The 56,200-nt window shown below is 71.3% G+C and carries 54 protein-coding genes, 1 tRNA gene and 1 pseudogene (2 of these 56 running past the window's edge); 35 read left to right on the top strand and 21 right to left on the bottom strand.

The genetic code is table 11. From position 1 onward, the window contains the following. From OG811_RS08660 to OG811_RS08650, 3 genes are all read left to right on the top strand, one after another. A protein-coding gene (locus tag OG811_RS08660; protein ID WP_406073234.1) for a Scr1 family TA system antitoxin-like transcriptional regulator crosses the window boundary here: on the top strand, window positions 1–725 show its 3' portion. The gene continues 88 nt to the left of window position 1, outside the view; only the last 725 of its 813 coding nucleotides appear in the window; its start codon lies off the left edge, out of view; its stop codon occupies window positions 723–725. Then, window positions 716–898 carry a DUF397 domain-containing protein gene (locus OG811_RS08655; RefSeq protein WP_406073232.1) on the top strand — a complete coding sequence of 61 codons (183 nt, stop codon included), beginning with the start codon at window positions 716–718 and terminating at the stop codon, window positions 896–898. The genes OG811_RS08660 and OG811_RS08655 overlap by 10 nt, the downstream gene beginning before the upstream one ends. A 132-nt stretch (window positions 899–1,030) precedes the next feature. Beyond that, on the top strand, window positions 1,031–1,630 hold the full coding sequence (locus OG811_RS08650) for a GNAT family N-acetyltransferase (RefSeq protein WP_406073230.1): 600 nt from the start codon (window positions 1,031–1,033) through the stop codon (window positions 1,628–1,630). Here the strand turns inward: OG811_RS08650 and OG811_RS08645 are convergent. Next, window positions 1,597–2,142, bottom strand: a complete 546-nt coding sequence (locus OG811_RS08645) for a CGNR zinc finger domain-containing protein (protein ID WP_406073228.1) — start codon at window positions 2,140–2,142, stop codon at window positions 1,597–1,599. The two genes, OG811_RS08650 and OG811_RS08645, sit on opposite strands and share 34 nt — an antisense overlap. 85 nt (window positions 2,143–2,227) lie before the next feature. Between OG811_RS08645 and OG811_RS08640 the strand changes: the two genes are divergently transcribed. The 3 genes and pseudogenes from OG811_RS08640 to OG811_RS08630 all read left to right on the top strand — a co-directional run bounded on the left by OG811_RS08640 (window position 2,228) and on the right by OG811_RS08630 (window position 5,241). Beyond that, complete coding sequence (locus OG811_RS08640) at window positions 2,228–3,193, top strand: EamA family transporter (protein ID WP_406073226.1); 966 nt, start codon at window positions 2,228–2,230, stop codon at window positions 3,191–3,193. Between the two features lie 22 nt (window positions 3,194–3,215). Then, window positions 3,216–3,458, top strand: a pseudogene (locus OG811_RS08635) (HAD family hydrolase); the annotation flags it as partial. A 97-nt stretch (window positions 3,459–3,555) separates the two neighbouring features. Further along, window positions 3,556–5,241 carry a S8 family serine peptidase gene (locus tag OG811_RS08630; RefSeq protein ID WP_406073225.1) on the top strand — a complete coding sequence of 562 codons (1,686 nt, stop codon included), beginning with the start codon at window positions 3,556–3,558 and terminating at the stop codon, window positions 5,239–5,241. A gap of 206 nt (window positions 5,242–5,447) precedes the next feature. On the opposite strand, the gene OG811_RS08625 is transcribed toward OG811_RS08630, so the two are convergent. Together OG811_RS08625 and OG811_RS08620 are read right to left on the bottom strand one after the other, a co-directional pair. Continuing rightward, on the bottom strand, window positions 5,448–6,515 hold the full coding sequence (locus tag OG811_RS08625) for a hypothetical protein (RefSeq protein ID WP_406073223.1): 1,068 nt from the start codon (window positions 6,513–6,515) through the stop codon (window positions 5,448–5,450). A gap of 175 nt (window positions 6,516–6,690) precedes the next feature. Further along, complete coding sequence (locus OG811_RS08620) at window positions 6,691–7,431, bottom strand: IclR family transcriptional regulator (RefSeq protein ID WP_406073221.1); 741 nt, start codon at window positions 7,429–7,431, stop codon at window positions 6,691–6,693. A gap of 63 nt (window positions 7,432–7,494) precedes the next feature. Here OG811_RS08620 and cysS point away from each other — a divergent pair, with 63 nt between their 5' ends. Together cysS and rlmB are read left to right on the top strand one after the other, a co-directional pair. Further along, window positions 7,495–8,910, top strand: coding sequence for a cysteine--tRNA ligase (gene cysS, locus OG811_RS08615; RefSeq protein WP_406073219.1), 1,416 nt, complete (start codon window positions 7,495–7,497; stop codon window positions 8,908–8,910). After that, window positions 8,910–10,040, top strand: coding sequence for a 23S rRNA (guanosine(2251)-2'-O)-methyltransferase RlmB (gene rlmB / locus OG811_RS08610; RefSeq protein ID WP_406073217.1), 1,131 nt, complete (start codon window positions 8,910–8,912; stop codon window positions 10,038–10,040). The genes cysS and rlmB overlap by 1 nt, the downstream gene beginning before the upstream one ends. Before the next feature lie 228 nt (window positions 10,041–10,268). On the opposite strand, the gene OG811_RS08605 is transcribed toward rlmB, so the two are convergent. Then, on the bottom strand, window positions 10,269–11,360 hold the full coding sequence (locus OG811_RS08605) for an ABC transporter ATP-binding protein (protein WP_406073215.1): 1,092 nt from the start codon (window positions 11,358–11,360) through the stop codon (window positions 10,269–10,271). Between the two features lie 350 nt (window positions 11,361–11,710). Between OG811_RS08605 and OG811_RS08600 the strand changes: the two genes are divergently transcribed. Then, a tRNA-Thr gene (locus tag OG811_RS08600) sits at window positions 11,711–11,787 on the top strand. A gap of 79 nt (window positions 11,788–11,866) precedes the next feature. On the opposite strand, the gene OG811_RS08595 is transcribed toward OG811_RS08600, so the two are convergent. Next, on the bottom strand, window positions 11,867–12,271 hold the full coding sequence (locus tag OG811_RS08595) for a RidA family protein (protein ID WP_406073213.1): 405 nt from the start codon (window positions 12,269–12,271) through the stop codon (window positions 11,867–11,869). A gap of 620 nt (window positions 12,272–12,891) precedes the next feature. Between OG811_RS08595 and OG811_RS08590 the strand changes: the two genes are divergently transcribed. The 4 genes from OG811_RS08590 to OG811_RS08575 all read left to right on the top strand — a co-directional run bounded on the left by OG811_RS08590 (window position 12,892) and on the right by OG811_RS08575 (window position 15,139). Further along, a complete protein-coding gene (locus OG811_RS08590; RefSeq protein WP_406073211.1) occupies window positions 12,892–13,293 on the top strand; it encodes a helix-turn-helix domain-containing protein in 402 nt (133 codons plus the stop codon). Window positions 13,294–13,328: 35 nt separating this feature from the next. Beyond that, a complete protein-coding gene (locus OG811_RS08585) occupies window positions 13,329–13,748 on the top strand; it encodes a VOC family protein (protein ID WP_406073209.1) in 420 nt (139 codons plus the stop codon). Between the two features lie 11 nt (window positions 13,749–13,759). Continuing rightward, window positions 13,760–14,425, top strand: a complete 666-nt coding sequence (locus OG811_RS08580; protein WP_406073207.1) for a DUF998 domain-containing protein — start codon at window positions 13,760–13,762, stop codon at window positions 14,423–14,425. 69 nt (window positions 14,426–14,494) lie between these two features. Next, the gene (locus OG811_RS08575; protein ID WP_406073205.1) at window positions 14,495–15,139 is read left to right on the top strand and encodes a histidine phosphatase family protein; all 645 of its coding nucleotides are present in this window, start codon (window positions 14,495–14,497) and stop codon (window positions 15,137–15,139) included. Window positions 15,140–15,149: 10 nt separating this feature from the next. Here OG811_RS08575 and OG811_RS08570 read toward each other — a convergent pair whose 3' ends face one another. Beyond that, a complete protein-coding gene (locus OG811_RS08570) occupies window positions 15,150–15,701 on the bottom strand; it encodes a hypothetical protein (protein ID WP_406073203.1) in 552 nt (183 codons plus the stop codon). Between the two features lie 152 nt (window positions 15,702–15,853). Here OG811_RS08570 and OG811_RS08565 point away from each other — a divergent pair, with 152 nt between their 5' ends. From OG811_RS08565 to OG811_RS08555, 3 genes are all read left to right on the top strand, one after another. Further along, a complete protein-coding gene (locus OG811_RS08565; RefSeq protein WP_406073201.1) occupies window positions 15,854–18,247 on the top strand; it encodes a M4 family metallopeptidase in 2,394 nt (797 codons plus the stop codon). A gap of 140 nt (window positions 18,248–18,387) precedes the next feature. Continuing rightward, a complete protein-coding gene (locus OG811_RS08560) occupies window positions 18,388–19,155 on the top strand; it encodes an enoyl-CoA hydratase/isomerase family protein (protein WP_406073199.1) in 768 nt (255 codons plus the stop codon). Window positions 19,156–19,251: 96 nt separating this feature from the next. After that, entirely contained in the window at window positions 19,252–20,736 is a 1,485-nt protein-coding gene (locus tag OG811_RS08555; protein ID WP_406073197.1) for a protein kinase domain-containing protein, read from the top strand. A 70-nt stretch (window positions 20,737–20,806) separates the two neighbouring features. On the opposite strand, the gene OG811_RS08550 is transcribed toward OG811_RS08555, so the two are convergent. The 3 genes from OG811_RS08550 to OG811_RS08540 all read right to left on the bottom strand — a co-directional run bounded on the left by OG811_RS08550 (window position 20,807) and on the right by OG811_RS08540 (window position 23,647). Then, complete coding sequence (locus OG811_RS08550; protein WP_406073195.1) at window positions 20,807–21,250, bottom strand: HNH endonuclease; 444 nt, start codon at window positions 21,248–21,250, stop codon at window positions 20,807–20,809. 329 nt (window positions 21,251–21,579) lie between these two features. Further along, window positions 21,580–23,133 carry an FAD-dependent oxidoreductase gene (locus OG811_RS08545; protein ID WP_406073193.1) on the bottom strand — a complete coding sequence of 518 codons (1,554 nt, stop codon included), beginning with the start codon at window positions 23,131–23,133 and terminating at the stop codon, window positions 21,580–21,582. Window positions 23,134–23,158: 25 nt separating this feature from the next. Continuing rightward, window positions 23,159–23,647 (bottom strand): MSMEG_6728 family protein, encoded by a 489-nt coding sequence (locus OG811_RS08540; RefSeq protein ID WP_406073191.1) that lies wholly within the window; start codon window positions 23,645–23,647, stop codon window positions 23,159–23,161. Window positions 23,648–23,740: 93 nt separating this feature from the next. Here OG811_RS08540 and OG811_RS08535 point away from each other — a divergent pair, with 93 nt between their 5' ends. The 7 genes from OG811_RS08535 to OG811_RS08505 all read left to right on the top strand — a co-directional run bounded on the left by OG811_RS08535 (window position 23,741) and on the right by OG811_RS08505 (window position 33,523). Then, on the top strand, window positions 23,741–25,726 hold the full coding sequence (locus OG811_RS08535) for an NAD-binding protein (RefSeq protein ID WP_406073189.1): 1,986 nt from the start codon (window positions 23,741–23,743) through the stop codon (window positions 25,724–25,726). A gap of 59 nt (window positions 25,727–25,785) precedes the next feature. Beyond that, window positions 25,786–27,651 carry an RHS repeat-associated core domain-containing protein gene (locus OG811_RS08530; RefSeq protein ID WP_406073187.1) on the top strand — a complete coding sequence of 622 codons (1,866 nt, stop codon included), beginning with the start codon at window positions 25,786–25,788 and terminating at the stop codon, window positions 27,649–27,651. After that, on the top strand, window positions 27,651–27,869 hold the full coding sequence (locus OG811_RS08525) for a GH-E family nuclease (RefSeq protein ID WP_406073185.1): 219 nt from the start codon (window positions 27,651–27,653) through the stop codon (window positions 27,867–27,869). The genes OG811_RS08530 and OG811_RS08525 overlap by 1 nt, the downstream gene beginning before the upstream one ends. Before the next feature lie 9 nt (window positions 27,870–27,878). Further along, window positions 27,879–28,451 (top strand): suppressor of fused domain protein, encoded by a 573-nt coding sequence (locus tag OG811_RS08520; protein ID WP_406073183.1) that lies wholly within the window; start codon window positions 27,879–27,881, stop codon window positions 28,449–28,451. Between the two features lie 399 nt (window positions 28,452–28,850). Next, on the top strand, window positions 28,851–31,721 hold the full coding sequence (locus tag OG811_RS08515) for a BTAD domain-containing putative transcriptional regulator (RefSeq protein WP_406073181.1): 2,871 nt from the start codon (window positions 28,851–28,853) through the stop codon (window positions 31,719–31,721). Window positions 31,722–31,751: 30 nt separating this feature from the next. Beyond that, window positions 31,752–32,741, top strand: coding sequence for an ATP-binding cassette domain-containing protein (locus tag OG811_RS08510; protein ID WP_406073179.1), 990 nt, complete (start codon window positions 31,752–31,754; stop codon window positions 32,739–32,741). A 26-nt stretch (window positions 32,742–32,767) separates the two neighbouring features. Continuing rightward, window positions 32,768–33,523, top strand: a complete 756-nt coding sequence (locus OG811_RS08505) for an ABC transporter permease (protein ID WP_406073177.1) — start codon at window positions 32,768–32,770, stop codon at window positions 33,521–33,523. Window positions 33,524–33,551: 28 nt separating this feature from the next. Here OG811_RS08505 and OG811_RS08500 read toward each other — a convergent pair whose 3' ends face one another. Together OG811_RS08500 and OG811_RS08495 are read right to left on the bottom strand one after the other, a co-directional pair. Next, on the bottom strand, window positions 33,552–34,790 hold the full coding sequence (locus OG811_RS08500; protein ID WP_406073175.1) for an APC family permease: 1,239 nt from the start codon (window positions 34,788–34,790) through the stop codon (window positions 33,552–33,554). A gap of 11 nt (window positions 34,791–34,801) precedes the next feature. Beyond that, a complete protein-coding gene (locus OG811_RS08495; protein ID WP_406075599.1) occupies window positions 34,802–35,539 on the bottom strand; it encodes a phosphatase PAP2 family protein in 738 nt (245 codons plus the stop codon). A gap of 77 nt (window positions 35,540–35,616) precedes the next feature. On the opposite strand from OG811_RS08495, the gene OG811_RS08490 reads away from it, so the two are divergent. Then, entirely contained in the window at window positions 35,617–36,882 is a 1,266-nt protein-coding gene (locus tag OG811_RS08490; protein ID WP_406073174.1) for a DUF4032 domain-containing protein, read from the top strand. 422 nt (window positions 36,883–37,304) lie between these two features. Here OG811_RS08490 and nagA read toward each other — a convergent pair whose 3' ends face one another. Genes nagA through OG811_RS08475 form a run of 3 tightly spaced genes read right to left on the bottom strand, consistent with a single transcriptional unit; the run spans window position 37,305 to window position 39,813 of the window. After that, window positions 37,305–38,414, bottom strand: coding sequence for an N-acetylglucosamine-6-phosphate deacetylase (gene nagA, locus OG811_RS08485; RefSeq protein WP_406073172.1), 1,110 nt, complete (start codon window positions 38,412–38,414; stop codon window positions 37,305–37,307). Beyond that, a complete protein-coding gene (locus OG811_RS08480) occupies window positions 38,411–39,382 on the bottom strand; it encodes an ROK family protein (RefSeq protein ID WP_406073170.1) in 972 nt (323 codons plus the stop codon). Before OG811_RS08480 ends, nagA begins: the two co-directional genes overlap by 4 nt. Further along, window positions 39,379–39,813, bottom strand: a complete 435-nt coding sequence (locus tag OG811_RS08475; protein ID WP_406073168.1) for a hypothetical protein — start codon at window positions 39,811–39,813, stop codon at window positions 39,379–39,381. The genes OG811_RS08480 and OG811_RS08475 overlap by 4 nt, the downstream gene beginning before the upstream one ends. 202 nt (window positions 39,814–40,015) lie before the next feature. Between OG811_RS08475 and OG811_RS08470 the strand changes: the two genes are divergently transcribed. The 9 genes from OG811_RS08470 to OG811_RS08430 all read left to right on the top strand — a co-directional run bounded on the left by OG811_RS08470 (window position 40,016) and on the right by OG811_RS08430 (window position 46,779). Then, a complete protein-coding gene (locus OG811_RS08470) occupies window positions 40,016–40,801 on the top strand; it encodes a DeoR/GlpR family DNA-binding transcription regulator (protein WP_406073166.1) in 786 nt (261 codons plus the stop codon). Between the two features lie 121 nt (window positions 40,802–40,922). After that, the gene (locus OG811_RS08465) at window positions 40,923–41,933 is read left to right on the top strand and encodes an ATP-binding cassette domain-containing protein (RefSeq protein WP_406073164.1); all 1,011 of its coding nucleotides are present in this window, start codon (window positions 40,923–40,925) and stop codon (window positions 41,931–41,933) included. Continuing rightward, window positions 41,930–42,946, top strand: coding sequence for an ABC transporter permease subunit (locus tag OG811_RS08460; protein WP_406073162.1), 1,017 nt, complete (start codon window positions 41,930–41,932; stop codon window positions 42,944–42,946). The genes OG811_RS08465 and OG811_RS08460 overlap by 4 nt, the downstream gene beginning before the upstream one ends. Before the next feature lie 106 nt (window positions 42,947–43,052). Next, window positions 43,053–43,454, top strand: a complete 402-nt coding sequence (locus OG811_RS08455) for a DUF3263 domain-containing protein (RefSeq protein ID WP_406073159.1) — start codon at window positions 43,053–43,055, stop codon at window positions 43,452–43,454. Between the two features lie 169 nt (window positions 43,455–43,623). After that, entirely contained in the window at window positions 43,624–44,262 is a 639-nt protein-coding gene (locus OG811_RS08450) for a hypothetical protein (RefSeq protein WP_406073158.1), read from the top strand. Further along, window positions 44,259–44,654 (top strand): phage holin family protein, encoded by a 396-nt coding sequence (locus OG811_RS08445; RefSeq protein WP_406073156.1) that lies wholly within the window; start codon window positions 44,259–44,261, stop codon window positions 44,652–44,654. Before OG811_RS08450 ends, OG811_RS08445 begins: the two co-directional genes overlap by 4 nt. A 22-nt stretch (window positions 44,655–44,676) precedes the next feature. Next, on the top strand, window positions 44,677–45,276 hold the full coding sequence (locus OG811_RS08440) for a DUF3618 domain-containing protein (protein ID WP_406073154.1): 600 nt from the start codon (window positions 44,677–44,679) through the stop codon (window positions 45,274–45,276). Then, window positions 45,257–46,165 carry a hypothetical protein gene (locus OG811_RS08435; protein ID WP_406073152.1) on the top strand — a complete coding sequence of 303 codons (909 nt, stop codon included), beginning with the start codon at window positions 45,257–45,259 and terminating at the stop codon, window positions 46,163–46,165. Before OG811_RS08440 ends, OG811_RS08435 begins: the two co-directional genes overlap by 20 nt. Window positions 46,166–46,269: 104 nt before the next feature. Continuing rightward, on the top strand, window positions 46,270–46,779 hold the full coding sequence (locus tag OG811_RS08430) for a GNAT family N-acetyltransferase (RefSeq protein WP_406073150.1): 510 nt from the start codon (window positions 46,270–46,272) through the stop codon (window positions 46,777–46,779). On the opposite strand, the gene OG811_RS08425 is transcribed toward OG811_RS08430, so the two are convergent. The 7 genes from OG811_RS08425 to OG811_RS08395 are packed head-to-tail and all read right to left on the bottom strand — an operon-like array spanning window position 46,780 to window position 55,008. Further along, complete coding sequence (locus OG811_RS08425; RefSeq protein ID WP_406073148.1) at window positions 46,780–49,005, bottom strand: AAA family ATPase; 2,226 nt, start codon at window positions 49,003–49,005, stop codon at window positions 46,780–46,782. It abuts the gene before it with no gap. Window positions 49,006–49,041: 36 nt separating this feature from the next. After that, window positions 49,042–49,557: a hypothetical protein gene (locus OG811_RS08420; RefSeq protein WP_406073146.1), complete on the bottom strand. Its 516-nt coding sequence runs from the start codon at window positions 49,555–49,557 to the stop codon at window positions 49,042–49,044. A 39-nt stretch (window positions 49,558–49,596) separates the two neighbouring features. Next, a complete protein-coding gene (locus OG811_RS08415) occupies window positions 49,597–50,358 on the bottom strand; it encodes a GTP-binding protein (protein WP_406073144.1) in 762 nt (253 codons plus the stop codon). Then, window positions 50,336–50,824 carry a DUF742 domain-containing protein gene (locus OG811_RS08410; RefSeq protein WP_406073142.1) on the bottom strand — a complete coding sequence of 163 codons (489 nt, stop codon included), beginning with the start codon at window positions 50,822–50,824 and terminating at the stop codon, window positions 50,336–50,338. Before OG811_RS08410 ends, OG811_RS08415 begins: the two co-directional genes overlap by 23 nt. Further along, window positions 50,821–51,294, bottom strand: coding sequence for a roadblock/LC7 domain-containing protein (locus OG811_RS08405; protein ID WP_406073140.1), 474 nt, complete (start codon window positions 51,292–51,294; stop codon window positions 50,821–50,823). The genes OG811_RS08410 and OG811_RS08405 overlap by 4 nt, the downstream gene beginning before the upstream one ends. Next, window positions 51,291–53,843, bottom strand: coding sequence for a nitrate- and nitrite sensing domain-containing protein (locus OG811_RS08400; protein ID WP_406073138.1), 2,553 nt, complete (start codon window positions 53,841–53,843; stop codon window positions 51,291–51,293). The genes OG811_RS08405 and OG811_RS08400 overlap by 4 nt, the downstream gene beginning before the upstream one ends. Beyond that, on the bottom strand, window positions 53,830–55,008 hold the full coding sequence (locus tag OG811_RS08395) for a hypothetical protein (protein ID WP_406073136.1): 1,179 nt from the start codon (window positions 55,006–55,008) through the stop codon (window positions 53,830–53,832). Before OG811_RS08395 ends, OG811_RS08400 begins: the two co-directional genes overlap by 14 nt. Window positions 55,009–55,149: 141 nt before the next feature. Here OG811_RS08395 and OG811_RS08390 point away from each other — a divergent pair, with 141 nt between their 5' ends. Together OG811_RS08390 and OG811_RS08385 are read left to right on the top strand one after the other, a co-directional pair. Then, window positions 55,150–55,320 (top strand): peptidase inhibitor family I36 protein, encoded by a 171-nt coding sequence (locus tag OG811_RS08390; protein WP_406073134.1) that lies wholly within the window; start codon window positions 55,150–55,152, stop codon window positions 55,318–55,320. A 61-nt stretch (window positions 55,321–55,381) separates the two neighbouring features. Then, on the top strand, window positions 55,382–56,200 hold the 5' end (the start) of the coding sequence (locus OG811_RS08385) for an alpha/beta fold hydrolase (protein WP_406073132.1). It continues 2,046 nt past the right edge of the window; the window shows 819 of its 2,865 coding nt (coding positions 1–819); the start codon lies at window positions 55,382–55,384; its stop codon lies beyond the right edge, outside the window.

Genomic DNA, 56,200 nt, shown 5'->3' with positions numbered 1-56,200 from the left:
TGGCCAAGGCGGTCAACTACTCGGCGTCGATGGTCAGCGCCGTCGAGCTGGGCCAACAACCGCCCACCGGGAAATACCTGGAACTCGTCGACCGCGCCCTGGACACCGGCGGCCTCTTCGGCCGCATGTCCACCGAGCTGGTCAGCCTGGACAAAGCCCAGGTTTGGCTGCGCGGCTGGCGCAAGATCCTCGCGGAGGCCCGCGCGCTGCGGTGGTTCGACCCGCTGCACGTTCCTGGGCTGCTGCAGACCGACGGATATGCGCGCGCCATCTTCGAGTCCGACCGCCTGCTGGACGCTGATGAGGTTGAGCGCCGGCTGACGGACAGGCTGGACAGCCAGCGAGTTCTCTACGAGAACCCGCCGCCACACCTCGTCGCGGTGGTCGATGAGGCGGTTCTCCGGCGGCGCGTCGGTGGTCGGAAGGTGATGTGCGAGCAGCTTCTGCACCTGGCACAGGTGGCGACCGAGCACCCGAGGGTTCAGCTACATGTCGTGCCGCGCACCGCCGAGGAATATCCCGGCCTGAACGGGCCGTTCATCCTTGCCACGCTTGCCGACCACAGCGACCTTGCCTACCTTGGTGGTCAAATAGGTGGTCAGGAACTCGACCGACCAGCCGATCTGCTCCGCCTACAGTGGACCTGGGAAGCGACCCTCGGGCAGGCGTTGCCACCGCAGGAGTCGATCGAGTTGCTGAGGGAAGTGGCGGAGTCGTGGAGTTGATCCGAGCCCGATGGCGGAAGAGTAGCCGGAGCGGTTCCAACGACCAGTGCGTCGAGGTGGCTCTGAATCTGGGGGACGTGGTCGGGGTGCGAGACAGCAAGGACCCGGACGGACCAGTGCTCGCCGTCGACGCGTACTCCTGGCGGCTCTTTGTGGTCGCGCCCCCGCGCTGACGCGACCGCCTCGCGGGCGACGGCGGTCCGGGTTTTCCGCAGTTTCACCAATGTTGCGCGGATCTTGTGCGCGGGCGGCGGCGCCGGGTAAACAGCTCGACGGTGTCGCGGGGTGGGCGGGATGATCCGGCCATGGGTGGGAATGACGCGGCGCTGCCTGCGGGGACTGAGCGGTTGAGATTGCGGCGGTTCACCATGGCTGACGTGGACGCTTTGACCGAACTGGACAGCGATCCCGAGGTGATGCGGTTCCTCACCGGTGGCGTCGCCACCCCGTTGGCCACGGTCCGCGACGAGCAACTGCCGAGGCTGCTGGCCCAGTACGAGCGGCACCCCGGGCTGGGGCGCTGGGCGGCGCTCGACCGGGAGACCGGCGACTTCCTGGGCTGGTTCGCACTCGACCCGTCGGCAGACGGCACCGAGGCCGAGCTGGGCTACCGGCTGCGCCGCTCGACGTGGGGGCGAGGGCTGGCCACCGAGGGTTCCCGGGCGCTGGTCCGGTACGCCTTCGACATGGTCGGGGTGCGGCGGGTCTGGGCCGAGACGATGACGGTCAACGATCGGTCCCGGCGGGTGATGGTCAAGGCCGGGCTGCACCACGTGCGTACGTTCCACCTTCAGTGGGACGACCCGATTCCCGGCACCGAGCACGGCGAGGTGGAGTACGAGTTGCGGGCCGAGGAGTGGGCAGCCGTCGGTCAGGAGCGGCCGGCCGCCCGGCGGGCGCGGTAGGCGGTCACCGCGGCGCGGTTGCCGCAGCCGGCTTCGCAGAACCGTCGCGACCGGTTGCGGGACAGGTCGACGACCACGTTGTCGCAGTCCGGGTATTCGCAGATCCGCAGCCGGCTCAGCTCGCGTGCGCGGACCAGGTCGGCCACTGCCATCGCCGCCTCCACCGCGATCCGGGTGGCCAGCGGTGCGTCGCGGGGAACCGCGTGCAGGTGGTACGGCTCGTCGTCGTGCTCGATGAGCTGGGGCAGCGCCCGGTGCTCCAGCAGCAGGCCGTTGACCACCGCGACGATCTCGGGCGGCTCCGCGTACCAGATGCGGCGCAGCCGGGGCCGCAACTCCCGGACGGCGCGCAACTCCGCGTCGGTGTGCTCGTGCCGCCCGCTGTAGGCGTGCCGGAGGAAGAACGCATCCAGCGCGGCGATGTCGGGCAGCAACTCGCCGTCCCGACCCGCGGTATTGACCAGCGCGGCGGCGGCGATCAGCGAACATTCGGTGTCATGAGCGAACAGCAACTTGACTCCTGTCACAGAGGCCGCCTAGCGTCATCAGCACAAGGATAGTTTGCTCATGACACGGTGCCATCCCGAGGAGCGCGACATGCACTCACGACCTGCCGCCGGCGCCGCGTTGGCGCTGCTCTCCGCGGTCACCTTCGCCACCTCGGGCACCTTCGCGCGATCGCTCATCGAGGGCGGCTGGTCGCCCGGGTCCGCAGTTATCGCCCGGGTCGGCGTGGCCGCCCTGGTGCTGGCGATCCCCGCCCTGCTGTCGCTGCGGGGCAGGTGGCAGGTGCTGCGGAGCAACGCCACCGCCATCGGGTTGTTCGGGCTCCTCGGGGTGGCGCTGGCCCAGGTCTGCTTCTTCAACGCCGTGCGTTACCTGCCGGTCGGTGTCGCGCTGCTGCTGGAGTATCTGGGCATCATCCTCGTCGTGGGCTGGATGTGGCTGCGGCACGGGCATCGTCCGCGCCGGCTCACCGTGGCCGGGTCGGTGGCCGCCCTCGCCGGGTTGGCGTTCGTGCTCGATCTCGCTGGCACCGCCGACTTCCACCCGGTGGGCGTGCTCTGGGGTCTGGGCGCGGCATTCGGCCTGGCCGGCTACTTCGTGCTCGCTGGGCGGGTCGATCCCCGACTGCCCTCGGTCGCCATGGCCAGCGGCGGAATGGCCGTCGGCGCCGCCCTGCTGCTTCTCGTCGGGGTTACCGGTCTGCTGCCGCTGCACGCCACCTTCGGCGAGGTCACCTTCGCCGGGCAGCGCACCAGTTGGCTGTTGCCCATCGCCGGGCTCTCGTTGGTGGCCGCCGTCATCGCGTACCTGGCCGGCATCGCCGGCACCCGGATCCTCGGCCCCCGGCTGTCGTCGTTCGTCGGGCTGACCGAGGTGCTCTTCGCGGTGCTGATCGCCTGGCTGATCCTGGACGAGTTGCCCACCGGCTGGCAGCTGTTCGGCGGCACGTTGATCATCGCTGGGGTCGCGCTGGTGCGCCTCGACGAGCTGCGCGGGTCGCCGTCGGCGTCCACGCCGGTCGGGCCCGAGCCCGCGCTGGCGCTCGACGGTCGATGAGCGTGCTGATGCTCGACGGTAGGTGCCCGCCGGGCAGATCGTGTACGTCGGTGACTCGTGGGAGCACGACGTGGTGGCACCCCAACGGGCCGGCCTGCGATCGGTGTGGCTGAACCGGCACGATCAACCTCGCCCAGTCGGGTGCACGCCCGATGCCGAAGTGTCCAGCATGGCCGATCTGCCTGCCGCGCTCGCCCAGCTGCGCATCGATGCGGGTGATGTTCCCGTCGATGTGGGTGGTGTTCCCGTCGAACTGGGTGGATGAACGAGAGATTCGCCGCCATAACGGGCGTTCATCTGGCGTAAACCCGCATGGTGTTGTGTGATGGCTGCCACGTCCCTCAACGAGAGGATCTGATGTGGTGAGCAAGCGCTTCACCGCCCGTGCCGTCGCGACCGCGGCAGTGCTGGCACTTACGGCTTCGGGGCTGGGCATACCGGCCAGCGCCGCGCCAAGCAACTCCCGCACCTTCACGGTCGTTGCCGAGGACGGCGTCGCCGCCGACACGGCGGTCGCCGCGATCCGGGCAGCCGGTGGCACGGTGGTGTCCCGGTCCGACGAGGTCGGCATGTTCCAGGTCACCAGTGACCGGGCCGACTTCGCCGCCAGGGCTACCGCTGCGCCGACGCTGATCGGCGCCGCCGAGCAGAAGGCCATCGGCCGCAAGCCGAAGCTGGACCGGGTCGAGCAGGAGCACCGGACGGTCGCGAAGGCCGCTGCCGGTGCCGCCGCCAAGAAGAGCGCCAAAATGGACCCGCTCGACGACAAGCTGTGGGGCCTGGGGATGGTCCGGGCCGACAAGGCCCGCAAGATCGAGTCGGGTGACCGTCGCGTGACCGTCGGCGTACTGGACACCGGCATCGACGCCAGCAACCCGGACATCGCGCCGAACTTCAACTGGTCGCTGTCGCGCAACTTTGCGCCGGACCTGATCGACGTGGACGGCCCCTGCGAGGTGCCGAGCTGCCTCGACCCGGTCGGCACCGACGACGGCGGTCACGGCACCCACGTGGCCGGCACCATCGGCGCCGCGGCCAACGGCTTCGGCCTCTCCGGCGTTGCCCCGAACGTTTCGCTGGTCGAGCTCAAGGGTGGCCAGGACTCCGGCTACTTCTTCCTCGACCCGGTGGTCAACGCCCTGGTCTACGCCGGCCAAACGGGGATCGACGTGGTCAACATGTCGTTCTACGTCGACCCGTGGCTCTACAACTGCACCGCCAACCCCGCGGACTCGCCCGAGGACCAGGCCGAGCAGCGGGCCATCATCAAGGCGATGAAGCGGGCGCTGATCTTCGCCCACAACAACGGCGTCACCCTGGTCGGCGCGCTCGGTAACAACAATGAGGACCTGGGCGCACCCCGTACCGACGTGTCGAGCCCGGACTACGGCGCCGACCCGTACCCCCGGCCGATCGACAACGAGAGCTGCTGGGACCTGCCCACCGAGGGCCCGCACGTGATCGGCGTGTCGTCGGTCGGTCCGTCCGGCAAGAAGTCGGACTTCTCCAACTACGGCACCGAGCAGATCTCGGTCGCCGCCCCGGGCGGTTGGTTCCGGGACGGCTTCGGCACCGACACGTTCCGGACCGAGGCCAACATGATCCTCTCCTCGTACCCGAAGCATGTGCTTCAGGAGGAGGGATCGGTCGACGCCGCCGGCAACATCGTCGCCGGCTTCGAGGAATCGGTGTTCAAGCAGTGCAAGGCCAACGGTGAGTGTGGCTACTACACCTACCTGCAGGGCACCTCGATGGCGTCCCCGCACGCCGCTGGCGTCGCCGCGCTGATCGTCAGCCGGTATGGCAAGCCGGAGCGTCGGGGTGGCTTCGGGATGTCGCCGGACCTGGTCGAGCAGCACCTCTACCGGACGGCGACCGAGCACGCCTGCCCGGAGCCGCGGCTGCAGCAGTATCGCAACGAGGGCCGGAACGAGACCTACGACGCTTACTGCGCCGGTGGGGTCAACTTCAACGGCTTCTACGGCTACGGGATCGTCGACGCCTACTCGGCGGTGAAGACCCCGCTCAAGCCGAACGCCCGCCCGTAAGGCACCGCCTCGGGGCCCGGTCGACGATCGTCGACCGGGCCCTGCTGGCGTCCCGGGCCCTGCTGGCTTGCGCCGAGTCGTGCGCGGCGTCGTGCGCGGCGTCGTTCCCGGCGATGATCGACTCGGGTTCCTTGATGGCGGGGTGTCATCGGCCGGTGGAAAGCGCGCTTTCCAGGAACGCGAGATGATCCTGGTCGGGTGCGGGGTCACCGCCGCCATCCCCGGCTGACCAGCGCTGCGCGCACCTCGCGGAGCACTGCTGGGAAATCGGCGTGCAGCCGTCGACTGGTCACATGCAGGACCAGCCAACCCGCGCCGACCAGCAGGTTCAGCCGGCGGCGATCGCGGTGCAGTTGTTCTGCGTCGGAGTGCCACTGCCCGTCGTACTTGACCGCTACCCGATATTCCGGCCACGCCAGGTCGGGGTGCAGGACAACGCTGTTGGCCAGGCGTACCGGATGTTGAACGGCGGGGCGTGGCAGCCCGCCGAGCACCAGCCGTACGCGTAGGTGCGACTCCGGCGGAGACTGGGCTCCGCCGTCGGTCAGGTCGAAGAGCCACCGCGCCCGCCGCCCACCGGGCCGGTCGGCATTGCGGGCGGCCATGGCGGCCAGCGTGTCGCGATCGGTCAGCCCCTGCCCGAGCAGCGAGTCGACGATGGCGACTGCGCGCACCGGTTCGAGCCAGACTGCCGTTTCCCAGGCGGCCTGCCCAGGGTCGGAGCGGGGGATCGGGCTGCCCGGGGCCCAGCTGGGGCCGGGCGTGAAGGCCGCAACCCGCGCGTCGCCCGGTCTGGCCGCCGCCATGCCGCCCACTCTGGCCGACGCTGCGCCCACCCGGGGAAGTTGCCGTGTCGGGCTTGGTGGCATTCCGACGGCCGGCGGGCACCCTGGTCCCGGTGGGCGCCTTACGTCCGGTGGGCGCGAGGTGATGGCGTTGGCGTGCACGCGGAGGCCGCGCTGTGGGCCGATCCGCAACGGTCGGGGCACGAGGACGTGAACGTCATCGGTGAAGGACGCGGCGTGCTCGACACCGTGCAGGTATGCGGCCGATGGGCCCCCGACCACCACCCCGGGCGGTAGCCGGAGGAGGGCGGCGCGACAGGCCAGGGTGTAGTCCCGGTCCAGCCGTGCGTCGGCGTAGATGTCGTGGCGCAGTCGCACCCAGGCGGCGCTGCGCAGCTGATGCTCGGTGAGCAGGCCATCCCGGACGGCGTCGGAGCCGCGGAAGACCTGCCACGCCAGGGCATCGGGGCGGTGCGGACGTGGTGGCATGCCCAGCAGCCTGCCGACCACCCATCGACCGCCGATACCCCTGTGGACAACCTGACCCGCGCGCGCCGTCCGACCCTGTGGACAACCGCGAATCCGTTCGCCGATCGTGGTATGGCACGGGAGGGCCGGCCGGCTGATCAGGTGGCGATGGGGTCGGTGGCGGCTGCTCCAGGGATCAGGTGAGGGCGGCGGTGATGGCGGTGGCGGCGGCCAGCACCTGGGGGCCGATCGTGTCGACGTCCAGCGGGGCGAGCGTGACCACGCCGACGCTGGCCTCCAGGCCCGGCACGCCGAGCACCGGCGCGGCCACCCCGTACGCCCCGGCCTGCAACTCCCCGCTGCTGCTTACCGGCTCCGCCACCCCGGCCCGACCGGCCAGGATGGCCCGGCCCGCCGCCCCCCGGTCCAGCGGATGTCGTGCCCCGGCCCGGTACGCGACGTGGAACGACGTCCAGCTTGGCTCGACCACGGCCAGGGCGACGCCCTCGCCACCCTCGACGACGGTCAGATGCGCTGTCGCGCCGGCCTGCTCAGCGAGGCGGCGAAGCGCGGGCAGTGCGCCCTCGGCGAGCAACGGCTGGGCGCGTCGGGCCAGGTGCAACAACCCGGCGCCGAGGCGCAGCCGGCCGTCGCCGTCGCGGCGCAGCATGCCGTGCCCGGTCAGCGGGCCGACAAGTCGGTAGACGGCGGCCCGGCCGATGCCGAGCCGGTTCGCGGCCTCGGTGACGGTCAGACCACCCGAGGCGTCGGCGACCAGGTGCAGCAGCCGTAACCCCCGGTCGAGGGTCTGCGACGTCTCCCCGACCCGCCCTACGACCGCGTCGGCCCGCCCAGAGACTGCGTCGGCCTGTCCAACGACCGTGTCGGCGGCGCTGGGGCTGGCCGGCGTCGCACCGGAGCGTGCGGTCACATCCACGCCTGGCAGCGTACGACCCGACACCGGCGGGCTCGGACAGGCACGGACAGCTACCCTTGTACGGTGACGCTACGCCTGTATGACACCGCCACCCGATCGGTGCGGGACTTCGTCCCGCGGGAAGCCGGCAAGGTGGGGGTCTACCTGTGTGGTCTCACCCTTCAGGCCCCGCCGCACATTGGTCACCTTCGCTCCGGCGTCAACTATGACGTCCTGCGCCGCTGGTTGCTGGCCGCCGGCTACGAGGTCACCTTCATTCGCAACCTCACCGACATCGACGACAAGATCCTCATCAAGGCGGGCGAACAGGGTCAGCCGTTCTGGTCGATCGCTTACGCCAACGAGCTGCTCCTCGCCGAGTCGTACCGGGCGTTGAACGTGCTGTCGCCCACCTATGAGCCGCGCGCCACGGGGCACATCCCGGAGATGCACGAGCTGATCACGAAGTTGATCGCCGACGGGCACGCATACCCGGCCGCCGACGGCTCCGGCGACGTCTACTTCGACGTGGCGTCCTGGTCGGCGTACGGGTCGCTGTCGGGTCAATCGCCGGACGCGATGCAGTCGGCCGGCGACGCCCCCGACCGGGGCAAGCGGGACCCGCGCGACTTCGCGCTCTGGAAGGGCGCCAAACCGGACGAGCCGGCCGACGCCTACTGGCCGTCGCCGTGGGGGTTGGGCCGTCCGGGCTGGCACATCGAGTGCTCGGCGATGTGCTGGCGGTATCTCGGCCCGGAGTTCGACATCCACGGCGGCGGACTGGACCTGACGTTCCCGCACCACGAGAACGAAATCGCCCAGTCCCAGGCGGCCGGGCTTCCGTTCGCCCGTTACTGGGTGCACCACGGGCTGCTCAGCATCGGCGGGGCCAAGATGGGCAAGTCCGCCGGCAACGCGCTTGACCTGGCGTACGTGGACTCGCTCGGAGTGCGGCCGGTGGAGCTTCGTTACTACTACGCAGCGGCGCACTACCGCTCGGTGATCGACTACTCGGAGGATTCGCTCCGCGACGCAGCGACCGCGTACCGCCGGATCGAGGGTTTCGTGCAGCGGGCGGCCGAGCGGGTCGGTGCCGGGCAGCTCGCTGAGCTGCCGAGCGGGTTCGTCGCGGCGATGAACGACGACCTCAACACGTCCGCCGCGCTGGCCGTGCTGCAACAGCACCTCCGGGACGGCAACACCGCACTGAGCGCTGGCGACGATGTGACCGTCCGCACCACCCTGGCCGTGGTGCGGGCAATGCTGGATATCCTCGGGATCGACCCCCTCAACCCGGCCTGGACCAGCGGCGGTCGCTCGGATGATCTACGTGCCGTGGTGGATTCCCTGATCGCGCTGGCCCTGGAGCAGCGCGCGCAGGCCCGGGGCCGCAAGGACTGGGCCGCCGCCGATGCGGTACGTGACCAGCTCAAGCTGGCCGGCGTGGTGGTCGAGGACACCCCCCAGGGCCCCCGTTGGACTATTGGAGAGCAGGACTGATGGCCGGCAACTCGCAGCGCCGTGGCCGGCGACTGACGTCGAAGGCAGGCGCCCCCAAGGGCACCGGCGGCAAGAACAAGGACTCGCTGGCTGGGCGGGGACGCACCCTGCCCGCCGATGAGCGGCCGTGGCACAAGGGCTACTCGGGCACTGAGAAGCTGCCCCAGCGCACCGCCTGGAAGCAGGACAAGGAGCGCCGCGCGGCGCTCGAGGAGGGGCGCGCTCCGAAGATCGGTCAGCCGGGCAGCAAGGACACCACCTGGGGCAGGGGCGGCGGTCGGGGCGTACCGGTCGGCCGGGGTGCCACCAGCGGCCGGGGCGGCAAGCCCACCGCGCGGTCCGGCCCCCGGGTCGCGCCGGGACGCAAGTCCAACCCGAGCAAGGACACCCCGGAGCTGCTGGTCGGGCGTAACCCGGTGCTGGAGGCGCTGCGCGCCCTGGTGCCGGCGACAGCGCTCTACACCGCCCAGGGCATCGACATGGACGACCGGGTCAACGAGATAATCCGGACCGCCGCCGACCGTGGCATCGCCAACCTGGAGATCAGCCGGGCTGAGTTGGACCGGATGACCGGCGGGGTGCTGCACCAGGGCGTCGGGCTGCAGGTGCCGCCATTCGCGTACCAGCCGTTCGAGGACCTGGTCGCCGCTGCCCTGGAGCAGCAGGCCCCGCTGCTGGTCGCGCTGGACGGTGTCACCGACCCACGCAACCTGGGTGCCGTGATCCGGTCGGCCGCAGCGTTCGGCGCGCAGGGTGTCTTCGTACCCGAGCGGCGTGCCGCTGGAATCACCGCGACCGCCTGGCGGACCAGCGCTGGCGCGGCCGCGCGGGTGCCCGTGGCGCAGGTGACCAACCTGACCCGCTCGCTGAAGGCGTGCCGAACGGCCGGCTTCATGGTGGTCGGCCTGGACGCCGACGGCGACACCGACCTCTACACGCTGGAGGCCGCGGTCGGTCCGCTGGTGGTGGTGGTCGGTTCCGAGGGGCGCGGGCTTTCCCGCCTGGTCGGGGAGACCTGCGACCTGACCGTCAGCATTCCGATGATCTCTGAGGTCGAGTCGCTCAACGCCAGCGTGGCCGCCGCGGTCACCCTGGCCGAGGTCGCCCGCCGGCGTGCCGCCGAACTGTAGGAACGACCCGTCACCGAGGCCCCATCCCGCCAACCGCGGGATGGGGCCTCGTCGTTAGGACGGCGTCTCCTCGGGTTCGGGTCGCCGTGCCGGTACGAGTCCGGCCCGCCGTGCCGAGTCAGCGCACAGAGCCACATCCGCGCTGGCTCCGCAGGTTGAGAAGCCACCGCCGGTACGACGAAAGGGCGGCCCGCCGAAGCGGACCGCCCTTGTCGGTACGGCGTTACGTCAGATCCGGCTGCCGGTGACGGCGTGGAAGACGTGGCTGCGACCAGCACTCGGCCGGACGAATACGGTGTCACCCATGTTCGGCATGTTGCGCCGGTCGGTGCGGACGACGAAGCGCTCCGAGGTGCCACCCAGTGCGGCGTGGCCGTAGACGTTGGCGTCCGAGCCGAGGTCCTCGACGAGCTCGACCACGACAGGCATGCCGCCCTCGGTCGGGCTGACCAGATCGCAGTCCTCCGGGCGGAAGCCCACGGTGACCTTGCCGTTGCCACCCTCGGCGCGAGCCGCCTCGACCTGCTCCCGGGTCAGCGGGATGTGCAGCTCGGCGAACTCGGCGCCCCTGTCGTTCAGCGGAACGGTCTTGATGTTCATGGCGGGAGAGCCCATGAAGCCGGCGACGAACACGTTGGCCGGGGTGTCGTAGAGCGCCCGCGGGGTGTCCACCTGCTGCAGGACACCGTCGAGCAGCACCGCGACCCGGTGACCCATGGTCATGGCCTCGACCTGGTCGTGCGTGACGTAGACCGTGGTGACGCCCAGCTTGGCCTGCAGGGACGCGATCTGGGTACGGGTCTGCACACGCAGCTTGGCGTCGAGGTTCGACAGCGGCTCGTCCATGAGGAAGACCTGCGGCTCGCGGACGATCGCCCGGCCCATCGCGACACGCTGACGCTGACCACCGGAGAGCGCCTTCGGCTTACGGCTGAGGTACTCCTCCAACTGGAGCAGCCCGGCCGCCTCCTTGACCCGCCGGTCGATCTCCGACTTGGAGGTCTTGCGCAGCTTGAGGGCGAACGCCATGTTCTCGTACACCGTCATGTGCGGGTAGAGGGCGTAGTTCTGGAAGACCATCGCGATGTCGCGGGCCTTCGGAGGAAGGTGGGTGACGTCACGCTGGTCGATGTAGATCGAGCCGGCGTCGACGTCCTCCAGGCCGGCGAGCATCCGCAGGCTGGTGGACTTGCCGCAACCGGAGGGGCCGACCAGGACGAGGAACTCGCCGTCGCCGATCTCGAGGTCGAGCTCGTTGACGGCGGGACGCTCTTGGCCCGGGTAGACCCGGGACGCCTTGGAATAAGTGACCGTAGCCATGGTGAAGCGCTTCCTTTCACCGGCAGGAACGTGCCGGACGATCCGAGTGAAGGAGCGACCGGCGCGTGCCCGCGCCGGTCAGCGGACGGCGGCTCGGTCGCGAGGGCGCCGGGCTGTCGTCCGTGTCACTGAACCGTAAACGGGTTTCCCCGCGCTGCCAAGGCGGGGGAGCGCCGAACGTGGCCCACGGCCTACGCATTCCGGTCACTCCGACACGGTCGACCATCAATCGACACACGGCCAAGCGACGTGAAGGCGTACGGGCGTCGGGTTCTTGACCTTTCCCGTGCTTGGGAGCCCGCGCGACGGGATATCCGGACGTCAGTCGCTATGCTGACCTCGACGCACGCGCCCCTGTAGCTCAGCTGGCCAGAGCACTCGCCTTGTAAGCGAGATGTCGCCGGTTCGATCCCGGCCGGGGGCTCCAATTCCACCAGGCTTTTCCCGACCGGCACCGCCGCGAGTCGACCGGTTGACAGCAACGCTGACAGCAACGGGACTCGTTTTTAGCGGTCGGCGATCGCTGCGACCGCCTCGACCTCAATCAGCAGATCCGGTCGGAACAGACCTGCTACTTGGACAAGTGAGCTAGTCGGCGGCCGTTCGATGTTGATGAACTCGTCCCGTACTGCTCGTACGGTCGCCAGCGCAGAAGTATCGACGATGTAAAAGGTGAGCTTGAAGACGTCGTCCCACGTTGCGCCCGCGGCGGACAGGGCGGCGCCGACGTTGTGCATGGCCTGGCGTGTCTGGGCCTCCCAGTCGCCAACGGGCGCTGGGGTGCCGTCGGCGGCGATGGGCACCTGACCCGACGTCCAGACCAGCCGATGTCCTGGACCAATGGTCGCTACATGGCTATACCCGTTGGACTGCGGGAGCGTCGGCGGCGTAGTGAGCTCGATGTCGGCCATGGCGACCACCCTAGGACCGGGCACAGGCACGGATCCGGGCGGGCAACCGGGTACGTGGCGCTGTCCACGTGTTGCTGTACATGTTGACTTGTATGCCGACCGGGAGCGGCGGCGGGAACGCCGTCGACAGCAACGCTGACAGCAACCGCACCAGACGGCGGCGGGCCAGCGGGCGCGGAGACGGACGGTGCTCCGAGCTGGCGACCGTTCCCGGACGGGGAGGACGAGCTACACAGAGCTTGTAAGCGAGATGTCGCCGGTTCGATCCCGGCCGGGGGCTCCAATTCCACCAGCGATGTCGCATCTGACGTCACCACCCACCAACCGTTGGCCAGGTGGGTGGTGACGGTAGTTCGGGCCGGCGCCGTCGACCGTGTCGACCACGGCCAGGACGACGGCGGCGGCGATGACGGCCCCCAGCGGCGGCACCAGAATTATCCCGGGTGTGACGGCGGCGAGCACGAGGATCCCGATCCGGTACGTTGCCCGGCCCGGTAGATGTAGATGCGCCACCGGTTTCGGCTACCCAACTGCGCTGTCGTACCACGTCAGCGGCGCTGCTGCGGCTGCCTTGAGTTGTAGCCTGGGCGTGGCAAACGAGCGGAGCGGGACGGGGGCCGATGAGTCGCGCGGTGGAGGAGTCGAACCGGGCGATGCTGCGTGCCCGGGACGCGATGGACCGGGCGTACGCCGAATCATTGGACATCCCCGCGCTGGCCCGGATCGCGCACGTCTCCGAGGCGCACTTCATTCGTACTTTCCGGGCCACGTTCGGTGAGACCCCGCACCGCTATTTGCAACGTCGTCGGGTCGAGCGGGCGATGGCGTTGCTGGTCGAGACCGGCCGGGATGTGACGGACATCTGCTACGCCGTCGGCTTTGGCAGCCTGGGTACGTTCAGCCGGACGTTCCGGCAGATCGTCGGCGAGTCGCCCTCGGATTTCCGGCGTCATCGTGTCGCGCCGGCCGATGTGCCGTCGTGCTTCACCAAGGCGTGGACCCGACCCAGCAGTTTTGGATAAGCAGCAGGTCACGGTCGACCTCTAGCGTCATGGGCATGACGATGAACGCGATCACCCGCTCTCAGATCTACGTGCTCGACCAGGACGAGGCGCTTGACTTCTACGTCAACAAGCTCGGCATGGAGGTCAACACCGACCAGGATCTCGGCTTCATGCGTTGGCTGACGGTCAACCTGCCCGGCGACCCGGAGCGGGAGATTTTGCTGGAGAAGCCGGGCCCGCCGGCGCTGGACCCGGCTACCGCCGGGCAGGTCCGGGAGTTGCTCACCAAGGGTGCCCTCAGCGGCTGGTTGAGCATCACCACGGACGACGCCCGCAAGACGTACGAGGACCTCGTGGCGAAGGGCGTCGACATCACCGATGAGCCGACCGAGCGTCCGTATGGGATCGACTTCGGCGTCCGGGACCCGTTCGGCAACCGGATCCGCATCGGCCAGATGTTCCCGCGGGCGTAGGGGAGCGGACGATGAGCCAGGCCGCGCCTTTCCCCGTGGTAGGACCGGCCGCCGTTGGTCGGGACCGTGTGTTGCTGATCGGCGGTGTGCTCGCCGGCCCGATCTTCGCCGGTTCGGCGATCGTGCAGGCGTCGACCCGGGAGGGCTTCGACTTCCGTCGGCATCCGGTCAGTGTGTTGAGCACCGGCGAGCTGGGCTGGGTCCAGATCGTCACGTTCCTGGTCACCGGAGTGCTCTGTGCGCTGGCCGCCGACGTGCTGCGTCGCCGTACCGGCGGCGGGTCGGTCTGGCTGCCCCGGCTGCTCGGGCTGTACGGCCTGGGCCTGGTCGGGGCGGCGATCTTCAGCGCCGACCCGGCCGATGGGTTCCCGGCCGGCACGCCTCGGGGTGCCGGTCAGATCAGCTGGCACGGCGGCCTGCACTTCCTGGTGGCGGCGGTCGCCTTCGTGTCGCTGATCGTGGCGACGGTGGTGGCGGCCCGCCGGGCCGCAGGGCAGGGTGAGCGTGGCCGAGCCGCGTACAGCCTGGCGACCGGGGTCTTCTTCGCGGTGGCGTGGGTCGCGCTGATCGTCCGACCCTCCCCGGCCGTGATGGTGGCGTTCGGCCTGGCGGTGACGTTCGGCTGGCTGTGGGTCTCGGTCACCTTCGCGCGGACGGCATCGGGTCAGGCCGACTGAGCTGACGGCCCGCGGGACCGGGGGGTGCGGGGTCGAACCCGCACCTCCCGTTGTGTTGAGGTGTCCGGCATGGTGACCCGGCTGCTGTACCTGACCCGACACGCTGAGCAGGATCTGACCGAGCCAGCTGAGCCCGATCTGGCCGAACCGGATTCCGGCCTGTCGGAGCGCGGCCGGCGGCAGGCCGCGCTGCTCGGTGAGCGCCTGCGAGGCCGCCGGTTCGCCGCCGTCCACCATGGGCCGCTGCGCCGGGCCGCGCAGACCGCTGAGCTGGTCGCCAGGTCACTGCCCGAGGTTCCGGTGTACGCGACGGAGTTGGCCGGCGACCACCTCCCGCACGACACGGATCCGGCTGGACTTCCGCCCGCGTACGCCAAATTCCTGGCGCAGTTCTCGGCGGCCGAGCGGGTCGACGGACCGCGAGTGACGGCGGAGGCGGTGCGGCGGTTCGCCGGCCCGGTCAGCGAGGGAGCCGCCGGCGACGAGCCGGTTCGTGAGCTGATCGTGACGCACAGCTTCCTGATCGGCTGGCTGGTGCGGCATGCCCTCGACGCGCCGGAGTGGCGTTGGCTGGGCTTGAACTCGCACAACGCGGGCTTGACCGTGATCCGGTACGGCCCGGCCGGACCGCCGAATCTGGTCGCCGTCAACGATGTGGCACACCTGCCGCCGGAACTGCGTGGCACTGGCCTGCCCGCGGACTATCTGGTCTGACTGCCGGCGGTCAGGCAGTGGCCCGCAGCAGCAGCTCGACCAGCGCGCGGGTGGCCGGCGGCGGGGGCGCGTCGGTCGGGCAGTCGACGTACCCGGTCTCGATGGTGCCGACGGTGAGGCGGTAGCTGAACACGTCCGCACAGCCGGTCGAAGCGGCCGTCTGACGCGCCTCGGTGGCCAGCCGGGGGTCGGCGGCCAGTCCCGTCAGACGGCCGAGGTCGGCAGGGTTGAGGCGGCCGGTACGCCGGTTGCCCGCCCGGTCCACCGCCGCCCACTGACCGTCCGGCTCGACGGTCACGGCGTCACCGCGGCCGGCGAAGCCACCGGAGCGCTTCAGCATCACCCGGATGGCCGCGGCGCTGGTCGTGGGGACGACCGTGGGCGCGACAGTTGGCGCCGGAGCGCCGTTGGCCGGGGCGGTTGGTGTCGTGCTGGGGGTGCTCGGCGGCTGGTCCGGGGTGGTGCCGGCCTGGTCGGACGTGGTGCAGCCGGCCAGGAGGGCGACCAGTAGCGCGATCGTGACGCCGGTTGTCGAGGCGGGTCTCATATCCGTCGGACGCATGGCTTGGAGGGTTGGTTCCCTCGTCATGCACCTCATCCGAACGGCCATCATCAATGTCCGGGAACAGTCTAAGTCTTTTCTTCGACTTCACACATTGCTATATGTACATGCGTGACTCTCAAGTCACACCCTTTCTCCTTCCAGGAGGGCACGTGAAACGACCCCTTGCCGCCGTCAGCGCAGTACTGCTCACCAGCGGTCTGCTGACCTGCGTCGCCACCGCGGCGCATGCGGCCCCGCCCACCGCTCCCGCGCCGGACACCTCCGCCGTGGCCCGAGCGGCAACCGTTCTACAGGCGAACCCCGGCGCAGTCCAGGGTTCGGGCGCCGAGTCCTACCGGGTGCACAGCACCAAGGTGGACGCCACCGGCGCCGCCCACACCCGCTACACCCGGAGCTACCAGGGCCTACGGGTGTACGGCGGCGACTTCGTCATCCACACCGCGCCGAACGGCACGTACGCCGGCAGTTCGGTCGGGCTGGCCGCGCCGCTGACCCTCGCCACCTCGGCCAGGATCACCGCGGCGACCGCGAAGAAGGCCGCCAGTGCCAGGTTCACTGGTAAAGCCGAAGCGGTGGGCACTCCGGAGCTGTTCGTCGACGCCAGTTCCGGCGTGGGTCGACTGGCCTGGGAGACCGTGATCAGCGGGTGGCAGCCCGACGGGCAGACCCCGTCCCGGCTGCACGTGATCACCGACGCCACCACCAATGCGGTGGTCGGGTCGTTCGACGAGATCGAATCGGTGACCGGCACCGGCAGCAGCCTCTACTCGGGCACGGTCAGCGTCGACACGACGCTTTCCGGCAGCACGTACCAGATGATCGACCCCTCGCACGGCAACGGCTCGACCTGCGACATGAACAACGGCACGTCGACCTGCACCACCTTCACCGACGCGGACAACACGTGGGGCACCGGGGCCACCTCGAACCGGCAGTCCGCCGCCGTCGACGCCCACTTCGGCGCTGCCAAGACGTTCGACTACTACAAGAACGTGCACGCCCGCAACGGCATCTTCGGCAACGGCACCGGCGTGCCGAGCCGGGTCCACTACGGCAGCAGCTACGTCAACGCCTTCTGGGACGGTTCCCGGATGACGTACGGCGACGGCTCGGGCAACTCCCGTCCGCTGGTCGCGCTCGACGTGGCCGCGCACGAGATGAGCCACGGTGTCACCGAGAACGTGGTGCCCGGCGGCCTCACCTACTCCGGTGAGGCCGGTGGTCTCAACGAGGCCACCAGCGACATCTTCGGCAACATGGTCGAGTTCTACGCCAACACCGCGGCTGACCCGGGCGATTACCAGGTCGGCGAGAAGATCAACATCAATGGCAACGGTACGCCGCTGCGCTACATGTACAACCCGTCGCTGGACGGCTCCTCGGACAGCTGCTGGTCCACCAGCACCAAGAACAAGGACGTGCACTACTCGTCCGGCGTCGCCAACCACTTCTACTTCAACCTCGCCGAGGGCACCGGCGCCACCGCGTACGGCACCTCGCCGGTCTGCGGTTCCGCCCCCGCGGTGACCGGCATCGGCCGGGCCAAGGCCGAGAAGATCTGGTTCCGGGCGCTGGACGTCTACTTCACCTCCAACACGGCGTACGTCAACACCAGCAACCCGGCCAACACCGCCCGCGCCTACAGCCTGCGGGCGGCCACCGACCTGTACGGCAGCTGCTCCACCGAGTACAAGGCCGTGCAGGCCGCCTGGACCGCGGTGAACGTGGCCGGCAGCGACTCGGCCTGCTCGACCGGCAACGACTTCTCCGTGTCGCTGTCGCCGACCGCCGGCTCGGTGAACCCGGGCAGCTCGGCCTCCACCACCGTGTCGACCGCCACCACCAGTGGCTCGGCACAGACGGTGACGTTCTCCGCGTCCGGCCTGCCGACCGGGGCGACCGCCTCGTTCAGTCCCGCCTCGGTGACCTCGGGCGGCTCGTCCACCCTCACCATCAGCACCTCGGCGAGCACCCCGCCCGGGACCTACTCAGTCACCGTGAACGGCGCGGGTGCGGTCAACCGGACCGCGACCTACACGCTGACCGTGAACGGCACCGGCGGTGGCTGCACCGCGCCGGGGCAGAAGCTGGCCAACCCGGGCTTCGAGTCCGGCTCGACCGGCTGGACGGCCAGCTCCGGCGTGATCACCAGCTCCAGCGGCCAGGCGGCCCGCACCGGGACGTACAAGGCGTGGATGGACGGGTATGGCAGCAGCCACACCGACACGCTCGCCCAGTCGGTGAGCCTGCCGTCCGGCTGCACGTCGTACAACGTCACCTTCTGGTTGCACATCGACTCCGCCGAGACCACCACCAGCGTCGCTTACGACAAGCTCAACGTGCAGGTGCTCAACTCGGGCGGGACGGTGCTGGCCACCCTGGCGACCTATTCGAACCTGAACAAGGCCACCGGCTACAGCCAGAAGTCCTTCTCCCTGGCGGCGTACGCCGGGCAGACCGTCAGCCTGAAGTTCACCGGCACCGAGGACGTCTCGTTGCAGACGTCCTTCGTGGTTGACGACACCGCGGTCACCGTCTCCTGACCTGACCGATTCCCGAGCGGGCCCGGCGGCCACCCCTCACGGTGGTCGCCGGGCTCGCGCCGTTATGGTCGCCCCACTGGCGCAGGATGTCGGCGGGCCAGATCGGCGGCGTTGGACGGGTGGCGCGGGAAGGAGCGGACGTGTCGGACGCGGAGTTGACCGTCGAGGTGACCGGACCGGTCGCGACCGTGGTGATCCACAACCCGGCGCGGCGCAACGCGATGACCGCCGCCATGTGGCGTCAGCTCCCCGAACTGCTCGACCGGCTGGAACCCGACCCCAACGTACGGGCATTGGTGCTCACCGGTGCGGGCGACGCCTTCTGTGCGGGTGCGGACCTCGGCGACCTGGCGGAGCTGCTGGACGCCGGTGACGCCAGCATCGCGGTGGCCGCCGAGGAACGGCTGGCCCGCTTCGCCAAACCGACTGTCGCGGCGATCCGCGGCGCGTGCGTCGGGGGTGGCGCCCAGCTCGCGGTCGCCTGCGACCTACGCATCGCCGCAGCCGACGCCCGCTTCGGCGTACCGCCGGCCCGGCTCGGGTTGGTCTATCCGGCGCCGACGACGCGCCGGCTGGCCCGGCTGGTCGGCCCGTCCGCCGCCAAGCATCTGCTGTTCACCGCCGAGCTGATCGACGCCGAGCGGGCCCTGCGGATCGGCCTGGTCGACGAGGTGCTGCCGGCCGACCGGCTCGCCGAGCGGGTGGACGACCTCACGGCGACGATCGCCCAGCGGTCGCCGCTGAGCGTCGCCGCCGCGAAGGAAATCGTTGACGATCGGGCCGAGCCCGCGCGGATCGCCTGGTGGCACCGGAAGGTGGTGACCACCGGCGAGGCCCGGGAGGGGGTCGCGGCGATCAGCGAGTGCCGGACGCCTCGCTTCGCCTGGCGGGCAACGGCCGACGACTGAGTGCGCCGGTTTTTCTGCGGCCAGTTCGGTCCCACTCATCGCAATACCTCGATCCCGGGTGGTCTCGGGGCGGGTCGGTACGGCAGGCTGTCCATCGTGCAGCGTGATCAGTTGCTTGCGGGCCGCTACCGGGTCCTGGAGCGTCTCGGCAGTGGCGGCATGTCGGCGGTGCACCGGGCGTACGACGAAGTGCTCGAACGGGACGTGGCGGTGAAAGTGCTCGTCACCTCGGACGCTAACGCTCGGCAGCGGATCGGGGGCGAGGCCAAGGCCGCGGCCCGGCTGTCGCACCCGCACGTCACCAGCGTCTACGACTTCGGCGAGTCGTTGGTCGACGGTGCCCAGGTCCCGTTCGTGGTGATGGAGTTGCTCGGCGGTCACAGCCTCGAACAACGGCTGGTGGCCGGGCCGCTGTCGCCCCGCGCGGGTTTGCGGGTCTGCGCCGAGGTGGCCGCCGCGCTCACTGCCGCGCACGCCCAGGGGTTGGTGCACCGCGACATCAAGCCGGGCAACGTGATGCTCACGCCCACCGGCGCCAAGGTGCTCGACTTCGGCATCGCGGCGGCAATCGGTGCGCCGGAGATCGACTTCGAGGGGCGGCTGTTGGGCACGCCGGCCTACCTGGCCCCGGAGCGACTGGAGGCCGGCGAGGTGCTGCCGGCCTGCGACGTCTACGCCCTTGGCCTGCTCCTGCACCGGGTGCTCACCGGGCGGCTGCCGAAGCGTGCCGAGGCGCCGACCGGGACGCTCGGTGCCCACTCGCAGGTGCTGCCAGATCCGCTGCCACAGATCGACGGCGTGCCACCCGAGGTGCGCCGGCTCTACCGCTGGTGCCTGGCCCGGGACCCCGCTGATCGGCCGCCGGCTGCCGAGGCGGCCCGCATCCTGCTCGCTGCCGCCAGCACGACGGCCGTCGCCAGTGGGACCCTCGTCCGACCAGCGGCAGGCACCGCCGAGCAGACCGATGCCGTGACCGCCGATCCCATGGGGTCGATGAGTGGTGTCGTTACCCCCGGGCGAGGGTCGTGGCGTCGGCGACGGGCCATGCTGGCGGTCAGCGGTGCGGTGATCGCCGCGATGGCGATGGCCGGGCCGCTCGGCGACTCGAGCAATCGTCGACCGGCGCACGGTGCATCATCGACCGGCATCGGGCCGGGCACCACCACGGTGGGGATGCCACACACCGAGGAGCCGCTCACCGCAGCCGACGCTCGACCGTCCGCCGTCCCGTCGGCCAGGAACACTGCGCCCGACTCCCGGACCGGTTCGGGCGGGACCGCCACCCCGGGCCCGAGCGCCACCATGCCCGGACCGACCCCGACCAGGGCCGCGCAGACGCCCACCCCTACCTCCGGCGTGCCGGTGGACGCGCGCGGCGGGACGGTCACCGTTCGCTGCGTCGACAAGTTGGCCGAGGTGCTCGCGGTGACGCTCGCGCCCGGCTACCGGGCGGAGGCGTACGACCCCGGCCCGGCGAAGCAGGTCCAGGTCGACTTGACGTCCACCGAGTACCGGAGCGAAATTCGGGTGCACTGCCCCAACGGGAGTCCGAAACCGAAGGTGAAGGAACGCGCCGTCTGACCGGGGGCCGGCGGGTGCCGCGCCCGGGACGTACCCGGGACGCGGCCCCCCGTTCCCGCCGGCCGGTCCGTCACCGCCCGGCCAGCGCCCCCCAGCCGGGGTTCACCGGCTCCCGGCGCAGCGGCATACCCGCCTCTGCCGGGGTCCGGTCGCCCTTGCGCTGATTGCAGGCGTAGCAGGCGGCGGTGGTGTTCCGCCAGGTGTTCCGGCCGCCCCGTGAGCGGGGCAGGATGTGGTCGATGGTGAAGGCCGGGCCGCCGCAGTACGCGCAGCACTGGCCGTCGCGGCGCAGCACGCCGGCGCGGGACCAGGCGGGCCCGGAGCTGAACCTCCACCGGGTGACCACGTAGCGGACCAGCCGCACCACCCGGGGCATCGGGAAGACCCCGATCACCCGGTCCGGCTCGGCCTCGTGGATCTCGGCCACCTGGCGGCAGAGCATCCGCACGGCGTGTTGAACGGTGACCCGGTGCAGCGGGCCGAGGTCGGCGTTGACGACGAGAACGGCGTCCACCGGGACTCCTTCCACAATGGTGACGGACAGCGAAGAGCCGCCCGGTCCGGCTGTCGGACGGGGCGGCTCGGCGCGTACGGGTACGCGTCAGTCGGGCCGGCCCGCCCGGGGACCTTCCGCTCGGCAACCGTCGCCGGGCAGCATCGACGGCACGGTGGTGACGTGCGACATCGTCATGAGGTGCTCCCGCATCGGTGGTTGACCTTGCGCGATCACGGTAGGTCGATGCGGGAGGGGCGGGCAACGTATTTCGATCGGCCAGCCTCCCGGGCGCGACGCTGACGGCGGGTGCGGTCGATCGACGGTTGATCAATCAAGCGTACCGGTGCTTATTTGGTGTTTTGTCGCTTTGGCCCGCCGCGACCGGCCAGCAGCCCACGCGGCCGGATCGAGCGCACCGGCTCGGCCGCACCACCCTCGGCGCGCAGGATGTGGTTCGCGGCGATGATGCCGGTCGCCGCGGAGCGTTCCATCAACGCGCTGGGGAAGTCCGTGGCGATGCCGTCGCCGGCCAGGTAGAGGCCGGGCGCGTCGGTGCGTACCCCTGGTCGCCAGGCGTGGCTGCCCGGCGTGAACGCCGGCGCCTGCGCCTCCACCCGGGCCCGCAGCTCGCGGACCCGCAGCTCGCCGGCCTCCGGCCAGAGCTCGACCAGCTCGCGGCGCATCCGCTCGGCCAGCTCCTCGGCCGGCACGCCGGGCTCGCAGGCATACGCGTGCAGCTCGATGACCGACCCACCGGTCTGCCGCGCCCAGCGCCGCGGCTCGTTCTCCAGCCGGTGGTAGAGCGTCACCGAGTCCAGAGTGGGCTGGCGGGACACACCGCTGAACACCGCCCGCTCGGCGGCCACGTCCCCGTCACACCAATACCGCGCGACCGCGTACGGCGGGCCGGGCGTGCCGAAGGCGGGCATCCGCGCCGCCAGCTCCGGTGCCTGCTCAGCCAGGTCGGGGGAGGCCGCGACCAGCGCAGCGAGCGCTGGCGGGTCGACGGCGAGCACGACGTGGCCCGCCGGGTGGCTGCCGCCGTCGGTGGTCGTCACCCGCCAGCCCTCGGCGTCGCGGCGCACCCCGGTCGCGCCACAGCTGGTGAGGACCCGGCCGCCGTGCTTCCCCACGTGCCGGGTCAGCGGCTCCCAGATCGCCGTGCCGTAATCCTCGTCCGGGCAGTCGAACGCCAGCCCTTCCGGGTTGCCGAGCAGATAGAAATGGAACTGGGCGACCATCTCGGCAGCCGACATCTCCGCCTCGTGGTTGAAGAACGAGTGCGAGAAGACCTCGAACAGCATGGCCCGCGCCCGGTCCGGCAGCCGCAGCGACGCCAGCAACTCGTCGGCGGTGGCGTCGTCCAGCTCGGCGTAGGTGCGTACCGGGTCGTAGCTGAGCAGCGGCAGCGCGGCGTCCCGGTCCATCAGGCGCAGGTCACCCAGGCGCAGGCTGGGGCTGCGCAACAGCAGCGCGAGCAGGTTCGCCGGCGGTGCGGGCGGCAGCTTGCCGAACTCCTCGGTCGGCCACTGCGCACTGAGGATCGGGTAGCCCGGAATGGGCTTGAGGAAGCCCAGGTCAGGGTCGATCCGGCGGAGAATGGACCGCCAGTTGTAGTACTGCCGGAAGAACGCGTGGAAGCCGTGCTCGTTCTGCTGGCTGCCGTCGGCGAGCGCCTCCGGCCAGGCGCCAAGTCGACCGCCGAGCGTCGGTGCCGCCTCCAGCACCGTGACCGCCACACCCCGCTCGGCCAGCACCACCGCCGCCGACATGCCGGCGATGCCGCCGCCAACCACCACCGCCGTGGCCGGTTGCGGCACGCGAGCCGCGCCACCGCCGCCCGGGTCCACCTGATGTTGGCGTACGCCGATGAGCCGACCCATCACCTGCGACAACGCCATGGACGCCAGTCTGCCGCACCTTCGGCTAGTCGGGCGGTAAGCAGCGGCGGGTGCGGTCCGAGCCGGGCCAGACGTACTCCAGGTCCCCCGGCACGTCGTCCCCGAAAATGGGGCGGTAGTGCGTCGGGTCCTTGCGCAGCAGCGACGAGCGGTGGCTCAGGTGCAGGTCGTCGCGGCCCAGCCACGGTGGCAGCTCACCGGCCCGGGCCAGCTCGTCCTGCGTCCGTACGACACCGGCCCCGCAGGCGGCGGCGAGGTCGACGGTCATCGTGGTGGCGCAGGTGTCGGCCCGCCCCGGCTCGGTCCAGACCGCGCACACGTCCAGCCCGTAGCGGGTGAGCGCCTCCTCGTACCCGGCCCACATCTGCACCGCCGGGTGGTTGCGCCAGCCGTACCCCGGTCGGGTGAGCCCGCGCAGCACCTGGATGGCCTCCACCCGCTGCTTGCCCAGCCGCTTCTGGTCCAGCGTGCGGGCGCTGGCCAGGAAGTCCGGGTACGGGAGGAAGGTCTGCATGCCGCTGCTCTACCCGTCACCCGGGCGGGCATGCCTGGTGGGGATGATCCGGACAGGGTCGCCCGACGTGGTCGTGCTCGCTACGATCCGGGCATGGCGGAGCCGTGGCGGGACCGGGCGCGACGGGCGGTCGATTGGAACTGGCGCCTGCGGTCCGCCGGTGATCCGCGTCCGCACTACGTGATCTGCGGGCGGGACGCGCTCGCCTACTACGTGGCTCGGGCGATGCTCGAATCCGACCTGCCGGACGGCGGTGCTCGGGTGACCGTGGTGGTTCCGGAGCGCTACCGCAGCAACGGGCCGGACGTGGCCGGGCTTCGCGGGCTCCGGGTGGTCCGCTCGGATCGGCTGGACGTGGCCACCTTCGAGGCCGCCGGCCTGGCCGGGGCGGCCGGGTTGGCCCTGCTGCACCAGGACGACGTGGGCAACCTGTACGCCGCCCTCTGCGCGCAGGCCGTCGACCAGCGGGTCCGTCAGGTGCTGCGGATGTTCAACGGCACCCTCGCCGACGGGGTCCGCAAGCTGCTCAAGGCGCCGGTCGAGGTGCTCTCCGACGCCGAGATGGCCGCTCCGGCGTTCGTCGCCGCGGCGCTCGGCGAGGTCGACTCAAGTTCCTTCCAGCACCGGGACAAGACGCTGCGGGTGGCCCGCCGGGCCGACGTCCGGGAGCAGGACGTCGTCTGCGCGTTGGCGCACATCACCGAGCAGCAGGGAGTGGAGTTGCTGCCGGACGGGCCGGTCCCCGCCGACCTGGTGCTGGCCGAGGCGACCGGCCAGCCGCCGGGCACCGAGGTCGCCGCTCGCAGGCTGGTCCGGGCCCGCCGTCGGCGCCGCCCGATGGAGGTGCTGCTGCGCGCGGTACGCGGCTTCGCCACCCGCAAGATCGGCGTCGCGGTGATGCTGGTGCTCGCGGTGATCGCGGTCCTCGGCGCGTTGATCTCCCGGGCCGAGGGTGTCTCTCCGGCCGAGGCGCTCTACCTGACGCTGGTCACCACGCTCAGCGGCGCGGACCCGGACACGCACAAGGCGGCCAGCGCGCAGATCATGCAGGTGGTGCTCAATCTCGCCGGTCTGGCACTGATCCCGCTGATCACCGCCGTGGTGGTGGACGGCATCGTCAACGCGCGGCTGGCCCTGCACACCGGCCGCTCGCAGCCCGCCCGGATGGGGCACGTCGTGGTGATCGGGCTCGGCAACGTGGGGACCCGGGTGATGGCCCAGCTGCGCGAGTACGACGTCGAGGTGGTGGCGATCGACAAGAACCCGGAGCCGCGCGGCGCCGCTCTGGCCCGCCAACTGGAGGTGCCGCTGATCGTCGGTGACGCCGCGCTGCCGGAGACGCTGGTCGCCGCGTCGGTGGCCGACTGTCAGGCGCTGGTGGTGGCGTCCACCGACGACGTGGCCAACCTGGAGGCAGCGCTCGCTGCCCGCGATCTCCGTCGCGACCTGCGGGTGGTGCTGCGGCTCTTCGACGGTGATTTCGCCGAACGGGTGGAGGAGGCATTCGCCCTAGGAGTCTCCCGGTCGGTCTCCTACCTGGCTGCTCCGGCCTTCATCGGCGCCCTCACCGAACGCGCGGTGATCACCACGATCCCGGTCGACCGGCACGCGCTGCCGGTGGCCGAGGTGCCGGTCGCCGCCGGCTCCGGGCTCGACGGCCGGCCGTTGGAGGCCGTCTCGCGGAACGGGCAGGTCCGGCTGATCGCCCGGACCCCGGCCGGCGGTGGCAAGACCATCTGGTGGAAGGACCTCGACCCCCGACAGGTGATCTTCGCGGGCGACCGGCTGACCGTGGTCGCCCGCCGCCGCGGCCTGGACTGGCTGACGCGGCAGTGCGCCCCGCCTGCCCGCACGGGCCCGGTCCCTCGGCCAGCCGGGCCCGTCCACCGCGGGGAGCCCACCCCAACGGTGGCGCCCACTGTGGTGCCGGGGCCGGCGGACTGGGAGGTCGCCGCCTCCGCGCCCGGCGCGGCGCATCCCGTTCCTCCCGCCGTCGGCGCTCGCCCAGCAACCCATGGCGGGCCACCGGACGAATTCGAGCTGACCCGCCAGCGTGACGGGATCGGCGAGGTGAGCTGACGGGGTCCACCCGGCGTGGCCGGTGGGCACCGTCTCCTGGATCGGTGGCGGCGGGGTGAATGGCTCAGCGGTGGCCGGAGCATGGACCCACCTGGCCATCGACGTGGATCCGGCTGCCGGCCGCGAACACCTACACCTACGACCTGGCCGACCGGCTGACGTCCTGGAACGACGGCACCAACACCACGGCCTACGCCTACGACAAGTCCGGCAACCGGGTGCAGAACGGTTCCAAGCTGTTCACCTACGACCAGCGGAACCGGCTGCTCACCGCAGACGGCGCCACCTACACGTACACCGCCCGGGGGACCCTGGCCAACGCTGGCGGCAACAGCACCGGCACCGACGCCTTCGGGCAGGTCGTGTCGCAGCAGTCGGCGGCCGGTACGCAGACCTACACGTACGACGGGTTGGGGCGGGCGATCCGGCCCGGCCACTCGTACACCGGTCTGGGGAACGACCTGGCGGCCGACGCGGGCGCGACCTACGTGCGGGGGGCGTCCGGCGAGGTGGTCGGGACCACCGCGGGCGGTAACCAGCGGATGGTCTGGACGGACCTGCACTCCGACGTGGTCGGGCAGTTCACCTCGACCGGGACGGCGCTGACCGGCTCGGTGACCTACGACCCGCTGGGCAAGGCGCTCAACACCAGCGGCCTGCTCGGCCAGCTCGGCTACCAGTCGGAGTGGACGGACGCGCTGACCAACCGGGTCAACATGCACGCCCGCTGGTACAACACGGACACCGGGCAGTTCGACACCCGGGACACGGCGAGCAACAGCCCGCTGCCGGACTCCATCAACGCCAACCGCTACCAGTACGGCGACGCGAACCCGCTGACCGTCACCGACCCGAGCGGGCACTTCGGCCTGGGCAGCCTGAAGAAGTCCTTCTCCCGTGCGGTCAGCTCGGTCACCTCGAGCGTCCGCTCGTACGCGTCGTCCGCTTACTCGTACGCCTCGTCGTACGCGTCGTCGGCCTACTCGTACGCGTCGTCGACCTACAGTGCCGCGAAGTCCACGGTGAAGAAGACGGCCTCGCGGGCCAAGGCCGCGGTGAAGAAGAAGTATCACCAGGCCAAGAAGAAGTACAACCAGGTCAAGAAGCAGGTCAAGAAGAAGTACAACCAGGCCAAACGGACGGTCAAGAAGAAGCTCGACCAGGCCCGGAAATACGTCGCCAAGAAGGCGGCGGCGGTCAAGAAACGCGCCAAGCAGGCGGCGGCGAAACTGAAGCAGGCCGGTAAGAAGGTCGCTGCCAAGGCGCAGCGGGTGGTCAAGAAGGCCACTACCGCCGTGCGGGACGCGGCCAACGCGACGACGAAGTGGGTCAAGGAACACAAGGACGTCCTGTTGGAGGTCGCCGCGATCGGCGGCGCGATCCTCGCTGGTATCGCCTGCACGGCGGTGACGGCCGGTGTTGGTGCGATCGCCTGCATGGCCGGCGCTGGGGCGTTGATCAGCCTCGCGAAGGACGCCGCGCAGGGTGACATCCACAGCATCGGCGATGCGCTGGGCTCGCTGGGTACGGGTGCGGTCACCGGGCTGATCGGCGGTGCGGGTGGTGCGATCGCGGCGCGGGTTGGTGCGGCGGTGGCGAAGAAGGTCGGCACCGGTCTGGTGGGCCGCCTGGCGACCGAGGCGGCCGAGAATGGTGTCGAGGACGCGGTCGGGCAGTTGGCCTCGTCGGGCACCTACAACCCGCGGGCGGCCGCGGAGAACATGGTGCCGGGGCTGGGTGGGTTGAGCCGCAAGGGTGGCGGTGGAGCCCGTTCCGCCGCTGGTATCTCGGTCGGTGGCGGGGGCGGAGGGTGCCGGACGTCGGCCGGGCGTCGGCACAGCTTCGACCCGAAGACCGCAGTTGGCGGGCAGACACGACGAATGCAGCCTGGGCGAACGGAACACCCGGATCTGCGGGTGGAGTGATGTGTCCGCGCCAGGGGCCGAACTGTGCGGGCGAGGTGTTCCGCAATCCGACGGCAGGCCAGCCGGCCGGGGACATGGGCCATTACCCGGCCGCGCATACGAATCGTTCCTATCCCGCCAACATCAGCCGCGAGGATTTCCTGGACGAATATCAAAAGGACGTACGAATAGAATGCATACCTTGCAACCGAGGTGCCGGTAATCGGCAGGACGGGTAGGGTACCGGAGTGCCTTTACTGATCGATCATCTCGAGCGGCGCCTGGGACAGCTGACCAATGGCTGGAAGGGGACCCCGCGAGAAGGACTGCCGACCGTCAACGTGGCGTGCTTTGCCGGTGGTGTCTTCACGGAGACCACCGGCTACGCCACCGTGGGGCTCAGTCGTGTGCCGCTGCACCACCCTGGCCACGACGGGCACCTCTTCTTGGAGTTCATCGCCGCTGAGCACGGTCCTGACGACGTTTCAAGCAGCCTGTTCCCCCGCGCGCTGGAATACGTGGCGTCGAGGTGTCTCGATACCCGCGAGGCGGTGCTTCGGGGTGACGTCACACCTTTGCCGGAAGACGTCGTCCGAGGTTCCCGTTTCACCTGCCTGTACGCGGCGCTGCCCGTTTACTACGACGCGGACTTCAAGTCTGTTATTGTTGAGAACGGTGATCCGGTGGCTATCGCATGGTTGATCCCTGTGACGTCCGGCGAAGCGCAAATCGTGGCGGATCGCGGTTGGAGCGAGTTTGAGAGCGAGTTGCTCAAGCACGATCCTGATCTCATGGACATGAACCGAAAAGCGATCGCCTAGTGATACGTGATGCTGATGGCGTTGGACGCGCGGCGCGAAGTCCTGATGGAGATGCCAGATGCGTACGGGTCGAGAGAAGAGCATGACCGGGTTCGGTCGGCACGCAGACAGCCGGCCGGGCCCTGCCCATCGCTGTGGTTAAACAGCACCGCCACCGCGACTTCACACGAACGGGTGCGGCCAGTGCGCCGGGTCGGTCGAGGCGGTGATCGCGGGCGTGGTGCGGCCGACTCGGCTACCAGGGACAGAAGCACTCCGACTCCTGGCCCCGGCGCGGACCACCCAGACGGGGCGAAGTAGCAGTCGGCCGAGGTGACGGCAGTTCCGGGGACCTCCTGATGAGCAAGGTCGGCGGATCGGTCAGCAGGAACCGGCCGGCAGTGGGCGACAATCCATGGCATGCGTTTCCGCATCCTGGGGCCGACTCAGGTGTTGCTGGCCGACGGGCGCGAGATCCCCGTGGGCGGTCCGCGGCTGCGCGCCCTGCTGGCGCTCCTGCTGCTTGACGCGGGCCGGGTTGTCTCCGCCGAGCGGCTGATCGACGGCCTGTACGGCGAGCATCCGCCCCGGGGCGCGGCCAACGCGCTTCAGTCCCAGGTGTCGCGCCTGCGTCAGGCTCTGCCCGCCGGGCACAATCCGGTCGAGTTTCACCCGGCCGGTTATCGCCTGGCGGTGGATCCCGACGACGTCGACGCGTACCGGTTCGAGCGGCTCGCCGAGGCGGGGCGCCGCGCGCTCGCCGACGGCGACTGGCCCCGCGCGGCAACGGTGTTGCGCGAGGCGCTGGAGCTCTGGCGTGGTCCCGCCCTGGCCGATGTCATCGACGTGGCCGGCGCACCCGCGCAAACGGCTCGGCTGGACGAGCTGCGGCTGGCCGCCATCGAGGATCGGATCGAGGCGGACCTGGCGCTGGGCGCGCACGCCGCACTGGTCGCGGAGCTACGGGAGTTGGTCGTCGCGCATCCGTTGCGGGAGCGGTCGCGGGGCCAACTCCTGCGTGCCCTGTCCGCACTGGGCCGGCCGGCCGAAGCACTGGCTGAGTTCGAGGACGCCCGGCGCACGCTGGCCGAACAGCTCGGCGTCGACCCGTCGGCCGCGCTGGCCGCGATTCACCTGGCGGTGCTGCGGGGTGCGGAACGCCCGGCCGAACCCGGGACAATCGAGCAGGCACTGCCGAGCCAGCTCACCACGTTCGTCGGGCGGGAGGCGGAGCTCAAGCGCGTTGGGGAGTTGCTCGGTGAGCGAAGGCTGATCACGCTCACCGGCCCTGGAGGAGCGGGCAAGACGCGGTTGGCGATCGAGGCTGCGGGTCGTCTCGACGGCGAGGTGCGCTTCGTTGAGCTGGCCGGTCTGGCCGACGGTGCGGACGTACCGCAGGCGGTGCTGAGCGCTCTCGGCCTGCGCGATGCGGGCCTGCGCGCCCCGGCCGAGCCGAGCCGCCATCCAACCGACCGGCTGGTCGAGGCGCTGGCCGAGCGGCGGCTGCTGCTCGTGCTCGACAACTGCGAGCATGTCATCGCCGACGCGGCCCGGCTGGCCGCACGGCTGCTGAGCGCGTGCCCGGCGCTGCGCGTCCTGGCCACCAGTCGCGAGCCGCTCGGGCTGGCCGGTGAGGCGTTGTGCCCATTGTCCGGGCTCACCCTGCCGCCGCCCGACGTGTCGGTGCTGGACGTCGACGACTACGCCGCGGTCAGGCTGTTCGCCCAGCGGGCCGCCGACGTCGCGCCCGACTTCACCATCACGCCGGCCACCGTCGAGGTGGTGCTGCGGATCTGCCGTAGCCTCGACGGCCTGCCGCTGGCGATCGAGCTGGCCGCCGCGCGGCTGCGGGCGCTGCCCGTCGCCGAGGTGGCCGCCCGTCTCGACGATCGGTTCCGGCTGCTCTCGGTGGGCAGCCGGGCCGCGTCGCCGCGACATCGCACACTCCGGGCCGTGGTCGAGTGGAGTTGGGACCTGCTCGACGACGCCGAACGGCGGCTGGCCCGCCGGCTGACCGTCTTCGCCGGCGGTGCCACGCTGGAGGCGGCCGGGCGAGTCTCCGGCCTGCCCACCGCCGAGTTCGTCGACGCGCTGACCGGTCTGGTCGACAAGTCCTTCGTGGAAATGACCGGTGGTCGTTATCGGATGCTCGAGACGGTCCGCGCCTTCTGCGCCGAGCGTCTTACCGAGGCTGGCGAGGCCGACCAACTTCGCCGCGCCCACGCGGCGTACTTCCTTGAGTTCGCCTGGATCGCCAGCGACCACCTGCGGCGAGCGGAACAGTTGCACTGGTTGCGACGGCTCGACGCTGAGCGGGACAACCTGCATGCGGCGCTGCGCCGTGCCACCGCGGCTGGTGACGCGTCCGAAGCCGCCGGGTTGGTCGCTGCCCTGTCGTTCTACTGGTGGCTGCGCGGCATGCGCGGGGAAGGGGCCCGGTTCGCCGCCGACGTCCTCGACGTGCTCGGCGCCAAAGCGCCGCCGGGTCTGGTCGAGGAATTCGCCCTCTGCGTCTACAACGCCTCGCTCGCCGGTTCTGGCCACCTGCCGTCGCTCGGAACGCAGGGGTCCGTGATCCGCAGCCTGGAACGGCCGCCTCGACAACCGTTCCTCCTGTATCTGTCGGGGATCTCGACGGGGCCGCCGTCCGGCGGAGCTGAGCACATCGACGAACTGATGCGGGAGCTGCGGCGGCTGGTCGGGCCGGATGTGTGGATCAACGCGCTCGGCGCGATGGGAAGCGGCTCGGCGCAGATGTGGGGTGGCCAGTGGGACCGGGCCAACACCACGTTGGTCACCGCGCTTGACGGCTTCCGAAGCGCCGGGGACCGGTGGGGATCCATGATCACACTCGGTGCGCTCGGTGAACTCGCCGCCTGGCAGGGTGATCCGGAGGCCGCGGGCGCTCACATGGATCAGGCCATGGGATTTGCCGAGGAACTCGGATCGGCCGTCGACCAGGCCGACATGTTGCGTACCCGGGGCGAGATCAGGCTGCGCACCGGCGACCTCGCCGGGGCGCGCGATGATTTCGCCGCTGCACTGCTCCTCGCGCAGCGCAGCGGTGCACCGGAGTTCGTTGCTGCGGCCCGGCTCGGCCTCGCCCAGGTGGCACGGCTGCACGGAGATCTCGTCGAGGCGAGGCGGTTCTGCGACGAGGCGTTGGCCGGCGGGCTCACCGGCTGGTACGTCGGCGAGGCCACGCGTACGGAGATCTTGCTCGTCCTCGAGCAGATCACCGAAGCGGAGAAAGCCGGGCCTGGCGCGCCGCCGTCAGCCGACGGTGCGTGACCCGTCAGCGCCCGACGGCACCGTGGGGGCATGACGACATTCGAGGTGGTCGCCGAGGGTCTGGGCAAGCGGTACGGCCCAACCCGCGCGCTGGACACGTTTGACCTGACCGTACCGACCGGCACGGTGTACGGACTGCTGGGACCGAACGGCGCCGGGAAGACGACGGCCGTACGAATCCTTGCCACACTGCTGCGCTTCGACACCGGCAGGGCGACCGTGGCGGGGTTCGACGTGCTGCGCCAGCCGCACGAGGTGCGTGCCCGGATCGGCCTGACCGGGCAGTACGCCGCAATCGACGAGACCCTCAGTGGCCGGCAGAACCTGGAGTTGTTCGGCCGGTTGTTCCGGCTCGGCCGACGGGCAGCCCGCCAACGAGCCGGCGAACTGCTGGACCGGTTCGGGCTCGACGAGGCGGCGGGTCGGTCCGCTGGTGAGTATTCGGGTGGGATGCGCCGTCGGCTGGATCTCGCCGCCAGCCTGATCCGCACGCCGCGCGTGCTCTTCCTCGACGAGCCGACGACCGGCCTGGACCCGCGCAGCCGCAACCAGGTGTGGGACCTGGTCCGCGCCCTGGTCACGGACGGGACGACGGTGCTGCTCACCACGCAGTACCTGGAGGAGGCCGATCAGCTCGCCAACCGGATCTCGGTGATCGACGCCGGGCGGGTGGTGGCCGAGGGCTCACCGGACGAGCTGAAGTCGATGACCGGCGGTGACCGGATCGAGGTGGTGGTGCGCGACGCGGCCGACCTGACCCAGGCTGTCCGCATCGTCGCGTCGATCTGCGGGCTGGAGCCCGAGCGCGATCCGGAGGTTCGGCGACTCAGCGTCCCGGTGGCCGACCGGGTGGCCGGGCTGGTCGACGTCGTACGGGCGTTGGACGACGCGGGGATCGTGGTCGAGGACATCGGCCTGCGGCGCGCGACGCTGGACGAGGCGTTCCTGCACCTGACCGGGCACCGGCCGGACGAAGCCCGCCAGCCCGTCGGCGCCGGCCGGAAGGCGGACGTGGCATGACGGCAGCGATCGCCGATGGTTGGACGATGACCAGGCGAAACATGATCCACGTGATCCGCGGGCCGGAGGAGTTGATTCTCTACTTCTCGCTGCCGATCATGTTCGTCCTGGTTTTCGGGTATGTCTTCGGCAGTGGCATGCAGGTGCCGGGTGGCGGCAACTATCGGGAGTTTCTGCTGCCCGGGGTCTTCGTGATGACGATGCTGTATGGCCTTGGCGCCACCGCGACCGGCGTGGCGCTGGACCTCAGCCGAGGTGTCGTCGACCGGTTCCGGTCGATGCCGATGGCCCGGTCCGCCCTGATGACCGGCCGCAGTGCGGCCGACCTGCTCCGCGCCCTGCTGGAGATGTCCACCCTGTTGGTCTGTGGCCTGCTCGTCGGGTGGCAGTGGCGACATGGCGTCGGAAAAGCTTTGCTCGCCGTCGGGCTCCTCCTGCTGCTGCGAGTGGCGATCACCTGGATCGGGATCTACCTGGCGCTGCTGGTTCGCAATCCGGACACGGTCGGGGTGATCGTCTTCCCGGCGGCGTTCCCGCTCACCGCGATCTCCAATGTCTTCGTGTCGCCTGAGCTCATGCCGTCGTTCATCGGTGCGATTTCGGAGTGGAACCCGCTGTCGGCCACCGTCGCGGCAATCCGCGAGCTGTTCGGCAACCCGGGCCTGGGTGGCGACTCCTGGCCCGCGGAGCACGCGATGGTGTTGGCGGTGGTGTGGCCGGTGCTCCTGATCGCGACGTTCGCTCCGCTGGCGGTGCGTCGATACCAGCGGCTGAGTCGCTGACCCCCTGGTCGCCGGTGGCCTGCTCAGGTCACCGGCGCGCGGAGCGCAGCGCGTACCCGGCGGCGCCAGCGGCGAGCACGCCGAAGCCCGCGAGGGTGCTGCCCAGCGGCAGGTTGACCGCGAGCACCAGGCAGCCGACCAGCCCCAGGCCGGCGAGCACCTGGACCGGCAGCCGCCGGCCAGGCTCCCGCCCCAGCGTGAGCGCCGACGCGTTAGTGATCGCGTAGTAGACGAGCACCGTGCAGCTGGAGAAGCCGATCGCGTTTCGTACGTCACCGAGCAGCACCACCAGGATCACCACGGCGGCGACCGCCAGCTCGGCACGGTGCGGCACCTGGTGCACCTGGTGCACGGCGGCCAGCGCACCGGGCAGGTCACGGCGGCGGCCCATCGCGAGCGTGGTGCGGCCGACTCCGGCGACCAGGGACAGCAGCACCCCGGTGACCGCGATCGTGGCCCCGGCGCGCACCACCCAGGCCAGGCCGGGCAGCCCGGCGGCGGTCACCACGTCGACCAGGGGCGCGACGGAACCGGCCAGCCGGTCGGCGCCGAGCACGCCGAGTGTGATCACGGCCAGCACCAGGTAGATCACGAGCACCACCCCGAGCGCCAGCGGCACCGCGCGGGGGATGGTCCGCTGTGGGTCACGAACCTCCTCGCCGAGCGTGGCGATCCGGGCGTACCCGGCGAAGGCGAAGAAGAGCAGCCCAGCGGCGGTGAGCACGCCCCGGGCGGAGCCGCCGGGGTCGGTCAGCCGATCCAGGTGCACCGGCCCGCCCGCCACGCCGACGACCGCGACCAGGGTCAGCACCACGAGCACCAGCGCGACCAGCGCTCTGGTCATGGTGGCCGTCTTGCCGATGCCGCGCAGGTTCACGGCGGTCACCGCGAGCACCGCGCCGACCGCGACCAGCCGGGCCTGTCCCGGCCACAGGTACGCCCCGATGGTCAACGCCATCGCCGCGCAGCTCGCGGTCTTGCCGACAACAAAGCCCCAGCCGGCCAGGAACCCGGAGAACGGCCCGAGGCGCTCCCGGCCGTAGACGTAGGTGCCGCCGGATTCCGGGTAGCGGGCGGCCAGCCGCGCCGAGCTGGTCGCGTTGCAGTAGGCGATGAAACCGGCGAGCACCAGCGCGGGCAGCAGGCCGGCGCCGCCGGCCGCCGCCGCGGCCGGCCCGAAGACCACGAAGACGCCCGCGCCGAGCATCGAGCCCAACCCGATGACAACCGCGTCGGGTACGCCGAGCCGCCGCGCCAGTTGAGCCATGGGCCAAAATCCTAGGTGTACGAGGTGAACGGCCGGTCCCATTCGCGTAGCCGGTCGGGGAGTGGCAGATCATCCCAGGGCGCCCGGTGCAGCAGCCGGTCCAGCAGCAGCCCGAGGAGCAGCCCGGCCACCGAGTCGGTCAGCCAGTGCCAGCCCAGGTAGGTGGTGGTGGTGAGGACGACCAGCGGCGGCACGATGCGGATCACGGTGACGAGTCGGGCGGGCAGTTGCCGGCCGAAGCTGAGGGCCAGCGGGGCGAGGAGCAGCGCGATGACGCCGTACCAGACGATGGCGTTGGCGACGTGCCCCGACGGGTAGGACTGGGCGTATCGGACTGGAAGGTCGTCGTGGAACAGCGGCAGGGTCTGCTCGGGCGTCAGGAACGGCTCTTTGACGCTGGCGCTCGGTGCCGCCCGGGCCGTCCAGACCTTGAGCGGACCGATCGTCAGGTAGGTCAGCACGAACCCGACCACCGGCGGCAGGATCGGCCGCACCGACCGCAGCCGGACGGCCAGCAACACGCCCAGCCCGGCGGCGATCAAGGTCAGCGGGGTGCCCTGGCCGAGCAGGTTGAACACCCGGGCCACCCAGTAGGCGACCGTCGGGCGGTGCCCGTCGGCCCAGTCGGCGACCGCCCGGTCCAGCCCGAAGAGCTGGTCGGCGGTGAGCGCCACCGTCAACCCGACCAACCCGACCAGCAGCAGCGCGTCGAACCACCAGCCGGCCGGGCGGACAGGCCGTAGCCGCAGGTCACGTCGTACCGCCGTGGGTTTGGGCACGCGACCACGCTACCGGCCCGACGCGAGGCTGTGGCGTCCCGCGCTGTGTGCCCAGCCACGATGAGAGGCGGATGCGGGGGGCACCAGTCATGCTTGTGCCCGTGCGGATCACATCTGCCCTCGTCGACCCGGCGCTGCTCGACCTGCCCTGGTCGACACCGCTGGAGGAGTGGCCTGCCCAACATCTGGTGGCCTTGCCGCAGGGCATCTCCCGACACATCGTCCGGTTCGTCCGGCTCGGTGAGTACGTCTACGCGTTCAAGGAGACTCGCGAGCGGATCGCCGAGCGGGAGTACGACCTGCTCCGGGCCCTGGAGCGGATCGACTTTCCCTCGGTCGAGGCGGTGGCGGTCGTCGCCGACCGGCAGACCGAGGACGGGGAGCCCCTCGAATCGGTGTTGATCACGCGGCACCTGCAGTTCTCGCTGCCGTACCGGGCGCTCTTCTCGCACACCCTGCGGTCGGAGACGATGAGCCGACTGCTCGACGCGCTCGCCGCTCTGATCGTGCGGATGCACCTGACCGGCTTCTTCTGGGGCGACTGCTCGCTGTCGAACACGCTGTTTCGCCGGGACGCGGGCGCCTTCGCCGCCTACCTGGTGGACGCGGAGACGGGCGCGTTGCACAACTCGCTCTCCAACGGGCAGCGCGGTGAGGACCTGGAGATCGCCCGGGTGAACATCTTCGGCGAGGCGTTGGACCTGCAGGCCGCCGGCCTGCTGCACGAGTCCATCGACCCGGAGGTGGTCTCCGAGGAGGTCGTGCAGCGCTACGAGCGGCTCTGGCACGAGATCACCTACGAGCAGGCCATCGAGCGGGAGGCCCGGCACGACATCGAGGGTCGGATTCGCCGCCTCAACGAGCTGGGCTTCGACGTGGCCGAGGTGGCCATGTCGTCCATCGACGATGGTCGTTTCCTGGTCCGTCCGAAGGTTGTCGACGCCGGTTACCACACCCGGCGGCTGCTGCGGCTGACCGGTCTGGACGCTGAGGAGAACCAGGCGCGGAAGCTGCTCAACGACCTGGACGCCTATCGGGCGGAGAGCGACCTGACCGATGAGCAGCAGGCCGCGCACCGCTGGCTCACCGAGGTCTTCGAGCCGGTGGTCCGGGCCGTTCCCGCGCATCTGCGCCGCAAGCTGGAGCCGCAGGAGCTGTTCGCGCAGATCATCGAGCACAAGTGGCTGCTCTCCGAGCAGGCCGGCCGGGACGTCGGGATGCGCCACGCGGTCCAGTCGTACCTGGCCGACGTGCTGGTGCACCGCCCCGACGAGCAGGCCGTCCTCGGCGTGGAAGTCCCCAGCCTGAGCTGAGACCCAGCCTGGTTGTCCGGGGTCCGGCTTGCTCATACGGTTGCCTCGTCGGCTCGGCGACCGGACTATCTGGGCCGCTGCCTTTGGAGCTGATGTCGTAGACGATTCAGCCCTGGTCGGTTGAGTCGGTCGGCTCGGCTGGGCCCGCGCTCCTGGGTTGCTAAGGCGCTCGTCATCTGGTCATGTCGGGTGCACGAGGACGCCGGTGACGAGACTGATGTCGTAAACGATTCAGCTCCAAAGGCTCTCTAGGTGCACTGTCGAGCTGCCCCACACGTGGGCAGGCTGCGGCCATGTGCCGACACCGAGCGTGCGGAGTTGGACCCACCCCGCCTACCGGTCGGCTACGCTTCCCGCCCGCTGCCCGGCTGCTCGCTCGCCTGTCTGCCCCGAATCTGGGGCAGCTCGACAGGCCCCCGGCGTCACTCCACCCAGGAGCCGCCGCGCAGCACCCGTACCACGTTCAGGTCGGTGTCCAGCACGACGAGATCGGCGCGAAGGCCCACCTGTAGGGCTCCCAACCGGTCGCCCAGGCCGATGGCCCGCGCCGGGGTGGTGGCCACCATCCGCGCCGCGTCGGAGATCGGGATTCCGGCATTCACGGCGTGCCGCAGCGCAGCGTCCATGGTCAGGGTGCTGCCGGCGATCGCCCCGTCGCGGGCGAGTCGGGCCACCCCGTCGGCCACGGTGACAGCCTGGCCGCCCAGCTCGTACTCGCCGTCGGGCATTCCGGCGGCGGCCATCGCGTCGGTGATCAGCGCGGCCCGGTCCGGGCCTGCGGTCGCGGTCGCGAAGGTCAGCGTGCCGTCGTGCAGGTGCACCCCGTCGGCGACCAGCTCACAAGTCACGGTGGGCGCGTCGAGCAGGGCGACCACCGGCCCCGGCTCGCGGTGATGCACGGGCCGCATGCCGTTGAAGAGGTGGGTGCCGACACTGGCGCCGGCGGCGACCGCGGCGCGGGTCTGCTCGTACGTTGCGTCGGTGTGGCCTACCGCCGCCACCACCCGCTGCGCGGTGAGCAGCTTGATCGCCTCCAGTGCGCCATCGCGCTCCGGAGCGAGGGTGACCATCCGGATCGCGCCCCGGCCCAGCTCGATCAGCTCGGCCAGCTCGTCGGTCGACGGGTCGCGCAGGTACTCCGGGTTCTGCGCACCACAGCGGGTGGCGGAGAGGTAGGGCCCTTCGAAGTGGACCCCCGCCAGCACACCCTCGTCGACCAGCGGGGCGAACGCCTCGGTGGCCGCGCGCATCAGCGGGAAGGGCGCGCTGACCAGGCTGGCCAGCAGGGTGGTCGTGCCGTGTGCGAGGTGGAAGTCGGCCGCCGCCCGGGCCTCGTCGGCATCCCCGGTGGTGAAGGTGTGCCCACCACCGCCGTGTGTGTGCATGTCGACGAAGCCGGGCAGGATCCAGTGCCCGTCACGGACCGACGGATACTCGGCCACCGCGGTGATCCGATCCCCGTCCCACTCGACGCAGCCCTGGCGGATGACACCGGTCGGGGTCACCACTCGGCCGTTCACCCGTACGGTCATCGAATCTCCTGGTGGTCACGGACGCCCACGGCGTCCAGAGCGAGCAGGGCAGCGCCGAGGCAGCCGGCCTCGTCGCCGAGGGCTGCCGCGACCAGCTGCGGCTCCCGGTGGAAGGTCATCCGCTCGTGCAGCGCCGCCCGCAGTGGGGTCAGCAGCCGGTCCCCGGCCTGGGCCAGGCCGCCGCCGAGCACGATCGTCGCCACGTCGAACAGCGCCTGCCCGGTGGCGAGGCCGTCGGCGAGCGCCTCGACCGCCTCCTGCCAGACCTGGCTGGCGAGCGGTTCGCCGGCTGCGGCCCGCTCGGCCACCTCGGCCGCCGTCACCGGAGCGTCGGCTGTCCCGCCGGCCAGGTCGGCGTAGCGCCGGCCGATCGCGGCGGCCGAGGCGATCGCCTCCAGGCAGCCGGGTCGACCGCAGCCGCAGCGCGGGCCGTCGGGCCGTACCAGGATGTGGCCGATCTCCCCGGCGGCGCCGTGGGCGCCCGCGGCGGCCGTGCCGTCGACCACGTGCGCAGCGGCGATACCGGTGCCGATCGCCACGAAGAGCACGTTCCCGGTGCCGCGCCCGGCACCGAGCCGGGCCTCGGCGAGACCACCGACACGCACGTCGTGGCCGAGCGCCGCCGGCAGGCCGAGCCGCCGCACCGCCAGGTCCCGCAGGGGTACGTCCCGGAAGCCCACGTTCGCCGACCAGACCGCGACCCCGCGCGCCTCGTCCACCACCCCGGGGACGGCGATGCCGATCGCGATCGGAGCGAACCCGTCGGCGCGGGCCTTGTCGGCCAGCCCTTCGGCTATGTCGAGGATGGTGTGGACCACGGCGGCCGGGCCCCGCGCGGCGTCGGTGGGGTGCCGCTCGGTGCGTACCGCGACGCCGTCCGGCCGAACCAGGGCGCACTTCATGCCGGTGCCGCCCACGTCCAGCGCGACGACGATCTGGTCGGTGCCCACGGTGTCGCCGTCGCTCACGTCAGCACCACCGACCGGCTCAGGTGTCGGGGCGCGTCGGGGTCGAGGCCCCGGCTGGTCGCCAGCGCGACCGCGAAGCGCTGGGCCAGGATCAGGTCGGCCATCGGGTCGACCGGGGTCCGGCCGGAGGACCAGCTGCCCAGGACCGTGCGCCAACCGTGCGTGCGGCTGTGCACGAAAGCTGCGCCGGTGGCCGCCACATCCTCGGGTAGCCCGTCGGGCAGCTCGCCGAACGCCCAGACCAGGCGGCCGGGCGCGGCCTGCTCGCGGCGGGCCGCGTACGCCATCGCCATGAACCACGACGTGCCGCAACCGACGACGGCGACCCGCTCACCGGGGCGCGGCAGGTCAGCATGGACGACGCCGGCCAGTTCGGCCGCCTCCCGCCAGCAGTCGGGTTGGCTCGCGATCTCCGCGTCCACGTACGCCATGGGAACTCCTCGCAGGGGCGATCGGTGCGCAATACGGCTCGTTAGACCCGCATTTCGCGCGTTATTCTGCGCGAGCGCGAGTGGCCGTGGCAACCGACCGGCCGATCGCGCAGGTCAGTCTTTTGCGCCAGCCTAGTTTCGCGCACTAGTGTGCACGCAATCAATCACCGTCCGTGCAGTTACTGGGAGGAGGGCCCCCGCGGTGGACCGGTATGCCAGATGGAACGCCCTGCTCGAGATGCTGACCGACAACGGCCGGGTCAGCGTCGAGGCCGCAGCCGAGCGGTTGGACGTCTCCCAGGCCACCATCCGGCGTGACTTCGACCAGCTCGCCCAGCAGCAGATGATCACGAGGACCCGGGGCGGCGCCGTCGCGAACGGTGTCTCGTATGACCTGCCACTGCGCTACAAGACGGCCAAGCACTCGGCGGAGAAGCAGCGGATCGGCGCGGCCGCCGCCGCGCTCGTCACGCCGGGCACCGTGGTCGGCCTGAACGGCGGCACCACCAGCACTGAGGTGGCGAGGGCGCTCGCCGTCCGACCGGACCTGAACACCAGTGCCGAGGGTGCGCAGCTCACCGTGGTGACCAACGCGTTGAACATCGCCAACGAGCTGCTGGTCCGGTCCCGGATGAAGGTCGTGGTGGCCGGCGGGGTGGTACGCCCGAAGTCGTTCGAACTTGTCGGACCGCTGGGCGGGGCGCTGCTGCGCGAGGTCACCCTGGACGTCGCGTTGCTCGGCGTGGACGCGATCGACCCGCAGCTCGGCGCCGCCGCCCACCACGAGGGGGAGGCGGCCATGAACAACCTGATGGTGGCCCGAGCCAAGCGCGTGGTGATAATCGCCGATTCGTCCAAGTTGGGCGGTCATGCCTTCGCCCGGATCTGCCCGGTGGAGCGGGTGGAGACGCTGGTGACCGACTCCGGCGCCGCCCCCGAGGTGGTGGACGCGTTCCGCGTTGCCGGCGTGCACGTCATCTGCGCCTGAGCGGTCACGTTCCGTCGAGGAGGTAGCCCGATCGGCGCGTCGATGCATACCGCGTACTGCGCGTGTCTGCATACCGCGTATGGTGTCGGCTGTCACGCCCATCCATCGGGGGAGGTGCAGCTTGCCAGCTGTCCTGGAGATCGAAGGTCTACGTAAGACGTACAAGAGTCGTCGACGCGGCACCCGCAACGCGCTCGACGGCTTCGACATGCGGGTCGACGCGGGGCAGGTGCACGGCTTCCTGGGCCCCAACGGGTCCGGCAAGACCACCACGCTGCGTACCCTGCTCGGCCTGATCCGGCCCGACGGCGGTCGGATGGCGCTGCTGGGGCACGAGGTCCCCGACGCGCTGTCCGCAGTCGCCGGTCAGGTCGGCGCGATCGTCGAGAGCCCGCAGTTCTTCCCGCACTTCTCGGCACGGGACACGCTGTCCCTGCTGGCCGGAGCGGGCGAGGTGCCGCAAACCCGGGTCGACGAGGTGCTGGAGCTCGTCGGGCTGCGCGACCGGTCCGGCGAGCGGGTCAAGACGTACTCGTTGGGCATGAAGCAGCGGCTCGCCGTGGCCTCGGCCCTGCTGAAGAACCCGAAGCTGCTCATCCTCGACGAGCCGGCCAACGGCCTCGACCCGGGCGGCATCCGGGAGATGCGCACGCTGATGCGCACCCTCGCCGAGTCCGGGATGACCGTGGTGCTGTCCAGCCACATCCTCGGCGAGATCCAGCTGATCTGCGACTCGGTCACCATCATCTCGCTGGGCCGGCGGGTCGCGTTCGGCCCGGTCGACGAGGTGCTCGCGCAGCACTCGTCCGGTGCGGTGCGGATCCGGCTGGAAGCGGTCAGCGACCTGCCGGCGGCCACCGAGGCGCTCACCCAGGCGGGGATCCGGGTGACCGGCCACCCGGACCACCTGATGCTGGCCGGCGTCGACAAGCCGGCCTCGGTGACGCGGCTGCTCGCCGAGCGCAACCTCTACGTCAGCGAGTTGGCTCCGATCGCCGTCGATCTGGAGAGCGTCTTCCTCGAACTGACCGCCACCGCGCCGGTACCCGGGCAGCACCGGCAGGTCGACGAGTCCATGAAGGTCGGTGGGACGGGTCAGCCCGGTGCCGCCGGGGGAGGGTGGGGCGCGTGAGCCTCTTTCGTACGGAGCTGCGCCGGCTCGCCAAGCGGCGCTTCACCCGCTATATGACACTGCTCGGCCTGCTGGTGCTGGCCGCGGTGGTGGTCGGGGTGTTCTTCACCAACCAGAAGATCGATGCCGGCCAGCTCGCCAAGGCCGAACGTCAAGCCGACCAGCAGTACCAGGAGCAGGTGCGCTGGAGCGAGCAGGAGCGCGCCGCGTGCGAGCAGGCCAAGACGGCCGGCACGACGAACGACGGCCGCTACCCGGACGACTGCTCGATGATCACGGCACCGTCCCGGGACCAGATCGAGGCGAGCTGGTTCCTGCCCTCGACGTTCGACTTCAAAGAGACGTTCGCCGAGACGCTGATCCCGTTCGCGGCGATCCTCGCCCTGGTCGGGTTCGTCATCGGCGCGTCCTTCGTCGGCGCCGAGTGGAGCACCGGCGGCATGATGAACCTGCTGCTCTGGCGACCCAAGCGGCTCACCGTGCTGCTCACCAAGCTGGCCGCGCTGCTCACCGGCATCCTGGCGGTGACGCTGCCCGCCGCGGTGCTCTGGTTTGCCGGGTTCTGGGCGGTTGCCTCGTTCCGGGGCAGCACCGAAAAGATGACCTCCGGGGTCTGGCAGTCGTTCATGCTGACCGGGGTACGCGGTGTGGTGCTGGTGTTGGTGCTCACCACCGTCGGTTTCGCCCTCGCCTCACTGGGTCGGCACACCGCGATGGCACTCGGCGGCGTGGTGGCGGTGATGGTGGTCGGCCAGTTCGGCCTGGGCATCCTGCTGTCGATGGCGAGCGTGCGGTTCGCCGAGGCATGGCTGCTGCCCACGTACGCGCTGGCCTGGATGACGAAGACGGTCACCCTCCAGGACTGGAACTCCTGCCGCGCGAACTACTACGGGGAGTGCGAGCCGGCCACCCTGGACATCACCTGGCAGCAGTCCTCCGTGCTGTTCTCGGTCGGGTTGGTGGTGATCCTCGGAGCGGCGCTCTGGGCGATGCGCCGCCGCGACATCTCCTGACCAGAGCGACGCGACGCGGCCGGCCCGGCCGTCGGGATTCCCGGCGGCGCAGGGCCGGCCGCGCCGCTTGCTGCGACCCTGGTCGACCCTGGTTAGGCTGAACGCCATGCCCGCCGACACCACCCCGACCGCCCCCGAGCCGTCCACCGACGCTCACCCGGGTGTCGCGGTGACCGGTGGGCCCACGGTCCCGACTCCCCGGCCGGCACCTTTCGTCGAAAGCACCGACGACCCCGCGCCGGACGACGAAGCAGACGCCGAGCCCAGCGCGCCAGCGGCCCAGCTGACTGAGCGGGAACGGGCCATCCTCGCCTTCGAGCAGCAGTGGTGGCGGCACGCCGGCGCCAAGGAGCAGGCCGTCCGGGACACCTTCGGGGTCTCCTCGACCCGGTACTACCAGTTGCTCAACGGTCTGCTGGACAATCCGGCTGCGCTTGTCGCCGACCCCCTGCTGATCGGTCGGCTCCGCCGGCTGCGTTCGTCGCGCGCCCGCAACCGCCGCCGCTGACGGCACCGTACCCCTGCTCGGGCATTTGGCCTGTTCCTCCCGTTGGCGGCTCCGCTTCCGGTCTTCCCGCCCTGGACGGCGGACCTACCGCATGCCGGCTGGCCAGGCGGGTAGGCGGGAGGCGTCCCGAGGTCGCCACGCGACCCCGGACTCAGGAAGGGAGCGGGGTATGACGGCAACGAACCAGAGCGGGCGAGGACAGCAGGTCCGACAGGGGGCCTCCCGGGTCGGCCAGCAGGCCACGCAGGCCGGGGGTCAGGTCGCCCACACCGCCGCCGAACAGGGCGGGCACGTGGCCGCAGAGGCGCGGCGACAGGCCCAGCAGTTGACCGGCCAGGCCACTGGGCAACTTCGGGATCAGGCGCAGACGCAGCAGCGGCGGGCCGCCGAGGGCCTGCGCGACCTGGGCCGAAACCTGGGGTCGATGGCTGAGAAGGACGGCGATTCCGGGCTGGCCGGTCAAGCGGTACGCCGGGCGGCCGACGCCGCCCAGCAGACCGCCGGGTGGCTCGACGAACGCGAGCCGGGTGAAGTGCTCGACGAGGTACGCACGTACGCGCGGCGCCATCCGGGGACGTTCCTCGCGGGCGCAGCGGTGGCCGGGCTGCTGGTCGGGCGGCTCACCCGTGGCCTGACCGCGCCGCCCTCGGGCAACGGTCAGGGTGGGAGCGCGTCCGGCGCTCCGCCGCCCGCGCAGGGCGCACCGGCGGATGCCGATCAGCAGGCGTACGTGGGGACGGCACGGGCGCAGAACGTCTCGCCCGCCGGTCGACCCGCGCCGGACGTGCCCGGCGGGGTGGCCCCGTGAGCGCCCCCGAGAAGGAACGGACCCAGGCATCGGTCGGCGATCTGCTGGGCGATGTGACCCGGGACGTTTCCACCCTGGTGCGCAAGGAGGTCGAGCTGGCCAAGGCCGAGCTCCGCGAGGAGGTCAGCCAGGCCGGTAAGGCTGGTGGCATGTTCGGCGGTGCCGGGCTGGCCGGATTCCTGGCGGTGCTCTTCGTGTCGTACGCCATCTGGTGGGGGCTGTCCAACACGATGGACCAGGGATGGGCGGCGCTGATCGTCGCGGTCCTCTGGGCCGCCGTGGCCGGTGGTCTCTTCATCAACGCCCGGACCCAGCTGAAGCGGGCACGTGCGGTTCTGCCCCGGACAAAGCAGACTGCCCGGGAGTTGCCGGACGCCCTGCGGGGCCGGTGAACGAGTCGGGAGGGAACAGGTCATGTCCAGTGATCCGGATCGGATCCGGCGGGAGATCGAGACCACCCGCAACGAGTTGAGCAATGACGTCGACGCCCTGACCGACAAGGTCAACCCGCGTCGGATCGCCGGTGACCGGGCCGGGCAGGCCCGCGGCGCGTTCACCCGAGCGAAGGAGAAGATGATGGGCAACTCGCACCATCTCGGGCAGGAAGCTGGCCAGCGAATGTCCTACGCGGCCGGCTCGGTACGCGCCGAGACCCGTTCGCTCGGGCAGCAGTCCCGCGAGCAGGCTGAGGGCAACCCGATGGCCGCTGGCCTGGTCGCCTTCGGCGTCGGCCTGCTGGCCGCCTCGCTGATCCCACCGAGCGGGCGTGAGCGGCAGCTCGCCGGACGGGCGCGGGGCATGGTCAGTGAACACTCCGATCAGCTGCGCGAGCAGGCGAGCCACGTCGGCCACCAGATGCAGGACAACCTGCGGGGGCCAGCGCAGCAGGCGGCACAGTCGGTGCGGTCCACCGCCCAGCAGGGTGCGTTCGCGGTGCGCGACCAGGGTCGCTCTGCCGCCGGTCAGGTCCAGGGGCAGGCGCATGCGGCCGCCGATGACCTTCGGCAGCGCTGACCCGAGCGCGGCGGGGCCGGCGCCGGTGATGCGGGTACGCTCCGCGTCCGCGCCGGCCCCGGGCCGACCGGTCAACGAGGACCTGGTCTTCCGGTTCGGCCCGCTGGTCGGTGTCCTGGATGGCGCGACCGTGCCGGAGGGTTTCGACACCGGCTGCGTGCACGGGCCGGAGTGGTACGTCCGGCACCTGGCCGCCCGGCTCGGCGTCGCTGAGGCGTCCCGCCCGGCGGCCCGGCTGACCAGCAACCTGGCCGCGGCCATCCTCGCAGTGCGCGCCGACCACGGCGGGCAGTGCGACCTCGACCATCCCGGCACCCCGTCCAGCACGGTCTGCCTCCTGCGAGACTGCGGGGACCAGGTGGATTACCTGGTGCTCTGCGACAGCCCACTGGTTCTGGACGCTGGCGGTCAGGTCAGCGTGGTGACCGACAACAGGCTGGACGTGGCGATGGCTGAGCTGCGGGAGACGGTAGCCACCGTGCCCGGCGGCGGGGCGGACCCGGTCACCCGGTTCCGGCACGCCGTGAGTGTGCAGCGGGAGCGGATGAACCGCACCCACGGCTACTGGGTGGCGGCCTCCGACCCGGACGCGGCCTTCCACGCGGTGACCGGGACGATGCCCCGGCGAGGTCCGACGGCGCTTCGCCGGGCGGCCCTGCTCAGTGACGGCGCGTCCAGCGCGGTGGAGCAGTTCGGGCTGACCGACTGGGCCGGTCTGCTGGATCTGCTCAGCGCCGACGGGCCGGGCGCGTTGCTCGACCGGGTCCGGGACGCCGAGCGTGACCACCCTGATCGGCTGCGCCGGCACAAGCCCACCGACGACGCCTCGGTGGTGTTCTGCGACTTCAGGCCGACGAACCGAGCACCAACGGTTGACAACAGAGCGTGAGGAGTGACACCCGGGCCGCCTGACCGGCCGGTACCGATAGCCGGACCGCCAGTGCATCGCCATTGGGGTGGACTTCGGCCAATGAGGGCGGCAGACTGCGGCACGTGGCGGGTGCGGTCCGGTTGGAGCCGGTGGACGAGCAGAACCTGGAGCCGTTGCTCTCCGTAGCGGCTGCCGAGGCGGAGCCCTGTGATGTCATGCCTCCGGTCGAAGCTCCCGCTGGCTGGTCGCTCGCCCGCCGCGAGGCGTTCCGAGAGTTCCACCGGGCGAGCTTCGACGGGCTGAACGGCCCGACTCGCACCCAGATGTACGCGATCCTCGTCGGCGGCGAGGTGGTGGGCATGGTGCGGATGACGCGCTGTGACGAGCCCGGCACGGTCGAGACCGGGATGTGGCTCGGTCGGTCGGCACGTGGCCAGGGGATCGGCGCGTCCGCGCTGCGGGAGCTGTTGAACGCCGCCGCTCGGGCGGGCATGCGGGCCGTGGTGGCCGAGACGACCCGGGACAACGTCGGTGCTGTCGCCGTGTTGAAGAAGTGCGGGGCCACCCTGCACGACAAGGGCGGCAAGGTGCGCGCCGAGATCTGCCTGGATTCGACGCCGCCCGTGCTCTGATCACTCCCGGTTGGCGGCGTACGCGGCCAGCCAGGCGACCTGGGCTGGGTCCAGCGACGGGCGTACCCGTGCCCGCGCGCTCGCCACGTGCTCGGCAGTGACGGTGGCGGCAGCCAGCGACTCCCGCATGGCGGCCAGTGCCGCCTCCCGGATCAGCGCCGCGCAGTCCGCCGCGGAGAAGCCGGTCAGCTCGTCGCCGAGGACGACCAGGTCGACGTCCGGTGCCAGCGGCACCTGCCTTGACGCGGCCCGCAGGATCTCCGCGCGGGCAGGCCCGTCCGGCGGCGGCACGTAGACCAGCCGCTCCAACCGGCCCGGCCGCAGCAGCGCCGGGTCGATCAGGTCCGGCCGGTTCGTCGCGCCGACCACCACCACGTTGCGCAGCGTCTCCACCCCGTCCAGTTCGGTGAGCAGCGCGGCGACCACCCGGTCCGTGGTCCCTCCGTCGGTGGCCTGGCCGCGTACCGGGGCCAGCGCGTCCACCTCGTCCAGGAAGATCAGGGTGGGGGCCGCCTCCCGGGCCCGACGAAACAGCTCGCGGACCCCGCGTTCGCTCTCGCCGACCCATTTGGAGAGCAGTTCCGCGCCCTTCACCGACAGCACGTTGGCCCGCCCCGACCCAGCCAGTGCGGTGACCAGGTATGTCTTGCCGCAGCCCGGTGGTCCGTAGAGCAGCACGCCGCGCGGCGGTTGCACCCCGAGCCGGGCGAAGGTGTCCGGGTAGGTCAGCGGCCACAGCACCGACTCGGTCAGCGTCTGCTTGACCTCGTCCAGGCCACCCACGTCGTCCAACGTCACCGAGGCCAGATCCAGGGTCGATGCCGCCATCGTGGTCGGCCGGACCACCTCCAGGGCGGCGGTGAAGTCGGCCATCGACACCGTCGGCGTCTCGGCGGACTTCTGCCGCAACGCCGCGCGCACCCCGGCCTCCCGGACCAGCGCGGCCAGGTCCGCCGCGACGAACCCGGGGGTACGCGCGGCCACCTCGTCCAGCCGGACGTCGTCGGCCAGCGGCATCTGCCGGGTCAGCACGGTGAGCTGTTCGCGGCGCAACGCCTGGTCGGGGAGCGGGATGCTGATCCGCAGTGACAGCAGGTCGGGCGCACGCAGTGCGGGGTCGACCGCCTCCGGTCGGCCGGTGGTGCAGACCACGGCGACACCGGCTCGGATGCTCTCCGCGAGCACCTGGCGGAACACCGTCGCCACCGGGCCGGGATCGTCCGCCGGCGCGAGCGCCTCGACGTCCGAGACCAGCAGCACCGCCGGTCCGCCAGCTCGGGCCGCCGTCGCCGCTGCGCGCAACCGGTCGGCGGCGGCCTGGTTGGCCAGCGCGGCCACCTCGGGTGCCCAGAGCGGGTGGACGCAGGCGCCGACCCGGGCGGCGACGGCCCGAACCAGCGCTAACTTCCCGGAGCCGGCCGGGCCGACCAGCAGCACCCCCAACGAGATGGTGGTGCCCAGCCGGCCCAACACCTCCCGGTGGTGGAAGCCGAGGTCGAGCAGCTCGTTCAGCTCCTCGGCCTGGGCCCGCAGCCCGGGCAGCTCGTCGACGTCGGGCGCGTCGTCGGGCGGCTCCACCGCCGGGACCGCGTCAGTCGTCGCGCGCGGCTGGGCCGGCGGGGCGTCGACCGGGGCGGTCCCGCCGTGGGTGGCCGGGCCGTGCTCCCAGGCGATCGACGTGTCCATGGTGACCAGCGCGCCGGCGTCCGGCTCGACCGTGACCACGGTGAGCAGGGTGCTGGTCCAGGCGAAACCGACCGTGTTGGCGAGGCTGCGTCGAGCTGCCTCGACCAGGCTGCGCACCGAGGCGTCCGGCAGCACATCCTGCGGCAGCAGCGACACGTCGTCGCCGGCGGTGAGCACCTTGCCCAGCAGGGCGAGCCGGAGCATCTCCGGGCTGACCGCCGCGACCACCCCCACCGGGCCGGCCAGGATGACCCGGCCCGCGGGGATCAGCGGCACCGGGGACACCCGCACCTGACCGCCGTCACGCAGGCCCAGGTTGCCCAACGTCAGGTCGTCGGCGTACAGCAGGGCGCTGCTGGCGCCCGGCGCGGCCGCCGCCACGATTCCGGCCGTCTCCCGGCGGCCGGCAAGCCGGACCGGGTCGCCGGGGCGCAGCCCCAGCGCGGTGAGCGCCTCCGGGTGCAGCCGCACGATGCCCCGTCGGGCGTCCAGCGCGGCCGGCCGGAGGCTCGCCGTCAGAGTCAGGTCGGGTTGCGCCACCGCCCGACCGTAGCCGCCGGCAGCCAGTCCCGCCGGTCAGCGCCGCGGATCCAACTCGTCCAGCAGCGACGGGTCCCGCCGGATCAGCTCCGCCAACCGGGCCGCCGGGTCCGGGGTCAACCCGTCCGGGCCGGGCACCCAGGCGGGCACCGTCCGACCGGACAGCGGCCAGGCCGGCGGGGGTTCCACCGGGGCCGCCGGGGCCACCGGCCCGACCGTGACGTTCGGTCCGTCCCAGGAGACCCGCAACGGGTACGTACGCCCGGCGTGCTCCACGTGCAGGGTGACCGTCAGCCCGGGATAGGCGCCGACGACCTGGCGGACCGCCTCGGCCACGTCCTCGACCGGCCCCCACCCGGCCACGTCGCCCGGGGCGTCCACACCCGCGTGGCGGGCGTCGTGTCGGCTCGGTCCGGCGTTGCGGGTGTCGCCGCGATGGGGCCCGACCTGGTCCGGTGGTGGTGCGGTGTCGTCACGGTCGTTGGCCCGCCGGCGCAGCGCCTCCTCACGCCGGGCCAGTCGGGCCAGCGTCTCGTCCAGGTCGCCCCTCACCAGATCCACCCCTTCCCGCCTCGGCCGGAGCCGGTTGGCTCAGGCCCTCCTGTCCTGGGTAGCACGGTCCAGCGCGCGGTCCAGGACGACCAGCAGGGCGTCCCGCACCGAGAGCCGGTCCCGGGCGTCGAACTGGACCAGGGGAACCTGGTCACCGATGGCCAGCGCCCAGCGGATCTCGCCGAGTTCCAGGGCCAGCCGACCGTCGAAGGCGTTGACCCCGACCACGAACGGCAGCCCGGCCCGTTCAAAGAAGTCGATCGCCGGAAAGCAGTCGTCCAGCCGTGCGCTGTCCACCACGACCAGTGCGCCGAGCGCTCCCCGGGCGAGGTCGTCCCACATGAAGCCGAACCGGGACTGACCCGGCGTGCCGAACAGGTAGAGCTTCAGGCTGCGGTCGATGGTCACGCAGCCGAAATCCATCGCCACCGTGGTGGTGGTCTTGGTGGACCGGGCACCCGGGTCGTCCACACCGATCCCGGCGGTGGTCATCTCGGCCTCGGTGGTCAGGGGCGCGATCTCGGAGATCGCACCCACGGTGGTGGTCTTGCCCACCCCGAACCCACCGGCGACCAGAATCTTGACCGGGATCGGCGGTGCGGCCGGTTTGCCGACCGGTGGCCGCGTCGACCCCGTGCCGGACGGCGGCTGGTACGGCGGCGGCGGTGCGGTCGGCTGCGGGCTGGCACGCCCGACGATGGGCCCGGTGCCCGGCGACATGCCGTAACGGGCGGCGGCGCTGTTTGCGGCGGGCCCGCCGAGCGGGGCGACCGGTCCTTCAGGAGATCGCACGGAGTCCATCAATCACTCGCAGGATGAGGTTGGGGTCGAAGGCGTCGTCGGCGTCGGTGACGTGCACGTCCAGGTGTCCGGCTGCCCGTAGGTCACCGACCAGGACCCGGGTCACGCCGAAGTGCAGCCGGGTCCGGGCAGAGATCTCGGCCACCGAGATCGGCTCGGCACAGAGCGCGATGATCGCCTGGAATTCCGGTGCCAGCAGGGTGCCGGGCGGGCCGGCCCACCAGCCGCTCTCCGTGCGGGCGGTCACCTGCGTCTCCAGCCCGATCGCCGGGTCGGCACCCGCCACCCGTCCGGAGGTGAGCACGAATGGACGGGGGCCGGACGGCCGACCACCGTCCGGCTCCGGCTCCGGCAGTGTTGGTGTCGCCGCCGCGCCGTCCCCGGTCGGGGGTGGCGTGCGCAGGTACGGGCGGATCCGGACCCGGGGATCCGGGTCCGGATCCCCGCCGGCGACGTCGGGGGTCACTGCTGGACGGCGTTCTTCAACTCGACGATCAGCCGCGGGGTCAGGGCGCCACCGGCCCGCCCGGCGAAGAGCGTCATCTCGTATGCGACGGTGCCCAGGTTCGCCGACCGGTCGGCGACCACCCCGAGTACGGAACCGCTGCTGATCGCGCTGATCAGCAGGTAGCCGTCGGCCATGTCGACGATCACCCGGTTCAGACCGCCGAGCGCGTACCAACTGGCCGCCCCGCCGGCGAGGCTGGTCATCCCGGAGACCACGGCGGCCAACCGCTCCGCGTTGGACCGGTCCTTGATCGCCGACATGGCCATCAGCAGGCCGTCCGAGGAGACCGCGATCGCCTCCAGGACCCCGGCGGTGCTGGAGGTGAAGGAGTCCAGCAGCCAGTTGAACGTACGGGCCTCCGGGCTGAGGTCCCCGCTGGCACTGGGCTGGCTCTGGTCGACGTTGTCGTGCAGGAAGGGGCTGGTCACCGTGATGATCCTTCTTCGTTCCGGCGGTCTGGGCTGACTTCGCGGAGAGCGCGGGCGACGCCCGCCTCGAACTCGGTGATGAGATTGCGGACCTCGGCCGGGTTACCGAGGTGCGTACTGGGTGGCTGGCACGCCGGGACGGCGGTGAGGTTCGCCCCCGGCACCCGTCGGCTCAGTCGGGGCCGACTCTGGGTGGCATCGGCCGAGCCAGCGCTATCCGCCACCGTGGGGCCGGCGCCGCCGGGTGTGCTCGGCAGGTCGACGCTCGGCGGCGCCGCGGCCGACCCGGCACTGGCCGCCTCGGCCCGGCGTACGCCGGCCTGGAACGCCTCGACCAGCGCGCGGGCGGCGGCGGGGTCCGCGCCGGTGGCGTCCACCGGCCGGGTCGAAGCGGCGGCGGCGTGCAGGCTGGCTCCGGGCACCCGCTGCCGGACCCGCGGCCCGGACGGCGTGCCCGATGGTTCCGGACCCTCGGGGGTGGGAGCGGTCTGCTCCGGTTGACCGGCGTCGAACGCGTTCCAGGACGGTCCGGCCCCCAGGCTGCGGGTGGCCCGGCTGAGCAGGTCCGAGTCGAAGCGCGCCGGCGTGGCCACGGCTGCCGTGAGGGACAGCGTGCCGGGGTCGGGGGTTGCCGCCGTACGGCGGTCTCGTTCCGGCACCGCGGCCCGGGCCACGGTGGCCCCGGCCCGGTCGGCGCGGCGCAGCACCAGTGACGCCGACGGGATCTCCAGGTGTGCGGTCACCCCACCACCGACGGTCCCGGCCAGGCCCACCTCCCAGCCGTGGCGGCGGGCCAACCGGCCCACCACGAAGAGACCGAGCACCTCGGTCGGCGCCAGGTCGAGCCGTTCCCGGCGGGTGAACCGGGCGTTCTCCTCGGTCAGCCGCTGCTCGCCCATGCCGATGCCGTGGTCCACCACAATGATCCGCGCGCCGAGGCCGGACGCCTCGGCGGCCACCAGCACCCGGGTGTGTGGCGGGGAGAAGACGGTCGCGTTCTCCATCAGCTCGGCCAGCGCCAGGATGAGATCGCCGACCACCGCTGGCGCGGCTGAGATGCCCGCCGGTACCCGCACCTCCACCCGGGTGTAGTCCTCGATCTCACCGAGCGCCAACCGGACCACATCGGCCAGCGGCACCGGCGCGGTGTGCGCGTCGGCCCCGGCCGAGCCGGAGAGCACCACCAGGCTGCCGGCGTTGCGTCGCAATCGGCTGGAGATATGGTCGAGCCGGTAGAGGTGTTCCAGACGGCCCGGGTCGACCTCCTGCTGCTCCAACCGGTCGATCAGCGCGATCTGCCGGCCCACCAGGTTCTGGGTGCGCCGCCCGACGTGGCCGAACATCTGCGCCACGTTGCGTCGGCCGGCGACCTGCCGCTCGACCAGCTGCGCGGCGGTGCTCTGCACCCGGTCGAAGGCCCGCGCCAGGTCGCCGATCTCGTCGTTGCCCCGGATGTCCACCGGCTCCAGCCGGACCGGTTGAGGGCTCTCCGTCTCGTCGTCGGTGACCCGGACCAGCTCCGCCTCGGCGACCCGGGCGACCCGGTCGGCCGAGCGGGTGAGTCGGGTCAGCGGTCGGGCCACCGTCTGCGCGACCACCGCGCTGAGCAGCACCACCAGGGCCAGGATCAGCGCCGCCGCGGCACCGACCAGGTACGCGGCGGTCAGCGCCCGCCGCTGCTCGGCGTTCACCTCGGTGAGCACGTCGGCGACGAGCTTCTTCTCCACGAACTGACCGAGTCGGATCATCGTGCGGACGGCCGGGAAGAGCACCTCCATCGGCACGTCCCGAACGGCGCCGGCCGGGTCCCGGGCGCTGGTGGTCAGGAAGTCGGGGCTGGTACGCGCGGCCACGGCCGCGTCGTTGAGCTGAGCCACCTTGAGCTGCTCTGGCGTGATCAGGGTGCGGAAGCGTCGATTGTCGACCTCAAGCCCGGCGATGCACGCCACGTATGCGGCGTTGGTGTCCGGGGTGCCGATCGCCTTGACCAGCACGCTCAGGGTGGAGCAGGCGCCCAGGCCCTCGTCGGCGCGCAGCAGCCCGTCGAGGGCGAGCACCTGACGGCCCGCCTGCGTTTCGGTGTCCACGCCGAACACCAGGCGCAGTGAGTCGATCAACCCCACGTTGACCGGGCTGAACGCCTCCATCACCTGGGCCGGGTTCGCGGTCCGGGCCAGCACGGCCGTGCGCAGGTCGACGAGGCTGGACACCCCGTCCAGGGCGCGGTCGACCCGGTCGGTCAGCGCGTCGTTCCCTCCAGCCCGTAGGTCGGCCACCCGGTCGTCCACGTCGGCGGACGTGAGGACCAGCTCGCTACGTCCGATCCGGCCGAGCAGGAAGCCGACCGAGAGGATTCGTTCCTGCTGAAGGTCCTGGACCAGGCTGCCGACCCGGCTCGCGAGCCGGACCCGGTCGGCGGTGTCGCCGGCCCGCTGTGCCGCGGCCACCCGGTCGAGCATCACGGGCACGGCCAGGCCGATCATGCTGAGCAGCGGGATCACCACGAGCAGCGCGAGTTTGCCGCGGATGCGGAGCCTACCGAGCAGCATCGAATGCCCCCCACTGCGCGGTCTCCGGGTCACGGGCCGCGCCAGCCGATTGCAGCGTTCGCGGGTCGGGGGCCGCCGGTTGCCAGGGGTCGCCCTGCGAAGGGGTGTCGGAGGTTTCCGCGTGGGTCGCGGCCATGGCGGCCCGGCGCCGGGCCCGACGAGCGGCGGTGATCAGCAGCGCGGCGAGCCAGCTCAGCAACAGGCCGGCGAACACGCCCGCTCCGGCAATCAGCCAGCGGTCCCGGTCGAGTTCGTCGATGCGCTCGACCAGCAAGGCGTCCAGTTCCGCGAGGATGACCGGTTGAAGCTGGCGGGCCGCGTGGTGCGTGTTGAGCGCGGCAGCACCCAACTGGCCGGGGTCCAACACGCCCGTGCCGTTGGCCGGGGCGGAGTAGGCGGCCAACGCCTCCACCGAACGTTGGTAGGTGTCCAGCGGCGTCAGCACGTTGGCGCCGAGATCGGTGCTCTCCGAGCCCTCCACGGCGGAGCGCAGGTTGTTGATGAGGTCGGTGGCGGGTGACAGGGCGGCCACCCGCAGGCCGGTCAGCTCCATCAGGCCACGGGGTTGCTCGGCGGCCGGCCGGCGGGAGACCAGCGTGCCCAGATCGGCGAGCCGACTGGCGGACACCACCGCCTCGGGCAGTTCCTCGCCGGCGCTGTCCTGGAGGTAGTAGGAGTCGGCCTCGGGATCGCGTACGAGCCCGGAGCTTTCTCGGACCTTGTCGTGCAGGGCCAGTAGCAGGTCGGCGGCCTCGCTGTACGCCGTGTAGGCGGACTCCGGGTCGGCGGGGCCGGGGGCACGTAGCGCCTCCAGCTTGGCCCGGACCCCGGCCCAGCGTTCCTGGCTGAGCAGCTCGACGCCGATGCGAGCGTCCACCGCGGCGACCTCCTCGACCGCCCGGTTCAGCGCCTCCCGGGCGACGGGGCGACCGTTGACCGCGGCGGACTGGGCCTCCACGAGGGCGTCGGTGACCGTGGCCAGAGCGCTGAGGTACTGCACGCCGAGCCGTTCCCGGGCGGCCAGGTCCCGGTCGTCGGTGGTCTGCCGCCAGGTAGACGTGAGGAGCAGGCCCACCGGTGCCAGCAGTGCCCCGATGAGCAGTAGCGGCAGCAGTCGGCCCAGCGCGGACGACCGTCGACGGGCCCGCGGCGCGGGGACTGTCATGTGTGTGTCTCCTCGGCGTGGGGCGCGGATCGGCGCAGTGTCGGGTTCACCGACGAGTCCCGTGCACCGGACCGGAAAACTAACCGAATGCCCCGCTGGTCGGCCCTTGGCCGATGAGTCAGGTTCGCGTCAGTTCGAGCGATGTCACCATTTGTCTGCGTTACCGGCACGTTCTGTTTCATCAGTGGGTGTGACATGGAGGGATCGATGTGGATATTTGCCGAAGATCGGAATTCACGGGATCCGAACTCAACTCACTGGGCCGCGTCGGACGATGCGCGCTCGCATCTCATCGACCACCGATCGGGGTAACCGGACGGACGTACGGCGGATCTCAGCCAACGCTCAGGCTGTGGGCCGTAGCGTGTGCCGCATGACATCGCCGTCGCCGGCCGCGTGGTTCCGGCGTGCCCTGCCCACCCGTCGCCGCGCGGTCGCCGCAGGGGCGGTCGTCGTGCTGGTGGCCGCCGCCGTGACCTGGGCGGTGTGGCCGCAGGGACCGGGCGTACGCAGCGAGAGCGCGATGCTCACCGTCCGCTCCGGACCGACCGGCGACCAACCGGTGGAGCTGGACACGACGTTCTACCTACCGGGTGACGCCTCGTCCGGTCGGAAGGTGCCGGCGGTGCTGTTGGCACACGGGTTCGGCGGCACGAAGGAGTCGGTGCGCTCCGACGCGGAGGAGTTCGCCGGGCGCGGCTACGCGGTGCTCACCTGGACCGCGCGGGGCTTCGGGCGCAGCGGCGGCGAGATCCACCTGGACAACCCGGACTACGAGGTGCGCGACGCTCAGCGGCTGCTGGACTGGCTGGCCGCGCGACCGGAGGTGTTCACCAACGCCGCCGGTGACCCGAAGGTCGGTGTGGTCGGCGGCTCGTACGGCGGTGGGTTGGCGTTGCTGCTGGCCGCCCAGGATCCCCGGGTGGACGCGATCGTCCCCATGATCACCTGGAATGACCTGTCCCGGGCGTTCCTGCCGGAGAGCACCGGCAGAGCGCCGACCGAGGGTGTGTTCAAGAAGGGCTGGGCTGGCCTCTTCTTTGGCGGCGGGGGCAACGTGGGTTCCGGCCCGACCGGGCTCTCCGGCGGGACCGCAGCCCAGCCCGAGGGCGCACCGGCGTCGGCCGGCCCGCCCAGCCCGCAGCCGGGCGCCGGCCCGGGCACCGGTCCCGGTGGCGCCCCGGCCGGTGCC

The organism is Micromonospora sp. NBC_01638 (genome assembly GCF_045209745.1).
Lineage (GTDB): Bacteria > Actinomycetota > Actinomycetes > Mycobacteriales > Micromonosporaceae > Micromonospora.
This window is presented reverse-complemented; position numbering and strand designations above follow the sequence as displayed.

What these genes read in the sequence shown, in the direction of transcription:
- OG811_RS08650 (WP_406073230.1), top strand. Translation starts at nt 1,031, where the DNA reads ATGGGTGGGAATGACGCGGCGCTGCCTGCGGGGACTGAGCGGTTGAGA.
- OG811_RS08640 (WP_406073226.1), top strand. Translation starts at nt 2,228, where the DNA reads ATGCACTCACGACCTGCCGCCGGCGCCGCGTTGGCGCTGCTCTCCGCG.
- OG811_RS08625 (WP_406073223.1), bottom strand. Translation starts at nt 6,515, where the DNA reads ATGCCACCACGTCCGCACCGCCCCGATGCCCTGGCGTGGCAGGTCTTC.
- rlmB (WP_406073217.1), top strand. Translation starts at nt 8,910, where the DNA reads ATGGCCGGCAACTCGCAGCGCCGTGGCCGGCGACTGACGTCGAAGGCA.
- OG811_RS08605 (WP_406073215.1), bottom strand. Translation starts at nt 11,360, where the DNA reads ATGGCTACGGTCACTTATTCCAAGGCGTCCCGGGTCTACCCGGGCCAA.
- OG811_RS08595 (WP_406073213.1), bottom strand. Translation starts at nt 12,271, where the DNA reads ATGGCCGACATCGAGCTCACTACGCCGCCGACGCTCCCGCAGTCCAAC.
- OG811_RS08590 (WP_406073211.1), top strand. Translation starts at nt 12,892, where the DNA reads ATGAGTCGCGCGGTGGAGGAGTCGAACCGGGCGATGCTGCGTGCCCGG.
- OG811_RS08585 (WP_406073209.1), top strand. Translation starts at nt 13,329, where the DNA reads ATGACGATGAACGCGATCACCCGCTCTCAGATCTACGTGCTCGACCAG.
- OG811_RS08580 (WP_406073207.1), top strand. Translation starts at nt 13,760, where the DNA reads ATGAGCCAGGCCGCGCCTTTCCCCGTGGTAGGACCGGCCGCCGTTGGT.
- OG811_RS08575 (WP_406073205.1), top strand. Translation starts at nt 14,495, where the DNA reads ATGGTGACCCGGCTGCTGTACCTGACCCGACACGCTGAGCAGGATCTG.
- OG811_RS08570 (WP_406073203.1), bottom strand. Translation starts at nt 15,701, where the DNA reads ATGCGTCCGACGGATATGAGACCCGCCTCGACAACCGGCGTCACGATC.
- OG811_RS08545 (WP_406073193.1), bottom strand. Translation starts at nt 23,133, where the DNA reads ATGGCGTTGTCGCAGGTGATGGGTCGGCTCATCGGCGTACGCCAACAT.
- OG811_RS08540 (WP_406073191.1), bottom strand. Translation starts at nt 23,647, where the DNA reads ATGCAGACCTTCCTCCCGTACCCGGACTTCCTGGCCAGCGCCCGCACG.
- OG811_RS08535 (WP_406073189.1), top strand. Translation starts at nt 23,741, where the DNA reads ATGGCGGAGCCGTGGCGGGACCGGGCGCGACGGGCGGTCGATTGGAAC.
- OG811_RS08530 (WP_406073187.1), top strand. Translation starts at nt 25,786, where the DNA reads ATGGCTCAGCGGTGGCCGGAGCATGGACCCACCTGGCCATCGACGTGG.
- OG811_RS08525 (WP_406073185.1), top strand. Translation starts at nt 27,651, where the DNA reads ATGTGTCCGCGCCAGGGGCCGAACTGTGCGGGCGAGGTGTTCCGCAAT.
- OG811_RS08515 (WP_406073181.1), top strand. Translation starts at nt 28,851, where the DNA reads ATGCGTTTCCGCATCCTGGGGCCGACTCAGGTGTTGCTGGCCGACGGG.
- OG811_RS08510 (WP_406073179.1), top strand. Translation starts at nt 31,752, where the DNA reads ATGACGACATTCGAGGTGGTCGCCGAGGGTCTGGGCAAGCGGTACGGC.
- OG811_RS08505 (WP_406073177.1), top strand. Translation starts at nt 32,768, where the DNA reads ATGACCAGGCGAAACATGATCCACGTGATCCGCGGGCCGGAGGAGTTG.
- OG811_RS08500 (WP_406073175.1), bottom strand. Translation starts at nt 34,790, where the DNA reads ATGGCTCAACTGGCGCGGCGGCTCGGCGTACCCGACGCGGTTGTCATC.
- nagA (WP_406073172.1), bottom strand. Translation starts at nt 38,414, where the DNA reads ATGACCGTACGGGTGAACGGCCGAGTGGTGACCCCGACCGGTGTCATC.
- OG811_RS08475 (WP_406073168.1), bottom strand. Translation starts at nt 39,813, where the DNA reads ATGGCGTACGTGGACGCGGAGATCGCGAGCCAACCCGACTGCTGGCGG.
- OG811_RS08455 (WP_406073159.1), top strand. Translation starts at nt 43,053, where the DNA reads ATGCCCGCCGACACCACCCCGACCGCCCCCGAGCCGTCCACCGACGCT.
- OG811_RS08450 (WP_406073158.1), top strand. Translation starts at nt 43,624, where the DNA reads ATGACGGCAACGAACCAGAGCGGGCGAGGACAGCAGGTCCGACAGGGG.
- OG811_RS08440 (WP_406073154.1), top strand. Translation starts at nt 44,677, where the DNA reads ATGTCCAGTGATCCGGATCGGATCCGGCGGGAGATCGAGACCACCCGC.
- OG811_RS08435 (WP_406073152.1), top strand. Translation starts at nt 45,257, where the DNA reads ATGACCTTCGGCAGCGCTGACCCGAGCGCGGCGGGGCCGGCGCCGGTG.
- OG811_RS08415 (WP_406073144.1), bottom strand. Translation starts at nt 50,358, where the DNA reads ATGGACTCCGTGCGATCTCCTGAAGGACCGGTCGCCCCGCTCGGCGGG.
- OG811_RS08400 (WP_406073138.1), bottom strand. Translation starts at nt 53,843, where the DNA reads ATGCTGCTCGGTAGGCTCCGCATCCGCGGCAAACTCGCGCTGCTCGTG.
- OG811_RS08395 (WP_406073136.1), bottom strand. Translation starts at nt 55,008, where the DNA reads ATGACAGTCCCCGCGCCGCGGGCCCGTCGACGGTCGTCCGCGCTGGGC.
- OG811_RS08390 (WP_406073134.1), top strand. Translation starts at nt 55,150, where the DNA reads ATGTCACCATTTGTCTGCGTTACCGGCACGTTCTGTTTCATCAGTGGG.